Raw genomic sequence first — 55,277 nt, forward strand, 5'->3', positions numbered from 1 at the left:
GCGCCGGTGGGGCAGCCGACGACGCACTGGCAGGAGCCGCGGCAGCCGGGCGCGTTGCGCCGCAGGGGCGCTGCGGCCCAGCCGAGTTCCTTCGCGCCTGCCAGCGCGAGCCGCCCGTTGTTGCCGAGGACGTCCAGTGGCTGGCGTGCCACGCGCAGGGTGCGTTCGGCCTCGTCGAGATGGGCGCCGAAGCCGTCGGCGACGTCGAAGCCGTGGTCGTCGAGCCAGCGGGTGACGACATGGTCCGGAGTGCGGTAGCAGGTGCCGGAGTTGACGACGGTGGTGCCGCCGACCGCACGGCCGACGGGCATGACCAGCGGTGGATTGCCGAGGGCGATCGTGGCACCGCCGTCCCGGTAGAGATCGGTGAAGCGGTCGAGCGGAGCCCTGCGCGCGAAGGACGCGGTGGTGTGGTGTTCGCCCTCTTCCAGCACGACGACGCGCATGCCCGTGCGGGCCAGTGTCCTGGCGGCCATCGCGCCGCCCGCGCCGGATCCGACGATGACGGCGTCGGCGGTGGAACGGGTCGGCCAGTCGCTGGAGTGGGTGCAGTCCAGGGGCGGATCGTCGGGGGTGGGTCCGGCGTGTGCGGGGCTGTCGTGTGCGAGGCGTGCGGTGCCGGCGGCCAGCAGGACGGGCACCTTCACCGCGTCCAGGAGCGGCAGCAGTGCCCGGTGGGAGGCGAGCGACGCCATGACGTGTTCCCGTTCCGCGGCGCCGAGCGCGGGAAGCCGACGGCCGGTGCGGGCCATGGCGTAGGCGTTGATGGCCGTGGTCGCGCCGCGTATCGCGGCGCGGGTGTGGGCCGGCATGGCTTCCAGCAGTGTCTCGACCCGCCGGGGCACGGCCCGGGTCCACTCGGCGGTGCCGTCGTCCGCGAGCAGTGCCTCGGCAAGTGCGATGAGACCGGGGGACGTTGAGGGGCTCATCGGTCGCCGACCTCCGCGTGGGCCGTGCCGGAGAGCCGCCACGCGGCCTCCTGCCGCCATCTGCCCCACCAGCGCTCCAGGCCCACCACCGCGTCGGCCGTCTCGCTGTTGCGGCAGACCGCGGGCGAGCCGTCGGGGTCGGTGTAGTCGAGTGCCAGGGTCCGCTCGGGCGGCTGGGTCACAGTGACCCGGATGCGGCGTCGGCCCACTCGGCCGGACACCCGCCACTCGGGCAGGTCGATGTCCGCGCGGAACCGGCCGAATCCCGCCCAGCCGACGGCGGTTCGCTCCGCTCGGCGCGGCCAGGTACGGCCGTTGTGCAGCAGGCGCAGGAACACCAGGGGCGGCAGCTTGTCGAGGCCGCGTCGCATGGACACGGCGGCCACGATCTCCAGGACGTCGCCGCCGCCGAGGTCGGCGTGGAGCCAGGCCCAGCGTCGGGCGTTGCCGTGGCCGTAGATGCGGGCGCTCGCGCCGACGGCGTCGTCCAGCCGCAGTTCGTTGTCGCCGTACCGGACGGTTCCGTCGTAGCGGCAACGCGCGGCGGGCAGCATGTGGCTGGCCGGCAGCCAGGGGCGGCGCCAGGACCAGCGGGGGAAGGTGTGGACGGGCTCGCCGCGAGGTGTCTCGGTGAGCGACCAGGTGAACGAGCCCGCGGTGCCTGCGAGTCGGCCGGGACGGGCTTGGATGCCTTCGGCGGCGTAGCCCTCGGTCTGCTCCGTCCACGGTACGGGGCCGAAGCGCGCGTGTTCGGCGGGGCCGTCCTTGGGGAAGACGGCGACCCAGCCGTGCGCGTAGGCGGCGGAGCCGTCGGTGGGGGCGACGACTTCGTGGTGCAGCCAGACTCCGCTGCCGGTCGCGGGGTCGGTGAGGGTGGTGTACCAGACCTCCGTGCGCCCCGGTTTCCCGTCCCAGCGCGGCGCCAGATACCGATCGGCGGCCCCGTCGGTCGCGCGCGGGAAGCGGAAGCTCCCGAGGAAGGGCAGCAGGCCGGTGGTGACCGGGAAGCGCAGGGTGCCTTCGCCCACGCGATCACCGTCCTCGTACAGCGTGTACGGCAGCACGGTCAGCGAGGCGAGCGGCCGTGCGGGCGAGACGGACTTCCAGCCGTCCAGCACCAGGTGCCGCCCCTCCAGGGTGAAGGAGATGCGGTAGCGGATCCTGCGGCGGGCCAGGGGCGAGATCTCCATCTCCCCCACGGCGTCGGCGTCGTCCGCCCGCCCGGCGATCCGCACCCGCCCGGTCACGTGCGCCTGCGTCGTGCGGTGCGGCAGCATCACGGCGTCGGCGCGGACCACGAGGTCCAGTCGTACGGCCCGCTCGTGGTCCTCGTCGCTCAGCCGGGCGCGGCCCAGCATCGTCTCCTGGAACACCGTTCCGCGGGAGGTCACCGGGCACCGTCCCGGCGTTCGCGGGAGGCCGCCAGTCCTTCGAGCATGATGCGTTCCGTCGCCGACAGGTAGGCGCCCGCGGCGACGTGTGCCGCCTCCTCGTCGCCTGCGGCCACGGCCTCGACGACCGGGGCCAGCCGGTCGTGTGCGGCCCGGGCGTCGAGGAAGGGCTCGACAAGGGCCGCACGCACGGGCAGGTAGGCGTTGAACAGGGTGTTGGTCAGCAGGACGTAGACCCTGTTGCCCGTGGCGCGGGCGAGCGCCCGGTGCACCTCGGCGTCCGCGAGCTGTACGTCCTCGCCGCCGTCCGCGTCCCCGACGGCCGTCATCAGGGCCCGCAGTTCGGCGATCTGGGCGGCCGTGGCGCGGGCGGCGGCGCGCTCCGCGATCAACGCGCCGATGCTGCGCCGCACTTCGAAGATCTCGCCGATCCAGTCGGGGCTGTGCCGCACCAGCATCGGCAGCAGATCCGCGCCGCCGAGCCGCAGGAAGTCCCGTACGCGGGTACCCACCCCGTGCCGTGTCTCCAGCAGACCGGAGTGCACCAGCCGGCCGAAGGCATGCTTCAGGGTGGTGCGGTTGACCCCGAACCTGTCGGCCAGTTCACGCTCGGGTGGCAGCATGCTCCCGGCCGGGTGACGCCCGGCGAGAATGTCCTCGCGCAGCCGCTTCTCCAGGACATCTACGGTCGTCTCGCGCGTCAGTGCTTCCATCCCGGCTCCCGGCCTCGGCAGTGGTTGAGTGACTGAGCCACTGAACCACTGGAGTGACATCGCGTCAATAAGCCGGGCTTCGAGCGGCGTTCACGGCATGCTCGGCCGGTGTCCCACGTCCGCCGATCCCAGAGGTGGCCACGCTGAACATCACGCTCTCCGTCGTGTTCGCGCTCTGCGCCGCGTCGAGCAACGCCGTCGCGACGGTGTTGCAGCGCAAGGCGGCGCTCACCGTGCCGCAGTCCCAGGGATTCCGGGCGGGGCTGATCCTCGATCTGCTGCGGCAGCCCGTCTGGCTGGCCGGGATCCTCGCGGTGATCGCCGCCGCGGTCTGCCAGGCACTGGCGCTGGTGACCGGACCACTGACGATCGTGCAGCCGCTGTTCGTGCTGGAGCTGCCGCTCACGCTGATCGTGGCCTCGCTGCTGATGCGCCGTCATCTGGCGCGCAACGGCTGGCTGGCCGTGGCGGTGGTCGTGGCCGGCCTCGGGGTCGCGCTCGCCGCCGCCTCCCCCACGGGCAATCGCACCCATGTGGAACTGGACCGCTGGATCCCCGCGCTCGCGGTGTGCGCCGGAGTCGTCGCCACACTCGCCCTGGCCGCCTTCCGGCGCCCGGAGGGCCGTGCCCGGGCAGCCTTCCTGGGCGCCGCGACAGCGATCAGCTACGCGGTGACCGCGGCGCTGATGAAGGCGTCCACGCACATCCTCGACGAACAAGGGCTGGTGGCCTTCTTCTCCGCCTGGCAGACGTACGGATTCGCCGCGACCGGCGTGTGCGCGCTGCTGCTGCTGGAACACGCGATGCAGGCCGGACCGCTGGTCGCCTCACAGCCGGCGCTCACCCTCGGCGACGCGCTGGTGAGCCTCGCCCTCGGCATCACCCTGTACGAGGAGCAGGTCCGCTCCGGCTGGTGGCTGCTCCCCCAGCTCTTCGGCGTCGCCCTGATCGCCGCCGGGGTCCTCGCACTGTCGCGGATCCCACTCACCCAGTCACTGGTGGCACCGGACGAGAAGGACCGGACGGTGTGACGGGGCTCAGCGGTGCTCGGGGTTCTCCGCGCCCGGACGGCAGCCGGCGTCCCACTGCGAGCGCTGGTTGCCGCGGGCGGGGATGCCTCCGGAGCGCTTCAGCAGGGCGGCGACGTGCATGAGGTTCCAGGTCATGAAGGAGGTGTTGCGGTTGGTGAAGTCGTTCTCGGGGCCACCCGATCCCGGGTCGAGATACGACGGGCCGGGGCCGGCGACGCCGATCCAGCCGGCGTCCGCCTGGGGCGGGATCGTGTAGCCGAGGTGCTGGAGGCTGTAGAGCAGGTTCATCGCGCAGTGCTTCACGCCGTCCTCGTTGCCGGTGATCAGGCAGCCGCCGACCCGGCCGTAGTAGGCGTACTGTCCCTGGGAGTTGAGCAGGGACGAGCAGGCGTAGAGCCGCTCGACGACCTTCTTGGTGACGGAGCCGTTGTCGCCGAGCCAGATCGGGCCCGCGAGCACCAGGATGTCCGCCGCCATCACCTGCTCGTACAGTGCGGGCCACTCGTCGGTCGCGAAGCCGTGCTCGGTCATGTCCGGATACACGCCGGGGGCGATGTCGTGGTCGACTGCCCGGATCTCGGAGGTGGTGACCCCGCACTCCATCATGATCGCCGCGCTCTTGTCGATCAGGCCCTGGGTGTGGCTGCGCTGCGGGGACGGCTTGAGGGTGCAGTTGATGTAGAGGGCCGTCAGGTCGTCGAAGCGGTACGTGGTCTCGCCGGAGGGTGAGTTCGCCATGAGGGAAGAGTCTCGCGCACGGTCTGATTTGTCCCGGTCCGACACCGTACAAACTTCATCCAACCGCTCCCACTTTATTGACATGTCCTTGACTCGGCGGGACTCTGAGAGCGCTCTCAAGAACGCAACGCTGCACAAGAACAGCACCAGCCAAGCTCCGTCCCCCCACTGACACGGAGGTCGAGAGTGTTACGGAGACTCAAGAAGCCCTTTGTGGCCATGGCCGCGGCATCCGCTCTGCTGGGCGGGGTGATCGGGCTCGCCGCGCCGGTGCCCGCTCAGGCGGCCGTGCCCGACACCATTCCACTGAAGATCACGAACAGTTCCGGCCGCAATGAGCCGGTCTACGTCTACAACCTCGGCACCCAGCTCTCGACCGGCCGGCAGGGCTGGGCCGACGCGGGCGGCACGTTCCACGCCTGGCCGGCCGGCGGCAATCCGCCGACCCCCGCACCGGACGCGTCGATTCAGGGCCCGGCGGCCGGGCAGTCGAAGACGATCCGGATTCCGAAGTTCTCGGGGCGGATCTACTTCTCCTACGGCCGCAAGCTGGACTTCCGCCTCACCACCGGCGGCCTGGTGCAGCCGGCCGTGCAGAACCCGAGCGACCCCAACCGCGACATCCTGTTCAACTGGTCGGAGTACACACTCAACGACGCCGGGCTGTGGCTCAACAGCACCCAGGTCGACATGTTCTCCGCTCCGTACGCGGTCGGGGCGCAGCGGGCCGACGGCAGCACCGTGAACACCGGCCATCTCAGGTCCGGCGGCTACAACGCGGTCCTCAACGGGCTGCGTTCCCAGTCGGGCGGGTGGGGCGGCCTGATCCAGACGCGCTCCGACGGCACCGTGCTGCGGGCCCTGTCCCCCGGTCACGGACTGGAGTCCGGCGCCCTGCCCGCGTCCGTGATGAACGACTACGTCAACCGCGTCTGGCAGAAGTACGCCACGACGACGCTGACGGTCACGCCGTTCACCGACCAGCCGAACACCAAGTACTTCGGCCGGGTCTCGGGCAACGTCATGAACTTCACCAACAGCTCCGGCGCGGTCGTCACGAGCTTCCAGAAGCCCGACGCGGACAGCATCTTCGGCTGCCACAAGCTGCTCGACGCTCCCAACGACCTGGTCCGCGGCCCGATCTCCCGAACGCTGTGCGCGGGTTTGAACCGTTCGACCCTGCTGTCGAACCCCAACCAACCCGACACGTCCGCGGGGAACTTCTACAAGGACGGGGTGACCAACCACTACGCACGGCTCATCCACGCGCAGATGCAGGACGGCAAGGCGTACGCGTTCGCCTTCGACGACGTCGGCAACCACGAGTCGCTCGTCCACGACGGCAATCCGCAGCAGGCGTATCTGACGCTGGATCCCTTCAACTGAGTGAGCGCAAACGCTGACCGGTGTTCCGGGGCGGTTCACAGGCGGCACCTGATGCCTGCGGACCGCCCCGGCCCAAATTCCGTGGTGCGCGGCGGGAGTTGACCGCTAGCCTCCGGCTGAGCGGAGCGACGTGGGTGACCGCGAGGGGAGCCGGGCATGGGGACCGAGCGCGTACGGAGCGACCGTCTGGGCCTGCTGCTGGAGCAGTTCGACTGCGCCAGGGAGCGAGCACAGGTGCGGCTGACGGGGCTCGGCGACGAGGAGCACCTGTGGGAGCCGGTACCCGACTGCTGGTCGATCCGGCGCCGGGAGGAGGCGGTGACGCCGAGAGCGTTCGGGCCGGGCGACTGGGTGCTCGACCAGGGCGCCCCGTACATCCCGGCCGGCGAGTACGCGGAGGTCGCCCGGCAGGCCGCCGACGGCATGTCCGTGGCCAAGATCGCCGAGGACTGGAGCGTCGGTGTCGAGCAGGTCGAGGAGATCCTCCACCACACGGGCACGCCGGAGCACGAGGTGACCCCGGTGACGACGATCGCGTGGCGGCTTGCCCACCTGCACTACTGCTTCGCCGGGGAATGGGAGTGGACCTTCGGCGAACGCAGGGAGGATCCTAAGCAGTTGGTGGAATTCACCCCCGACGCCGCCCTGGCACAGGAGCGGTTCTGGGCGGCCATCGACCGCTGGCGCGCCAGCGTCGGCACCGTGACCGACGAGCAGCTCGACATCGTCGGCTTCTCCCAGTACCCGTACGGCTCCGACGCCGGCGAGCCGTACCACGACGTGCTGTGGGGGGCGAACCTCGAGTTCATCCACCACATGGCGGAGATCGCCCTCCTGCGCGACCTGTGGCAGGCCCGCTTCGGGAGGCGCGGGTAGGGGCGTCGCTCATGACCGTCTGTTTCAGGATGCCTTTTGGTCGGCGCGCTTCGCGGTCTCGGTGGTCACCCGTGCCCCTCGGAAGAGCACCGGGAGCCACAGGAGACAGGCCAGCAGGGGAACCGCGGCGTAGGTGGCCATGCCCGCACCGGAGCCCAGCGTGTCCATGAGCGTGCCGAGGACGAGATAGCCGGTGCCGATGAGCGCCGACTCCACGAATGCGATCATCGACAGCAGGCTCGCCCGATGGCGCGACGGCACCGCCTCGTTGAACACGTTGTCCACGATCACGGCGGTGATCTCGGGAATCCCGACCAGGACCAGGAACGCGGCGACGGTGACCCGGACAAGGCCCAGGCCGCTCAGGCCGAGCGCCGCGGCGAGCGTCAGGAGAGACACCGGAACGATGACCCGGTACCCGATGCGCCGGTCCGCGCGGTCCGACAGCAAGGGCACGAGTCCACCCGCGAAGAATCCCGCCGATATGACCACGCTCACCAATGCGGTGCCCGCTCCCTGATCGGAGAGGGTCTTCTGCGTGAAAATGATGTACGGCGTCAACGTCGCGTGCATCAATCCGGACACCACGACAAGCGTCACGAGCGCCGGCGTGGCGACCCGGAGCATCGCCCGCCATGCTGTGGCGTCGCCATGCTGCCCCTCGGCTCCGTCCTTCTCGTCCACCGCGTCCGCGCCTCGGATCTCGGGCACCCGTGACGTCAGCACCACCACGGCCAGGACGAGGCACGCCGCGGAGCCGACATAGACGACTCCCCAGGAGATCCGCTGCAGTTGGCCGCCGAGGACGATGGCGACTCCCGAGGTGACCGTCCCGAGCATGGTGAACCGGGACTTGATCTTGACGTAGCCGGCCGTCGCACCACGACGCACGAGATGGTCGTACAGCAGGGCGGTGTCCGAACCGGACACACAGGCCATGCCCACGCCCTGCGCGATGAACAGCGTCAGGAACACCCAGTAGTTGGAGAAGGCCGCCTGACCGAGCAGGCAGCCGGCTATCAGCAGCTGGCCGATCACGATGCCGGCACGCCTGCCGATCCGGTCGGCGATGACTCCCGTCGGCAACTCAGCAAGTCCGCTGACCAGGTAGAGCAGAGTCTGCAGCAGGGCCACTTGTGCGGCGGAGAAGCCTCGCTGCTGAAGGAAGAGGACGAATACGCCGCGCTGGAACAGCGAGTTGGCGAGCACGGCGTACAGGTAGAACGGGCGCGTGACACTTCGTGCCGCATCGTCGACCGCAGCCGACCCGCCAAGGGCTTCCGTGGTGCCGGTCATGCTGCGGGCTCCCTGGTGACTCCGGTGATCATTAGGTCGTACACACCGCCGGAGAACCGGCGAACCGTCCTGGTCACAGTCAGTAAATGACTACACAACAGTTCCAGCACAGGGGAGGATGGACAGGTGAACACGGCAGATCCGTACACCAAGTCGAGGTCGGAACAGCCCGGAGAAGCCAACCCCGACCCCGCTGGAACGCGGCGTCGTCCGGCCAGGCCCTGATGGACGACATGGGGGCGTTCCGGACGGCGGTCACCGCGTGGGCGGCCGGTGGGCCCGAAGGGCCCGCGCGTGAGCTGGCCACGCGGCTGCCGGTGCGGGCGGTCGTCCTGCTCGAAGGGCCGAGCGACGTCGCGGCGGTCAACGCGCTCGCCGAGCGCCGCGGCCGCGACCTGGAGGCCGAGGGAATCTGCGTCCTGGCGATGGGCGGAGCCATGAGCATCGGGCGCTACGCCCGTCTCCTCGGCCCGTCCGGCCTGGGCCTGCGTCTGACCGGGCTGTGCGACGAGCGGGAGCGCAGCTACTACACCCGTGGCCTGGCGGACGCCGACGCCGGCCGGCCGAGCTTCTTCGTCTGCGCGGCGGACCTGGAGGACGAACTCATCCGCGCGCTGGGCGTGGGCCGGGTGCAGGAACTCGTCCGGGCCCAGGGTGAACTGCGCGCTCTGCGGACCTTCCTGAACCAGCCCGCCCAGCAGGGACGCCCCGCACAGCAGCAGCTGCGGCGCTTCCTCGGCACCAAGAAGGGCCGCAAGATCCATTACGGTCGTGTCCTCGTCGAGGCCCTCGACGCCGACCGCGTGCCCGCGCCGCTGGAAGACCTGCTCGCCAGTCTCTGACACGCCCTGGCGGGATGCCGCGTTCTGCTTGCTGGATGATCGATCGGCTTCCTAGGGTCGACGCCATGACCTCAACGAGCCCCTCCACCGGCGCGGCCGGCACGTCCCGCTCCACCGTGACCGCCGCCGTCGTCCAGGCGGCAGCCCCGCTGTTCGACACGAAGGCCGCACTGAACCGCGCCGAGGAGCTCCTCCGGGAGGCCGTCACCGACCGCGGGGCGGACGTGGTCGTGCTGCCCGAGGCGTTCCTCGGCGGCTATCCCAAGGGCCTGGACTTCGATATCAGCGTCGGCCGCCGTACACCGGCCGGCCGCGAGCTGTTCCGGCGTTACCACGACGCCGCCATCGACGTCCCGGGCCCCGAGATCGACATCCTGGCCGCCCTCACCCGGGAACTGGGCTGCCACGCCGTCGTCGGCGCGGTCGAGCGGCAGGGCGGCACCCTCTACTGCGTGGCCCTCTTGTTCGGCCCCGACGGCTATCTGGGCCTGCACCGCAAGCTCATGCCGACGGCCGCCGAACGCTACCTGTGGGGCCAGGGCGACGGCTCCACGCTCCCGGTCGTCGACACCGGCGCCGCCCGGCTGGGCGCGGCCATCTGCTGGGAGAACTACATGCCGTTGTTCCGTACGGCGATGTACGCCAAGGGTGTCGACCTGTGGTGCGCGCCGACCGTGGACGACCGTGACGCCTGGCAGGCCACGATGCGGCACATCGCCCTGGAGGGCCGCTGCTTCGTGCTGAGCGCCAACCAGTACCTGCGCCGCGACGCCCTCCCTGCCGACCTCCATCCCGTCCAGGGCGACGAACCCGACACCGTGCTCATCGGGGGCGGGTCCGTCATCGTCTCCCCGCTGGGCGAGGTCCTCGCCGGCCCGCTGCGCGACGGGGAGGGCATCCTGGCGGCCGAACTCGACCTGGACGACCTCACCCGCGCGCGCTTCGACTTCGATCCGACCGGTCACTATGCCCGCCCCGACGTCTTCACCCTCCACGTCGACGAGTCGGCGCGCACCGCGGTCACCCGCGGCTGAACCGGCGCCTCGCCGTCAGTCGGCGTAGACCCGGCCTTCCTTCACCAGGTAGTGGACCGGGTCGGAGCAGCCGATGGAAGGCGTGACCAGCAGGCTCACCGTCAGCGGGGCGGGCTCGGTGTTCGCGGTCGCGAAGTCGCAGACGGCGCCCTTGCCGGTGAGCGGGTACCAGAACCAGCCGTCCACGTCGCCGACGGTGACGCGGTCGGACTCCTTCCAGGCGCCGCCGCTCTGGGTGAAGACCTGGAGCCGCACGGAGGCGGCGAGTTCGTCCTCGGGTGAGCGCAGGGCGGTGAGTGTGATCTTGTAGTCGCCGCCGAGGACGGACGAGGCGATCTGCCGGGTCTGCAGTGCGGCCTTGGCGGCGGCCCCGGACGAACCGACGCTGGACGCACCGGTGTTGGAAGTACCGGCGTTGGACGTTCCGGCCCCCGCGGCCCCGAGCGCACCCGCCATGAGGAGCGTGACGGCGGCCGTGGCGGTGCGTGCGGTGCGGTTGCGCCGGTGCTTGCTGGACAGGCTCATGTGTTCCCCCGTTGAACCGAGTTGTACCGAACGGTCTGATTGGTTCGTACGGTGGTAGAGACCAGTCACCCGGCCTCAGGGTTGTACGCCGATGCGGGGCCGGTGCGCGGCGGTGCCCGCTCAGTGCGACTCCCGGGTCACCTCCGAACCGCTGGAGCCCACGAGGAAGTCCAGGTCGGCGCCGGTGTCGGCCTGGAGGACGTGGTCGACGTAGAGGCGTTCCCAGCCGCGCCGCGGGTCGGCGTAGGCCCGGACCGTCGGCTCGCTCGGGACTCTGCGGGCAAGTTCGTCGGCGGGTACGTCGATGTCGAGGCGGCGGGCCTCGACGTCGAGGGTGATGAAGTCGCCGGTCCGCACCAGAGCGAGCGGGCCGCCGGCCGCCGCCTCCGGGGCGACGTGCAGGACGACCGTGCCGTACGCCGTGCCGCTCATCCGGCCGTCGCAGACCCGCACCATGTCGCGCACGCCCTGTTCGAGGAGCTTCTTCGGCAGTGGCATGTTCGACACCTCGGGCATCCCCGGGTAGCCCTTGGGGCCGCAGCCGCGCAGGACGAGGACGGAGTCGGCGTCGACGTCGAGTCCGGGGTCGTCGACGCGGGCGTGGAAGTCCTCGATGGAGTCGAAGACGACGGCCCGGCCGCGGTGGCGCAGCAGGTGCGGGGAGGCCGCCGCGGGTTTGATGACGGCGCCGTCGGGCGCGAGGTTGCCGCGCAGCACGGCTATGCCGCCCTCGGCGACCAGGGGCTCGGCGCGGGTGCGGATGACCTCGGCGTCCCAGATCGGGGCGTCGTCGAGCGCGTCGACGAGCGGCTTGCCGGTGACCGTGAGGGCGTCGGGATCGAGCAGGTCACGGACCTCGCGCAGGACGGCGAGCAGGCCCCCGGCGCGGTGGAAGTCCTCCATGAGGAAGCGCCCGGCGGGCTGGAGATCGACCAGGACCGGGACGTGGGAGCCGATGCGGTCGAAGTCGTCGAGGGAGAGGTCGACGCCCAGACGGCCCGCGATGGCGAGGAGGTGCACGACCGCGTTGGTCGAGCCGCCGACGGCAGCGAGGGCGACGATGGCGTTGTGGAAGGACGCCTTGGTCAGGAAGGTGCCCGGCCGCCGGTCGGCGGCAACCATGTCCACCGCCAGCCGGCCGGAAAGGTGCGCGGCCTCCGGCAGACGGCTGTCGGGCGCGGGAGTTCCGGCCACGCCGGGCACGACCGTGCCCAGCGCCTCGGCGACCAGGGCCATGGTGGAGGCGGTTCCCATGGTGTTGCAGTGGCCGCGGCTGCGGATCATCGCCGACTCGGAGCGGGTGAACTGCTCCTGCGACAGCGTGCCGGCCCGCACCTCCTCCGACAGCCGCCACACGTCGGTGCCGCAGCCCAGCGGCCTGCCGCGGAACGTCCCGGTGAGCATCGGCCCGCCGGGCACCACCAGCGCGGGCAGATCCACCGAGGCGGCGGCCATGAGCAGCGACGGGATCGTCTTGTCGCAGCCGCCCAGCAGGACCACGCCGTCGATGGGGTTGGCCCGCAGCATCTCCTCCGTGGCCATGGCCGCCATGTTGCGCCACAGCATGGCGGTGGGCCGTACGTTCGTCTCGCCCAGCGACACCACCGGCAGGTCCAGCGGGATGCCGCCGGCCTCGTACACGCCGTTGCGCACCGAGGCCGCGACCTCGTCGAGATGGGCGTTGCAAGGGGTCAGGTCGGAGGCGGTGTTGGCGATGGCGATCTGCGGCCGGCCGGTGAAGGCGTCGCCCGGGACGCCTCTGCGCATCCACGCCCGGTGGATGTAGGCATTGCGGTCCTGGCCCTCGTACCACTGTGCGCTTCGCAGGTTCACGATGGGACCTCTTCCGGCAGTCGGTACGGAGGTCTACAGTCTGGAACGCCATGGAGCATACGCAGACGTACGACGGATCGACAGCCCTCGGCGAGGACGGATCAACTGCCGCCGACGGCAACCGCCTTGTGGGTTCGGACCGGGTGCTCGCGGTGCTGAAGCAGCTCGCCCGGTATCCCGAAGGGGTGGGGCTGGAGGAGCTGACCCGGGTCGTCGCGAGTCCCAAGCCGACGGTCCACCGGGCGCTCGGTGCGCTGCGCCGGGCCGGGTTGGCCGACCAGGGTGCCCGCGGCCGGTACGTGCTGGGTGACGAGTTCCTGCGGATGGCCTTCGCCCATCACGAGGCCCGTCCGGAGCAGGTGCGGCTGCAACCGGTGCTCGAAGCGCTGGCGCACCGGTTCGGGGAGACCGCGCACTACGCGGTGCTGGACGGCCGCGAGATCGTCTACCGCGCCAAGGTCGACCCGCCCACCGGTGCCGTGCGCCTCACGTCCACCGTCGGCGGGCGCAACCCCGCCCACACCACCGCCGTCGGAAAGCTGCTGCTCGCCGGGCGGCTGCGCGGCGAGGACGAGGTGGCGGCGTGGATCGGCGACCGGCCGCTGGAACGTCGTACGGCCCGGTCGTCGGGTACGGCCGTCGCCCTGCACCGGGAACTCGTGATCACCCGCGAGAGGGGCTACGGCCTCGACGACGAGGAGAACGAGACCGGCGTCAACTGCCTTGCCCTGCCCGTGTATCCGACCTCGCCCGCGGTCCCTTCCGGGGCGGTGAGCGTCAGCGCGCTGGCGTACCGGACCCCGCTGGCGGCCCTGGTCGACGCGCTCGACGAGATCCGCGCTCTGCTGGGGCCGCTCGGCGAGCCGTACACCTGACGCGAACAGCTTCCGACCTCCGCAACCGATCACTCTGGAGCGCACCTTGGTGGACCTCATGCGCGCGTTCGTCCTCACCGCCCCGGGCGCGTACGAGGTGCGGGACGTCCCGGTGCCGGTGGCGGCGCCCGGGGAAGTCGTGGTCGACGTCGAGCGGGTCGGGGTGTGCGGCACCGACATCGAGTTCTTCACCGGGGCCATGGCCTACCTCCACCAGGGGCACTCCGCCTACCCGATGCGGCCGGGGCACGAGTGGGCCGGGCGGGTGGCGTCGGTCGGTGAAGGGGTCGAGCCGGGGTGGGTCGGCCGGCGCGTCATGGGTGACACGATGCTCGGCTGCGGCAGTTGCCGCCGCTGTCTCCGGGGCCGCCGGCATGTGTGCGAGAAGCGCCAGGAGGTCGGGATCCGCGGTGCGCGTGACGGTGCCCTGGCGGAGCGACTCGCGGTGCCGGCGTCCTCGTTGCACGCCCTTCCCGACTCGGTCGACGCAGTGCTCGGCGCGCTCGTGGAGCCGGGCGGCAACGCGCTGCGTGCCGCGCGGGCGACGGCGGCCCGTGCGGGGGACCGTGTCCTCGTACTGGGGCCCGGGACGATCGGCCTGCTCGTCGCGATGTTCCTGCGGGCGGAGGGCGCGGAGGTGCATCTGCTGGACCGTGCCGGCCACTCCCCCGCTTTCGCCCACGCCCTGGGCTTCGAGCACGTCTGGGACGAGCGCTCGCTCCCGGACCTGCCCTTCGACGCGGTCGTGGACGCCTCGACCGCCGCCCATCTGCCGGACAGGGCACTGGAGTTGGTCGAGCCGGGCGGCCGGCTCGTGTACATCGGGCTGGCCGCCGAACCGAGCCGGATCGACACCCGCACGCTGGTCCTCAAGGACGTGACGGCGGTGGGTGTCCTGTCCGGCTCGCCGGGGCTGGACGCCACCATCAGCGCGTACGCGTCGGGAGTGGTCGATCCGAGGCCGCTCGTCGCGGCGACCGTGAGCCTGGACGAGGTCGGGCCGGTCCTGGCGGGCGGGCGGCCGGGCGGCGCCGGCCCAGGACCCAAGATCCACGTGGATCCGCGTGCCGGCACCCGCTGAACGTCCCGATTCTTCCGGCCGGCGCACGACCCCGGCGGACACCTCGTACCGGTGTTGTTGTGTAGTCTCCGCCGCTTCGGGTAGGCCCCTGCACTGATGCAGCCCAGGCCGGTGACGACCGCGGTCTTCGAAGGATGACGGACCATGTGCCGCGAACAGGAACCCGACAGCCCCTCCCACGTGTCCGGCCGGCAGCTTGCCGAGGCGGTGAAGAACCTGGTGGCGCTGTGGTTCTCAGCCGTGGACGACGTACGTCCGCGCCTTCCGCCGCGGCAGATACGCGCCTTGGAGGCCATCGCCCGCCGTCCCACCCTCAATGTCACCGCCCTGGCCGAGCACCTGGGCATCGGGCTGCCGACCGCCAGCCGGCTGTGCGACCGGCTCGAAGCGGCGGGGCTGATGCGCCGGCACGTCCGCCCCGGTGACCGACGGGAGGTGCGTCTGGAGGTCACGGACCAGGGACACAGACTCCTCGCGGACGTCACCGAGCGGCTGTCCGAGTACCTGGCCGGCGCCCTCGACGCCGTTCCGCCCGACCGGCGTCTGCGGCTCGAACAGGCGCTGCGTGCCGTGCACGAGACGGACGGTGAGGGCTCCGCTCAGGGCTAAGGCGCCCGCTGCCGCGGCGCGCGGCCGTGCACATGGCACAGCAACAGGCATACGTCGTCGTCGTGTTCGGAGTCGCTCAGCAGCGGGTTCAGCAGCCGGTCGGCCGACGACTCCAGGTCGTCGTCGAGTTCGGCCGCGCCGAAGCCGCCGAGCGCGTCGGCGAGGCGCTGGATGCCGGGGTCGATCCCCTGGGCGCGCCGCTCCACCAGGCCGTCGGTGTAGAGCGCGAGCGTCGATCCGGGCGGGAGGGCCACGGTGTGGTCGCCGATCTCCTGTTCCAGCGGGATGCCGAGCATGGCGCCGGGTTTGTCGTCGAGCGTGTGCACCCGGCCGTCGGGGTCGCGCAGCACCGGTGGCGGATGGCCGGCGGCGGCCCAGGTGAGCGTGTCCCCGTCCGGGTGGATACGGGCTATGACGGCGGTGGCGTACAGGTCGAGGCGCAGACGGTGCAGGAACTCGTGCAGGCGGGTCAGGAGCCGCCCGGGGCTGCTGCCGTCGACGGCGTAGGCCCGCAGGGCGGTGCGCAGTTGGCTCATCATCACCGCGGCGTGCAGCCCGTGCCCGGTGACGTCTCCGACGACGGTGATGAGGCTGCCGTCGGGCTGGCGGATGGCGTCGTACCAGTCACCGCCGATGTTCAGGCCCCGGGTGGCCGGGAGGTAGCGCGCGGCCAGGCTCAGGCCGTCGGCGGTGGGCAACTCGGTGAGCAGGGCGCGTTGCAGGGTCTCGGCGATGTCCCGGTTGTGCTCGAAGCGGCGGGCGTGCTCCAGGGCGATGCTGGCGCGTCGGGTGAGCTCGATGAGCATGACGGCGTCGTCGGCGTCCCAGCGCTGGTCGGGCGGCGACAGGGTGAGGACACCCTGGGGTGCCCGGCGGGTGAGCAGGGGGATGCAGAGCAGGGGGCGCCCGGCGTCGAGGGCGGAGGCCGGCTGGTCGTCGACGCCGGGGAGGTTGCCGGGGTGGTCGGCGGCGTACTGGGGGCGGCCGCGGCGGGCGGCGAGGACCGCGGCGGCGGGGCGGGGGCCGCCGCGCAGCGCGTCGTCGACGTCGTCGAAGAGCCAGACGTCCACGGTGCGCGCGTAGCGCGGGACGAGAAGGGTGGGGAGCAGCCGCACGATGGCCTCGTGGTTCAGGGAGGCGGTGAGGGCGGCGCTGGCGTCGGCCAGGAAGGTCAGCCGGCCGCGGGCGTTCTCCGCCTCCTGACGTGCCTTCTGCTCGGCGTCGAAGAGTTCGCGCTGGGCCCGGCCGGCGGCGTCCAGTTCGGCGTGCAGCGCGAGGACGCCCTGGTTGGTCTGGTGGAGTTCCTCGCGGTGGAAGGCGACGAGCGACTCCTGCTCGTCGAGGCGGTCCAGCAGCAGGGCGGCGTCCTCGTCGGCTCCGAACAGGGCCTCGGCCAGGGCGGTCGGGTCGTCGTCGGCGGGGTCGGTCCCCGATACGTCCGCGTCCTCGGCGCACGGGACACCGGCACGCCAGGGAGGCTGCCGGTCGTCCGGGCGGCGCTTCGCCGGGGTCACCTCGATGTGGAGCTCGCCCCCGTGCGGCGACAGGGTCACTCCGGCGCCGACCTTCCACTCGCCTCCCTTGGTGAGGCGCTGCCGAAGCTGTGCGGTCAGTGCGGTCACCAGTCGTGTGCGCTCGACCGTGGTCACCCCGCATGCGGCGGCCAGCCGAGCCGTGGCTATGCGGACCTGAGCGGCGTCGGTGACGGTGCGGACGTTCCAGGTGCGGGTCATGAGAGGCGGTCCGGTGGGCGTGGGCCGAGCACGGCGACGGCGGTGTCGTCGCGTACCGGCCTGGCTGGGCTGCTGGCGTCCCGCACGATCGAGGCGGCGATCACGGCGGGGTCGAGGGAGGACGGGGTCTCGACGGCCGGGCCGGGACTCCAGCGGCTCGGCAGGCCGTCGCTGTGCAGGACGAGGAGGCTGTCGTGCGTCCAGCGCTCCTGGTGCTGGGGAAGGCGTGCGGGGAGGTGGGCGCCGACGATGCCGGGGAACGAGACCAGCCCCTGCCAGTGGTCGCCGTCGCGGAGCCGGGCCCCGATGTTGCCCACACCGGCGAAGTGCAACTTCGCGGCGGCGACGTCGAGTTGGGCCACGGCCACGGCCGCGCCCCTGGTGTCGCGCAGGACGGTGTGCATGCGCCGCAGCAGGTCGGCCGGCGGCAGATGGGGCATGGACCGCAGTACCGCCACCGCGGCGGAGGAGGCGCGGGCCGCCTGGGGGCCGTGGCCGAGGCCGTCGGCCAGCAGGAGCGTCACATGGTCGGCCGTGCGGACGCAGGCCCACGCGTCACCGGAGAACTCCCCTCCGGCGAGCGGCATGTTGACGCCGCCGGCCCGTACCGGAGGCGGCTCCGAGTGCGGGTCGGCGGTGTCACGGTCGCGGTGCGGGGCGATCCTGGCCATCACCGTCGTGCCCCGCCCCGGCGTGCTGTGCAGAGCGAAGTCGTCCGCGATGCGCCGACAGGTGCCGAGTCCGGCGCCAAGGGTGGCCGCGGTCGAGAAGCCGTCGCGCAGGGCCGCGGCGGTGTCGGGCATGCCGGGGCCGTGGTCGATGGCCATGATCTGCACCAGGAGGATCCGCTCGTCGCCGTGGGCCGGCACGGACGGGCCCACGAGGTCGAGGAGCACCCGTCCGCCACCGGCGTGCTTGAGCAGGTTGGTCGCGAGTTCGGTGGCCACGAGCTCGGCCGTGGCGACCCGGTCGTCGGCGAGCCCGGCGTGGCGGGCCGCCTCCCGGGCCGCCAGCCGGGCGTCGCGCACCCGGGTCGAGTCGTGCACGGGTACCTCCCAGACGCGCGGCATCAGGGCGCCTCGCGCGGGTGGGGCGGCCCGGAGGTCCAGGACGTCACGGTCACGGTGGTCCCGGCGCCGCGCCGGCTGTCGACGGAGAACTCGTGGACCAGCCGGCGGGAGCCGCCCAGGCCCATCCCCAGCCCCTCGCCGGAGGTGTAGCCGTCCGACAGGGCCTGGTCCAGGTCGGCGATGCCGGGGCCCTCGTCGCTGAAGACGAGCCGTAGTCCCCGTACGCCGCCGCTGGTGACCTCCGTGCACTCCATGCGGCCCCCGCCGCCGTGCACGAGGGTGTTGCGCGCCAACTCGCTGGCGGCGGTGACGAGTTTGGTCTGTTCCACCAGACGGAACCCGAGTCGGGCCGTCATCTGCCGCACGTGCTGGCGCACCCGGACCAGGTCGAGGTCCGAGTGGATCGGCAGGCGGGCGGAGACGCTGCCGGTGCTGTGGGTCACGGGCTCTCCCGGCGTGCGCGCACGTCGCGAGGCAGGGCCGAGACCTCGGCGCCGAGCAGGCGCAGGGCTTCCTCGGTGTTCAGGGCGGTGCGCAGTCCCGGCAGGGTCAGGCCGAGTTCGACGAGGGTTATGGCCACGGCCGGGCGCATCCCCGCCACCACGGTCTGCGCGGCCAACAGCCGGGTCATGGCGGCGACGTCGCTGAGCACCCGGCCCATGAAGGAGTCGACGATCTCGACGCCGGAGAGGTCGATGACCACGCCGTTGATCGCGCTGTCGGACACGGTCCTGCCGATGTCCTGGCGGAGCTGCTCGGCCGTGCTGTCGTACAGGTCGCCCTGGAGGGTGACCAGCAGGACCTTGCCCAGCCGCAGCACGGGCACATGGGCCTCGTACGGGTAGGTGGCGGCGCCGGTCACCGTGGCTCCGCCGCGGCGGGGTTCGCCACGATGTGCGCGCCCTGCTGCTGGAGGGCGTAGGCGAGGGCGTCGGCGAGGCTGGCGCGGGTGAGCACCGAGCTCAGGTCGATGCCGAGGTGGACGATGGTCTGCGCGATGGCCGGCCGGATCCCGGAGACTATGCACTCCGCCCCCATCAGCCGGGCCGCGGCGACGGTCTTCATCAGGTGCTGGGCCACCAGTGAGTCGACGGTCGGCACTCCGGTGATGTCCAGGATGGCGAAGCTGGCGTGCTGCTCGACCACGGCGTCCAAGAGCGTCTCCATCACCACTTGGCTGCGGGCACTGTCGAGCGTGCCGATCAGCGGCACGGCGACGATACCTTCCCACAGCTTGATCACGGGGGTGGCGATCTCGAGCATTTCCAGCCGCTGGCGGTTGATGAGTTCCTGCCCGGAGACCGTGGTCGTCTCCAGCATGACCAGGCGCAGGGTGCCCATCAGCACGGCCAGGGTCGTGGCGCACTCCCGCTGGTGCTCTGCGGGCTTGCCGCTGAGCTCCTCGAGCAGCAGCTCGGTGACGGGCTGACGCAACGCGTCCATCTCGGCCGAGACCTGTCCGATGGTGGCGCCGGCGCGGGCCCGGGAGTGCGCGGTGCGCGCCAGCTGCTCGCGGACGACGGTGAATCCGTCGGCCTCCGAGTCCTCCACGCGCCCCGAGGAGGCCACCGCGGCCAGCGCCTCGACCACGGCCCGGCCGGCTTCCACGGCCTCGTCCCGGGAGACCGTGAACACGGTGCGGAAAACCGCCGCGTCGGCCCAGCGCTGGGCGATCTGCTCGCGGCGCAGCCGCAGGAAGTCCCCCACCTCCTCCGCCGGGCCGATCCGGCCTTCTGCCGTCTGCTGCTCCGGCACTTGCTTCCCTCCTTCTTCGTGGTGCGCGCCGCCCCGACCGTGCGGGGAGGCGCCGGGTGGTTCGCTCAGGACGGCTGCCGCGGCCCGAACCAGTCGAGGCACACGACGAGTGCGTCGTCGTCGGCCACGGGTGTGCCGCGGTGACCGGACAGTTCCCTCAGGACGGCACGCGGGACCTCGGCTGCGGGCAGCAGGCTGGTCGACACGATGGCTCGGGCCAGCGCGCGCTCGCCGTAGCGTTCGCCGCCGGGCGCGATGACGTCGTAGACCCCGTCGCTGGCGAACAGGAGCCGGTCGCCGGGCTCGATCGACAGCTCGTGGGCGACGTAGTCCGTCTCCTCGAACATGCCCAGCGGGAGCTGTGCCTCGATGTCGAGGGCGCCGACGCCGCGGCCGCGAAGCCGCAGCATCTGCGGGGAGCCGGCGTCGACGACCTGGAGTCGGCCGGTGCTCAGTTCGAGGTCGAGCAGGAGCACGGAGAGGTAGGCGTCCCCGCGGTACTGGGCGTAGACGGCCTGGTCGGCGAGGGCGGCCTGGTCCGCGATGGACAGGCCCGCGCGGCGGGCGTTGCGCAGGGCGTTGATGCCCAGGTTGGTCAGCAGGGCGGCCTCGATGCCCTCGCCCATGCCGTTGGTGACGTAGAGCATCAGGCGGTCGGCGGACGCCGACCAGTCGAAGTTGTCGCCGTGGATCGAGTAGGCGGGTTCCAGTTGGGCGCCCAGCGCGTACTCGGGGCGGGCGCAGGCCCGGCCGGGCAGCAGCTGCCACTGCATCTCCGCGGCCAGGGTGAGTCGGTCGGTGCGGCGTGCCCGCAGGTAGAGGTCGGTGTCCCGGTCGGCGACGATCACCTCGTGCGCCAGCACCTGGGCCACGTCGTTGAGCTCGTCCAGGCACTCCTGGGCCTGCTCGGCCGAGGGCATCGTGACGGCCAGGACGCCGAGCCGGTCGCCGCGTGCGGTGACCGGCAGATGCAGGCGCACCTCGCCGTCGGTCAGCTTCTCGACGAAGGGTTCCTGGGACCCGAAGGCCCGTCCGGCCGGGCCGGTGTGCGCCGGCACGGACTGGGGCGCGCCCGCGGCCGGGTGCACCGGCTGGAGCGTCGCCAGGCCGTAGTCGGCCAGGAGGAGCTGGACGGACTTCGCCGCATAGTCGTTGCACAGGGCTTCGCGGACCGCGTCCACCAGTTGGTGCGGGGCCGCGGAGCGAAGCGCCCGCTCGGCTGCCACGAATCTGTTCACGATGTTGGATACGCCATTCTTGTCACAGTGACGGCGTTCGACCCGCAGTTTCGCGGACGCCGTCCGTCGGTCCTTCTTGTCCGTATCTAGTGTTCTGTACGTATTGCCCGAACCGGTGGGCTGACAGTGCCCGCGAAGCCTGGAAGAGTGGAGCCGTGACTTCCCCGTACTCGCAACCGCGGCCGGACGAGGTGGCGCGTGTGACCTCCGAGGCCGCCGAGTTGCTGGAGGTCCTGTGGGGCCGCGCCTCGACGGCGCCGGTGTCCGCCTCCCAGATCCGCGTGCTGTTCATCCTGGAGCACAGCGACGGCATCAACCTGCGCATGCTCGCCGAGGCGCTCGGCTCCACGCCCCCGTCGACCAGCCGGCTGTGCGACCGCCTCCAGGCAGTGGGGTTCGTCGAGCGCGCGCCCAGCACCTCCAGCCGCCGCGAGCTGCGGCTTCATCTGAGCCGGCGCGGACGGTCCTATTTGGCGGAGCTGCGCGCGCGGCGCGAGGCCGCGCTCCAGTCGGTGCTGGAGCAGATGCCCGTCGCGAAGCGCACGGCGCTGCTGGAGGGGCTGGAGGCGTTCTGCGCCGCGGCGTCCGCGGAGATCCACGAAGGCGACGAGGCCGCCGACGCCCGGAGCGCCTGAGGCACTCACGTGCCCCGGTTCGACGCCGGGGCGGTGCCGCGTGGGCACCGCTGCCCGGCGACGCGGGCCGTACTCGTTGCTGACCGGCACGTTTCACACCCCTCCCGCGCTTGACTCGCTCACTCTGTTGCCTCATGGCCATAGTTGTCAAACGGCAACTGTTTTTGATGCGAGTGCGGGTCGCGATCGGTGAACTGCCTCTTCGGGAAGCTGTCTTCGCCCCCCGGGCAGTGGGCCGGCAGCCGGGTCCTACGGCTCCCGGTCCCTCGGCCCGGCGTCCGCGGTGGCGAGTGCCTCCTCGAGGCTCCCCACGATCGGGACCGTGATGCTGACACCGGTGAGATCCATGATCCGCCGGACGGCGGGCGTCGGGGAGATGACGTACACCCCTCCCGGGATCTCCCGCACTTCCTGATAAGCCCGCAGAACGATGTTCATCCCGGAGGAGTCCATGAAGGGGACTCCGGCGATATCGAGTAGGAAATGCCTGCGGCCATGATGGAGCTGGTTGGCCAGGTGGTGCTGCAACTCGGTCGCCGTATCCATGTCCAGGTCGCCCTCGACAGTCAGCAGAACGGCGTCCTCACGGGGCACTTCCACCTTGATCGACAAGGGGTTCTGGGCAACGGACACAAGTACCTCCCACAGGCTCGGCGACGGTGACGGGTGCCCCGGCGACCGGATTCGATGCCTCGTCGGTACGAGAAACCTCGCGGGGCGGCCCGTCGATTGCGTTCGCCCGCCTACCCCCGAACCTCCCCAGCACACAGGGCACGTGCGAACGAGCCGTACGCCTTCGGCTTCTGACCGCTTTTCGCGCCCTGGGGCGGACGCGGCGGTTTGGCAACCGGCAGAGCGGTCACGCGAATAGGGAGAAGGCCTCACGCGATGGGGAGAGGAAACAAGGGACTCGGGCCTGGTCGGGGTCGTCACGGACGCCCGGCGGGTTCTCCGCCTCCCCGCCTTTGTCAGGGAGCGAAAGGATGAGTGAGAACTACCGGACCGGTGTCACCAGGAGCCCGGTGGACGCGGGCCGCGGCCGGCACGAGCCGTGGAGTCCGGCCTCACCGGCCGAGGCACGCGGAGTCGTACGGCGGGCCCTGACCGAGCAGACACCCACCCGGGGCGCCGACTGCGCGCCCGACACCCTCTCGGACGCACTGCTGGTGGCGTCCGAACTGACGACCAACGCGATGCTGCACGGCGGTGGCATCACCGGCTTCGACGTCGAGGTCGTCGGCCAGAACCTGTATCTGTCCGTGAGCGACCGCGAGCGAAGGCGCCCGGTGGCCCTGGACCCGGTCGACCGCCAGGGCAGGCACCGGTGCGGCGGCCGCGGCTGGCCCATCGTGTGCCGACTGTCCCGCACCGTGCTGGTGTCGGACCTACCCGCCGGCGGGAAACGCGTGACCGCGGTGATCCCCCTCGCGGCGCGATGCCGGCACCCGGGCGATGCCGACAGGATGTGACAACGGCGAGGGGCCGCGGCCGAATCGGCCGCGGCCCAGCTCGTACGGCGTCGCGCGTGCGCTGCGTCGCTCAGGCGACCCCGGGCTCCAGCAGTCCGGCGCGCAGTTGCTTGAGGATGCGGCTGATGAGCCGCGAGACATGCATCTGGGAGACGCCGATCTGCTCGGCGATCTGCGCCTGGGTGCGTTCCTCGACGAAGCGCAGATGGATGATCCGGCGCTCACGGTCGTCCAGCCCGGCGATCAGGGGCGCCAACGAGTGGAAGTCCTCCACGAGTTCCAGCGAGGGGTCCTCCTCGCCGAGCAGGTCGGCCAGGACGGACTCGCCGTTCTCGGCGTCGCCGGTGACCGCCGCGTCGAGGGAGGCGGACTGATAGCCGTTGGACGCCTTGCGGGCCTCGATGACCTCTTCCTCCGACAGCGACATCAGCTCGGACAGCTCACGCGTGGTCGGCATTCGCCCCAGGCGCGAGCTGAGTTCCTCGGTCGCCTTGGCCAGCTCGGCGCGCGCCTCCTGCAGCCGGCGCGGCACATGGACCGCCCAGCTCGTGTCACGGAAGAACCGCTTGATCTCGCCCACGATGTACGGGACGGCGAACGTGGTGAACTCGACCTCCCGGGACACCTCGAAGCGGTCGATGGCCTTGATCAGCCCGATGGTCCCGACCTGGACGACGTCCTCCATGGAGTCCCCGCGGGCCCGGAAGCGGGATGCCGCGTACCGCACCAGGGACAGGTTCATCTCGATCAACGTGTTGCGCACGTACTGGAATTCGTGCGTGCCCTCTTCGAGCACGACCAGCCGGTCGAAGAACTGACGCGACAACTGCCGTGCATCCTTGGGGCTCACCCTCGACGGATCCTCGATCAGCGGCAGCGCCGCCTCGTCCGTCGTGACCGCATCCTGTGCCGTGGCCGTTGCCTGCACCGCCGTCACGGCTGCCATGACGCCCTCCCCAATAACCGGAACCTGTTGTCAGTTGCCCGCGTGCCCGGACTCGCGCCGCTCACTCCTGTTCCGTGGCACGGATCACGGAATGAGGGTGGGTTCTGGCCGGAAATCGCCCTCGGATGCACCCGATCCGGACACGTCGTACACGAAAGCCTCCCAACTGGGAGGCCGTCCCCCCTTCCGCTCCCGGTCGGCGTCGTCATCCGCCGCACCCTGTTTGCACCCTCGGTCGTGGGGCATGCGGGTTTTCGTGCTTCGGACCGGAGGCGCATCGGTGCCACAGCCGTGACCGCTCCAGGGCCTCGTGCCCCGTGCACCGTTTCCCGCAGAGACCCCCCTGAGAACGCCGCTTCAGGAGTTGTTCCCTCATGTTGGTCGAGACCTCCGCACACGCTTCCGACAACCCCACCCGCTCCCGGGTTTCCGGCGGGCGCGTCCACAACGACGCCCCCGACACCGGATCCGACTTCGTCCGCCTCGCCGACCTGCCCGAAGGACCCGAGCGACAGGCGATACGCGACGGACTGACCAGGGCCTGGCTGCCCATGGCCCATCGCATCGCCGGCCGCTTCCGCAACCGCGGCGAGTCCCTGGAGGACCTGCGCCAGGTCGCGGCCCTCGGTCTGGTCAAGGCCATCGACCGGTACGAGCCCGGCCGAGGGGCCTTCGAGAGCTACGCCGTGCCCACCATCACCGGTGAGATCAAGCGGCACTTCCGCGACCGGATGTGGGCCCTGCGGGTGCCCCGTCGCGTCCAGGACCTGCGCAACAAGGTCCGCGTGGCGCGCCGCGACCTCACCACCTCGGACGGCTCCAACCCGTCGATCGCCCAGATCGCCGCCCACACGGGCCTCACCGAGGACGAGGTCAACACGGGCCTCGAGGCACTCGACAGCTTCAGCACCCTGTCGCTGGACGCCGAGATGTCGTCGAGCGAGGACGGCTTCAGCCTCGCCGACACGATCGGCGGGTGCGACGGGGCGTACGACGTCGTCGTCGACCGGGAGGCGGCCAAGGAAGGGCTGCGACGCCTGCCCGAACGCGAGCGGACGATCCTGTACCTGCGCTTCTTCGAGGACATGACGCAGAGCCGCATAGCCGACGAACTCGGCATCTCCCAGATGCACGTCTCCCGGCTGATCAGCCGGTGCTGCGCCCGGGTGCGCGACGAGGTGCTCGGTGCCGGCTGCGACGACCACCCCCAGGAGGGATGACCTGTGCTGATACCCCATCCGGCGATACTCCGCCGCCTCGTCGAGGAGTACGAGGCGCTCATGGCCCACAAGGGCGACGTGCCGGACGCCGGGCGGCGGCGCGAACTGCGTGTGCAGGACCTGGCGTACACGCTGTGCGTGTCGACCGGGACCCGCGAAGTGGGACAGGCCCTGGCGCGGGCCCGCGACATGCTCGCCGCGGCGAGAGAGCCGGCGAGCGTCGCCTGACCGGCGCGGGCCACCGCGAAGAGAACGACGACACCGAGAAGGATGCGATGTGAGCACCGACAGAATCTGGTCGTACGCACCCGAGAGCGGTCATCAGGAGGGGCATGAGCTCACCGGGTATTCCGTCGAGGCGAGTGACGGGACCATCGGCCATGTGGACCGCCAGGCCGACGACACTCCCCTGCGGCATCTGATCGTGGACACGGGCGCCTGGGTGTTCGGCAGGAGCCTGCTGATCCCGGCCGGCCTGGTCACGACCATCGCCGAGGAGAACCGGGTGATCACCGTGCGCTGCACCCGCGCGGAGGCCAAGGCGGCTCCGCGATTCGGCACGGACCGGGAGACTCTCGACCCCGAGTACCTGTCCGCCGTTGGTGGCTACTACGCTTCTCTGCCCCATGATTCGGATGCTCCCGGGTAGCGGATCCCCAGGAGCACGTGCGGACGAGGACGACGAGGCGCGCGGACGACAGCGAGCAAGGAGTGGTGAAGTGACGGCAACCGCAGTCCACTTGGTACGCGCCCGAGATGCCCGGCATTCGATGCGCATCCCGCAGGCGACCGACGAGCGGCCATGAGGTCGGCGGAGCACCGTCCGGACGGCGACAGCGCCGATGCGCGCACCCGGCCGGTCACGATCACCAGTGCGGCGGCGGCGCGCAGTTATGTGCGCTCGATCGTCGAGGAGTACTGGCGGCCGGCGGCCGGCACGGCCGGTGAGACAGCCGTCATGGATCTCCTGCTGGTCGTGTCGGAGCTGGTCGCCAACGCGATCCGGCACGGCGGCGGCCTGGCGGGGTTCGAGGTGACCCCGCTCGCCGAGGGGGTGCGGCTGAGTGTGCACGACTACAGCGACGCCGTCCCCTCGGCCGCCTACGGGCCCGGGGCCCTGCCCCGTACGCACGAGGGCAGCGGATACGGGTGGCCGCTGATCATCCGGCTGGCCCGCGAGATCCGGATCGACCGCCGCCGGGAGGGCGGCAAGACGGTCAGCGTGTTCGTGCCGCTCATGTGAGCCACCCGGTTCGGCCGAGCCGCCCGGTTCCCCGCTTCGGCGGACGGGCGGCTCACCAGGGCATGTCACCAGGGCATGAAGGCGTGCACGTCCTTGCCGTCCGCCCGCACCACCACGGTGACCTCGTCGCACAGGGTCTGGATCAGATACCAGCCGATGCCGCCGCCGCGGCCGGTCCCGGGATGGAAGGGGCGCGGCGCCGGTTCGGTCGTACTCGTGTCACTGAGAGTCACATGCACACCGTCGAACGCCCTGCGCAACGTCAGCCCTATGGGCCCCGGGGCGTACTGGATGGCGTTGGCGGCGAGTTCGGTGACGACCAGCACGATGTCGTCCCGGTACTCGGGCGTCGCCGGTGGTGAGGCCCGCTCCAGCTTCATGAGGAACCGCTCCGCGCTCAGGCGGGCTCTGGTCACATCGCCGACACCCCCGTCGAATGTGGCCTGCCAGTTCTGCGTCTCCTCGGACGGCGGTTTGCCGCCGCCCCGCGATTCGGTCGCCATCACACCCTCTTCGGCCTGTCACTGCTCGCGGCCGTGGTGACTAGTTGTTGCTTCCACCGCTGCTGGTTCCCAGGCTGAGCGCGCCTACGCGTACGAAAGCGGTGCGATCCGCAGTGACGTCGCGGAAAGGTGGGGCCACGGGTACCGGCGAGCCCGTTTTGCGCACCGTCGCCGGGAGGGCGACTCCGCGTCGCTAACCTGCTGTTCATGCCCGACCACCCCACGCGCACGCGGCGCGACGACAGCCCCGAGGAGTCCCGGCGGGCACGGCTGAGCCGGACGTTCGACGAGGACGCGGAGCTGTACGACCGGGCCAGGCCCGGATACCCGCCCCGGTTGTACGACGACCTGGCGGAGCTCGCGGGCACGGTCCCCGGCAGCCGAGTGCTGGAGGTGGGCTGCGGGACCGGACAGGTGACGGTGCCGCTGGCCGGGCGGGGCTGCCGGATCACGGCCGTCGAGGCGGGAGCACGGATGGCCGCGGTCGCCCGCCGCAATCTCACCGAGTACCCGGCAGCGGACGTGGTGACGACCCGGTTCGAGGACTGGCCGCTGCCGGACGAGCCGTACGACGCGGTCGTGTCGGCGACGGCGTTCCACTGGATCGACCCGGCGGTGCGGGTGCCGAAGGCCGCCGACGCGCTGCGTCCGGCCGGAGCCCTGGCCGTCGTACGTACTCAGCATGTGAACGGCGGCACCGAGGACTTCTTCGCCGAGGTCCAGGGCTGCTACGAGCGCTTCGACCCGGCGACGCCGCCCGGACTGCGGCCTCCCGCATCCGCCGCCGTCGACAGTAGGGACCATGCGCGGGAGGTGGCGGGAAGCGGCCGGTTCGGCCCGACGCTCTTCCGCCGCTACGAGCAGGACCTCACCTACACGACCTCGGAGTACCTGGACGTGCTGCGGACCTACTCCGGCCATCGGGCCCTTCCGGAGGCCGCCCGGAACGGGCTGCTGGAGTGTGTCGCGGGGTTGATCGACGGGCGGTACGGCGGGCGGGTGACCAAGCGTTATCTCGTCGAGCTGGGAGTGTCCCGCCGGCGGTGACGGAAAGCCCTCCCCAGCGCTCGCCGGAAACACCGTGTTCACGACAACAGAAACCCCGTGGTAACAACACCTTTCTAGCGTGACCCGCTGTGGCATCACCGGCGCTGCCCACTGCACCGCAGCACCCGCACCCTGCCCCACCGGGAGGCGTGATGAGCACGACCGAGTCACGAGTGACGACGTCAGGACCGAGCGACCCGGCGAAGGCCGCGCCGGACCAGGCGGTCAAGGAGACACTGGAGGACTACACCCTCCGTTTCGCGCCTCGCAGTTACCGCCGCTGGAGCCCCATGGTGGTGGCCACCACCGCCCTCGGCGGGATCGCCTACATGGCCGACTTCTCCATCGGAGCCGGCATCGGCCTGGCGCACGGCACCGGCAACGCGCTCGTCGCGATCGCCGTCGCCGCCGTCGTCATCTTCGTCACCGGCTTCCCGCTCGCCTACTACGGTGCCCGCTACAACATCGACCTCGACCTGATCACCCGCGGCTCCGGCTTCGGCTACTACGGCTCCGTGCTGACCAGCGTCATCTTCGCGAGCTTCACCTTCATCTTCTTCGCCCTCGAAGGCTCGATCATGGCCCAGGGCCTCAAACTGGGCCTCGGGCTCCCGCTGTGGCTGGGCTATCTGGTCTCCACGCTCATGGTCATCCCGCTGGTGATCTACGGCATGAAGGCGCTCAGCAGGCTCCAGGTGTGGACCACGCCGATCTGGCTGATCCTCATGGTCGCCCCGCTGGTCCACCTGATCGCCAACGACCCCGGCACCGTCGACCGGTTCCTCTCCTACGCCGGCACCGACGGCGAGGGCGGCGTCAACACGGCCTCCGTCCTCCTCGGCGCGGGCGTGTGTTTTTCCCTCATCGCGCAGATCGGGGAGCAGATCGACTATCTGCGCTTCATGCCGCCCAAGACCGAGCAGAACAAGCGCGGTTGGTGGACGGCCGTGGTGATGGCCGGACCCGGCTGGGTGGTGCTCGGGGCGCTGAAGCAGGCCATCGGCGTCTTCCTCGCCGTATACATCCTGGCCGAGGTCGGTCCGGCCGCGGCGCCCGAGCCGATCCAGCAGTTCCGCAGTGCCTTCGACGCGATGATGCCGTCCTGGATGGTCGTCCCGCTGGCCGTGGCCCTGGTGGTCATCAGCCAGATCAAGATCAATGTGACGAACGCGTACTCCGGCTCGCTGGCGTGGACGAACTCCTTCACCCGCGTCACCAGGCACTACCCCGGCCGCATGATCTTCGTCCTGGTCAACCTGGGCTTCGCGCTGGCCCTGATGGAAGCCGACATGTTCAGCTTCCTCAACAGCATCCTCGGGTTCTACTCGAACTGCGCCATCGCCTGGGTCGTCACCGTCGCGACCGACATCGGCATCAACAAGTACGTGCTGAAGCTCTCCCCGCTCCAGCCGGAGTTCCGCCGCGGCATGCTCCACGCCGTCAACCCGGTCGGCGTGGTGTCGTTCGTCGCCGCGTCCGCGCTGTCCATCGCGATGTACTTCCACGCCCTGGGCGACGCCCTCCAGCCGTACTCCCCCGTCGCCGCGGCGGTGATCGCCTTCGTCCTGACGCCGCTGATGGCCGTCGTCACCAAGGGCAGGTACTACCTCCGCCGCGCGGGCGACGGCATCTCCGAACCCCTCCTGGACGCCGACGGCAACCCCAGCGCGCTCACCCTGGACTGCCATGTCTGCCACCAGTCCTACGAGCGCCCCGACGTCACGGCGTGCGCCACCCATGACGCGGTGGTCTGCTCGCTGTGCCTGAGCACGGACAAGGCGGGCGACCACGTGCTGCCGGCCTCGGCCTGACGCCCGTCCCTTGCGGCGGTCCGTCCTCCTCGGCGGGCCGCCGGAACTTTCGTCCAAGACAGGGTGCGCGAAGTCGGCGACCGTAGAGGTATGCGCACACAGCAGGTGGGCCTCACTCGCGGGGGCCGTGATGCCGACGACGGCTGGGAGGTCGCCCACCCCCTCGGTGCCTCGCCCCTCGAAGGCGTGGCGATGGCCGGCTTCCGTGACCGCGCGGCCGCCGGCCTGGACATGCGGGTGCTCCCCCAGCCCGCCGTGATCGTCGTCATCGGACTCGGGGACACGCGGCTCTCCGTGGACGGCACTGGCGGCCACCGGCCCATGACGAACCTCGTCGCCTCGATGACGCCGGGCCCTGCCCGCATTCGCGGTGAGCGGGTCGAGTGCGTCGAGGTGCGCCTGTCGCCCCGGGCCGCCTACGCCGTCCTGGGTGTGGCCCCGCACGAGCTGCACGGGTCGGTGACGAGCCTGGAGGACCTCTGGGGACCGCAGGCACGGCGCCTCGTCGAACGGCTTACGGACACCGGCGGCTGGGCCGAACGCCTCGCTCTGACCGACGCGTTCCTCACCGAGCGGGCCGCGGCCGCACCGGCCATGTCGCCCGAGGTCGCCGGGGTCTGGGACACCATCGTGGCCCGTCGTGGGCGCGTACGGATCACCGATCTCGCCGCGCACTGCGGCTGGAGCCGCAAGCGGCTGTGGTCCAGGTTCGGCGCGCAGATCGGGCTCACACCCAAAAGGGCCGCCATGCTGGTGCGTTTCGATCACGCGGCCCGCGCGCTGACCTCGGGCGGAAGCATCGGCGACGTGGCTCTGGCGTGCGGGTACGCCGACCAGTCCCATCTCCATCGCGACGTACTGGCACTCGCGGGATTCACACCGAGCGCCCTGGCCGCGATGAACACGTCCGCGGGCTGACCCATGCCCACCCGGCCCCTGCAACTGCCCGCACACCTAGGAAGGAAGCACCCGTGACGAGCACCGATGCCCGAGCGGCAGCCACGGCCGACCGCGATCTCGTCGTCCGGCTGGCGTTCGGGAGCATGGCCGCGCAGACCCTGCGCGCGGCGGTCCGGCTGAGGGTGGTGGAGCTGGTCGGCGAGAGCACCCGGTCGGCCGTCGCGGTGGCCGCGGACGCCGGTACGGCACCTCAGCCGATGACCCGGCTGCTGCGCGCCCTGGCCGCTCTCGGTCTGCTTGAGGAGCACGCGCCCGGTTCGTTCTCGGTGACGCCGGCCGGTGCGCTGCTGCACTCCGGCCGCCCTGACTCCCTCACCTCCTTCGTGGGGATGTTCACCGAGCCGACGATCGTGCGGGCCTGGGAGCACCTGGACGACAGCGTCCGTACCGGGGAGGTCGCGTTCGACACGGTCTTCGGCACGGACTTCTTCAGTCACCTCGCCCGGCATCCCGAGCTGTCGGCGGGCTTCAACTCGGCGATGAGCCAAGCCGTCGCCGAGACCGCCGCCGTGCTGCCGTACGCCTTCGACTTCGGCCGGTTCTCCAGGGTCACGGACGTCGGCGGGGGCGATGGGACTCTCCTGACCGCGGTGCTCGACGCCCATCCCGGGCTCAGCGGCGTCGTGTTCGACACGGAGCAGGGTCTCGCCGAGGCGCCGAAGACGCTGGAGCGGCACGGGCTCGGCGAACGCTGCTCCCTGCTCGCCGGGGACTTCTTCCGCGCCGTGCCCGGGGGTTCGGACCTCTACCTGATGAAGAGCATCCTGCACGACTGGACGGACGAACAGGCGGTCACGATCCTGACCCACTGCCGCGAGGTGCTGCCGCCCGGCGGGCGCGTACTGATCGTGGAGCCCGTGCTCCCCGAAGCCGTCGCCCCGGCCACCCGGGCCGAGGTGAGCGACGGCGCGATCACCTACCTCAGCGACCTCAACATGCTGGTGAACGTGGGCGGCAGGGAGCGCACCCGCCAGGACTTCGAGGAAGTGTGCCGCCGCGCCGGCCTGACCGTCACCGACGTGACCCCACTCGCGGACGCCGAGCCGTTCTCCCTGATCGAGGCGGAGGCCGACTGACAGTCCCCGTGGACGGCTCCTAGGCCGTGTATCGAAAGTGGATCTTGGGCTGTGAATGATCACAGTTCATGGGTCGGGGTGATCTCACGGACGAGCAATGGGCGGTGTTGGAGCCGTTGCTACCGAAGGGGATGAGGGCGGGGCGGCCGCCCGTCTGGTCCCGGCGGCAGTTGATCGACGGCATACGCTTCACGGAAGGCAGCACCTCAACGGGGGCCGAAGGCGCCGGCAGCCTGGTCCGGGCACTCGCGGGAGGGGGAGCCGCATGGACCGGCGTGGAGGGGAACGCACGTTCAGCCTGCCGCTGGAGACTCCTGACCTTCATGTCATTGACGGGCTTGCACGGGTAGCCCTCCAGCATCCCTCCGTAGGTCGAACGAGTTCGGTGATCAACTCGCCGCGGCCGGCGAAGTAGCGGTGGAGCGTGGGCCCGCTCACACCCGTCTGTTTGGCGACCGCGTTGAGAGAGCGCGGTCACACCGGCCGCGGCGATCTGCTCCCATGCGCGTTCCTTGATCTCCGCCTGCACCTGGGCGCGATAGCGCTCCCGGGGCGTCTGCGCACCGGTGTCGCCCATGGGAAGCCCCTCACCTGTCGTGGGCAGGGCGTCGATCCCGACGCACGGGTCCGCTACCGGACCCGGACCGTCATCCACGCGCCGCTGCGCACCATCTGGAACTTCACCGAGGCCGAGGGCGGTGTCCTCGTACGCACGGAAGAGACCCACACCGGCGCGCAGGTCGACGCAGGAGTTCCCACCGCGACCAAGATCCTGCGCGACGGCCTAGAAGCAGGGCTGCGTGACCTGAAGGCAGCCGCGGAAGCCGGTACCCAGGACCGCCGGAACCGGCAGACCGGCGGCACCCTGCCGAACGGGCCTGCTCATCCGAGGGGTTGTAGCGTGACCGGATGAGGAGCGACGTATATCGGGACGTGGGCGAGGCCGCCTGGTCGTGGGTGCTGGACCACGTGCGCGAGGCCGAGGGCCCATGGCTCGTGCAGGCGGTGGTGGAGGGCGGTCCGGAAACCATGTCGCCGCCACAGGACCGCGATTCGCTGTACGCGGGGATCGCCGGCTTGGCCCCGGTGCTGGCCGAGATCGCGCAGTACCGGGAGCTGAGCGCGCGAGAAGCGGCACTGGCGACCGGCATCGTGACCAGGCTGTCGGCACAGGCCGGGCAGCGAACGGAACCCTCGCTGTACGACGGCCTCGCAGGCGACGCGACGGCGCTCAGACTGCTCGCCCCGGGCGAGGAAGCGGTGGCACTGCGGCGGCTGGCCACCCTGGCGACCGGCGACGGATGGAAGACCACCCTCGATTTCGAACCGGGCTCCGACGCGCCCCTCACCGACGTCATCATGGGGACCGCGGGCGTCGTGATGACGGCGGTCTGGGCGAAGAGCGAGTTCGCAGGGGCGATCGCGACGACGGGAGGCGAGGCGCTGCTGCGGGCGGCGGACCGTACGGAAGCGGGCCTCGACTGGGGCATGACGCCGGGGAGGCCGTCGAGGGCACCGAACTACTCGCACGGAACCGCCGGCATCGCGGCCGCACTGGCGGTCGCGGGCACCGCCCTGGACCGTCAGGACTTCATCGAGGCCGCGGTGGAAGGCGCCCGGCACGTCCTCTCGGTGGGGTCCTTGGAGGACGCCGGTTTCGTCGTCCCGCACACGATCCCGCCGTCGAAACGGGAGGTGGAACCGGTGACGTACACGTGGTGCCACGGCCCGGCGGGCACCTCGCACCTGTTCACCGCACTGGCGCACGCAGGGGTCGCCGAGGTGGCGGGCCATGACGTCGACGAACTGCGGCACCGCTGTATGACCTCGATCCTCACCTCGGGCCTGCCGCAACGCCTCCGTCCCGGCTTCTGGGACAACGACGGCCGCTGCTGCGGAACGGCAGGCGTCGGAGACGTCCTGCTGGACGCCGCCCAGGACTGCCGGGCGCCGCAGCGGAGGCAGACCCTGCTGCGGGCCGCGCACCGGATGGGCGATGCGCTGGTCGACCGGGTCATCAGGGATGATGCGGGCGCCCGTTGGCGCTTTCTGGAACACCGCGAGGACCCGCCGCTGCTGCCGCCCCAGACGACGTGGATGCAGGGCGCGGCAGGCATCGCGGCCTACCTTCTGCGCCTCGCCCGGTACGGCGAGAGCGGCCCCGACGCCCCGGTCGTGGACCGCCCGGACCAGTGGTGGGCCGTGCCGGCGCACCTGCGGAGTACTCGCACGGACTCATGAGCGGATTCACTTCCGATACACGGCCTAGCGGCGGCTCCGTACCAGCAAGTGGAGGAAGTACGGCGTTCCGATCACCGCCGTCATCAGGCCGGCGCCGAGTTGGGCCGGGGCGATCACCGTGCGGCCCAGCAGGTCCGCGGTGCAGACGAGTACGGCGCCGAGCAGGACGGCGACGGGGACGACCCGGGCGTGTCGGCGGCCGACGAGGGCGCGGGCCGCGTGTGGGGCGACGAGGCCGACGAAGCCGATCGTGCCCGCGGCGGCGACCGCGGTGGCGCTGAGGAGGACGCTCAGCAGCAGGAAGCCGAGGCGTCCGCGGGCCAGGCCGAGTCCGAGCAGTCTCGGGGTGTCCTCGTCCAGTGACACGAGGTCGAGTTCCACACGCCTGAGGGCCGCGACGGCCACGCCCACGGCCAGTACGGCCGCCAGTGGCGCGACGTCGGACAGGGACCGCCCGTAGGTCGAGCCGGACAGCCAGGTCAGGGCCTTCGCCGCGTTGAACGGGTCGGTCAGGACGATCAGCAGGCTGACCAGTGCGGTGGTGCCGGTGGCGACACCGATGCCGACGAGGACGAGCCGGTTCTGCTGGAACCCGCCGCGCGCGGCGAGCCCGAAGACGACGACGGAACTGATCGCGGCGCCCATGAAGGCCGCACCCGCCACGCCCCACGATCCGGCCGACGGCACAGTCGTCACCAGGAGCACCGCACCGAGCGCGGCCCCGCCGGAGACACCCAGGACGCCGGGTTCCGCGAGCGGGTTGCGCGTCACGGCCTGCACAAGCGTGCCGGCCAGGGCGAGCGCGGCGCCCGCGAGGAGCGCGGCGAGCACGCGGGGCACCCGCGTGTCCAGGACGAACCCGACGGTCCGACCCGCCCTGCCCTGCGCCCAGTTCACGACGTCACCCAGCAACAGCTTGCTGTCGCCGAGCAGTACGGCGGCGATGGTCACGCCGACGAACACCGCCACCAGGACGACGGTGGTGGTGAGGAAGACGGCCCTGCTGCGGATGCGCAGCCGGTCGGGGGCGGCAGCCGCGGCCGTGTCCTTCAGCCGCGTGGCCATCACGATGAGGAACACGGCGCCGACGAGGCTGGTGACGACGCCCGTGGGCACGGCGACCGCGAGGTCCGTCGGCACGAGGGCCCGCAGCAGCACGTCCGAGCCGAGGACGAGCGCCGCACCGGTCAGGGCGGTGACCGGCAGGTTCGCCCTCGCCCGCACGAACCCGCGGAACCTGCGGGCGAGGGCACGCACGAGGGCGGGGGCGCACAGGCCGACGAAGCCGATCGGGCCGGCGAGGGTCACGGCGGCCGCGGACAGCAGCGTCGCGAGAACGACCGCGGTCACGCGGGTGGCCCGCACCGGGACACCGAGCCCGCGGGCGGCGTCGTCGCCGAGCGCCAGGGCGTCGACCCGGCGGGCGACGAGCAGCAGCCCGAGTAGTCCGAGGACGCCGAGCGGCGCGACCTGGAGCACCCCGTCGAACCCGTTCTGGGCGATGCTGCCCTGGTTCCACCGGTACAACCCCTGGGTCTCCTGCGGGAAGAGCAGGAGCAGCGCCTCGGTCACGGCGGTGAGGCCGAGGGCGAGGGCGCTGCCGGCGAGCACGAGGCGTACGGTGCCCGTGCCCAGACCGGACAGGCCCAGCACGACGGCCGCCGCGGCGAGGCCTCCGACGAACGCGACGCCGGAGGAGGCGAGCAGCGGCAGCGACACACCGGTGACGGCGACCAGCCCGAGCGCCATGTAGGAACCGGCGTTCACGGCGAGGGTGTCGGGCGAGGCGAGGACGTTGCGGCTGACCGCCTGCAACGCGGTGCCGGCCATGCCGAGCAGGGCTCCGACGAGGAGTCCTGCGGTCATTCTCGGCAGCCGGGAGGCGATGACGACGGAGGCGTCGGCGGCGTCGGCCCGGCCGGTGAGGGCCTTGAGGACCTCACCGGCGCCGACGGCGGCCGTGCCCTGCGTGATGTCGACGACCGCCAGCGCCGCGACCAGCAGGACGAGTACGGCCGTCACCGCGGCCGCGCCGGTCCGGGACGGGGCCGTCGGCGGACGGATGGCGGGAGGTGTTGCGGTGACGGCCATGGTGTTACTTCGTCAGCTCCTTGACGAGGGCGTCGATGTAGGCGCCCATCGACTCCTGCCCGCCGAACATCCAGATGCCGTCGGGCAGTCGGTGGACGTCGCCCTTCTTCACGAACGGCAGCGAGGTCCACACCTTGTCCTTGGCGAGGGCGTCGGTGAAGGGGGTGCTGCCCTTGTCGCCGTCGTTGCCGATGTAGGCGAACCGCACGTCGTCGCCGAGCTTGGTGAGGCCCTCGACGTCGGTGGTGCCGAGCCCGTAGTCCTTGTCGCCCTCGACCTTCCAGGCGTTCTTCAGGCCGAGCTGCTCGTTGACCGCGCCGATGAGGGAGCCGCTGGTGTAGGGCCTGATGGAGACCTGGTTGGAGATGTCGTAGCCGTCGGCGAAGGCGACCGGGGCGCCGTCGAGGCCGGCGTCGGCGAGGGCCTTCTTGCCCTCGGTGACCTTCGCGTCGAAGGCGTCCTTGATCTTCTCGGCTCGCTCGCCGGTGCCGGTGGCCTCGGCGATGATGTCGAGGTTCTTCGTCAGCTGCCCGATCGGGTCGGCGGCGCTGGCGGAGCGCACCTCCAGGACGGGGGCGACCTTGCGCAGCTGCTTCACGGCGGCCGGCGGCAGGTCGGTGCTGGCGACGATGAGATCCGGCTTGAGCGCGGCGATGGTGTCCATGCTGGGCTCGCCGCGGGTGCCGATGTCCTTGGGCTCGTTCTTCAGCGGGACGGCCTGGTCCCAGGTCTTGTAGCCCTTGACGTCGGCGACGCCGACCGGGTCGACGCCCAGCGATATCAGGAGTTCGACCTCGTGCCACTCGGTGCCGACGACCTTCTTCGCCGGTCCGTCGAGTTCGACCTTGGTGCCGGAGGCGTCGGTGAGGGTGATGCCCTCGCTGGCCTTCTTGGCGTCGTCGCTGTCGGCGGCGGGCTCGGTCGTGCCGCAGGCGGTCAGGGCGAGCGCCGCGGCGGTGGCGGCCGCCGCGGTCGTCATCAGGCGTCTCATGAGGGTGTGCTGAGCCTTTCGGTTCGGGTGTGGTGCCGGCCGATCGCGCGGGTGCGCAGCCGTCCGGTCAGGGGGTCGGTGCCGACTTCGATGCGGATGCCGTAGACGCCGGTCAGCAGATCTGCCGTCAGTACGTCCTCGGGGAGTCCCTCCGCGACGATCCGCCCCTCGTCGAGCAGCACGATCCGGTCGGCGAGGGCGGCGGCCTGGTCGAGGTCGTGCAGGACTGCGCCGACGGCGATCCCGTGGTCGTCGGCCAGGTCGCGGACGAGGTCGAGGAGTTCGATCTGGTAGCGCAGGTCGAGGTAGGTCGTCGGCTCGTCGAGGAGCAGTACACCGGTCTCCTGGGCGAGGCAGCCGGCGAGCCATACGCGCTGGAGCTGTCCGCCCGAGAGGTGTTCCGCGCCGCGGTCGGCGAGGTCGGCGACGCCGGTCATGGCGAGCGCGCGCTCGACCGCGGCGGGGCCGTCCGGGTCGGCCCTGCCCCAGCGGCCCCGGTACGGGTAGCGGCCGAACTCGACCACGTCCCGTACGGTCAGGCCGCTGGGCGTGGGGCGCCCCTGCGTCAGCAGCGCGACCCGGCGCGAGAACTCACGCGGGGTCAGCGCCAGTCCGTCGGCGCCGTCGACGACGAGGGCGGCGGTACGGGGCCGCTGCAATCGCGCGATCGTCCGCAGCAGCGTCGACTTGCCGCTGCCGTTCGGACCGACCAGCACGGTCACTTCGCCGGGCCGCAGCGTCACCGACGCGTCGTGGACGACGTCGACGCCTTCGTAGGCCACGGTGACACCCGTGGCCGACAGTTCATGTCCGCGGGATCGCACCGCGGAGATCTCTTCACCTGCCTGCACGCGGCATAGGTTAGCCTAACCTAAATTGAATGCGTGAGGGGGTGGGCTGACCACCGCAAGGGGAACTTCGGCCAAAGGTGACTCGCGCTACTAGCCCTCCGATGGCGTCACGTCGGTCACCTTGCCTCCCGGAGTGGCCTCCAGGTAGCCGCCCTCGCCGTACTCGTCGCTCAGGTAGACGGCCAGATGAGCCGGAGTGTCGAAGACGCTGTCGTGCGACTTCACCAGGATGTAACGCATGTCCGGGTTCTTGACGTTGAGCTTCCTGTCGGCCTCGGCGAGCAGCGCGGGAACCGCGTCCCAGTCGTACTTGTCGAGGGTGAAGGGCTCCTCGCCGCCCGACAGGGTGCTCTTGATGATGCCCTTCTCGACGCCGCTCCCGGGGCGGTAGGTGTACGAGTCGTACTTGGTGTTGCTGCCGTCCACCATGACCTCGGCGGACACGAAGTCGTCGTAGATGCTGAAGTCCCCGTACCTGTTCCGGCCGGTCTCCTTCTCCAGGGCCTTGATGGCGGCGCGGATGCCGGCAGGGGTGAGCACCCCGCCGGCGGAGTCCGTGTCCTGCGACCGCTGTGCGGCCGGGGCGCCGGACGCCCCTTCCGAGGAGGCCGTGGAGGACGAGGTCGGCCTCGAATCCGAGGTGGTGGACGGGTTCCGCGCGCCAGTGTCACCCGAATCGCCCGAACCGCCGCCGAGCGGCAGCAGCCACCACAGCAGGGCCAGGGCTCCGGCGAGCGAGGTTCCCGAGACGCCGAGCAGGACGGGCAGGTTGGGGGTGCGGCGGCCTTCCGCCCGCACCGGCGCGGTGACCGGCTGAGGCGTGGCGTACGGCCCGAGTTGGAGCGGCGGCCCGAAGCCGGCGGGGGCGACCGTCGGCGCGGAGGCGGGGGCGCCGAACGGGACGGACGTGGTCGACGAGCCCGAAGTTCCCGGGTACGAGGGGGAGATGGTGCCGGAGGGCATCGGCGTCGGCGTCGGCGGGTTCAGCGGATAGGACGTGTGCGGGTTCGGCACGGGCGCCGGGCCGGTCGGCGACGACTCGAACTCGGCGAGCCTGCGGTCCAGTTCCTCGGTGGACGGCCGTGCGGAGGGGTCCCGTACGAGCACGCTCATCAGGACCCCGCCCAGGGCGCCGCCACGCACGGGATGCGGTACGTCGTCGCTGAGGACCGCGGCGAGCGTGGCCAGCGGGGTGCCACGGCGCAGCGGATGGTGGCCCTCCAGCGCGGTGTACAGCATCATCGCCAGCGACCACAGGTCGGAGGCGGCGCCGCCCTCGTGGCCCGATATGCGCTCCGGGGCCATGAAGTCGGGCGTGCCGATGATGGAGCCGGTCGCGGTGAGGTTGGTCGTCGTCTCACGGATCGCGGCGATGCCGAAGTCGGTGAGGACTGGCCGGCCGTCGGACCGCAGCAGGACATTGGCGGGTTTCACGTCCCGGTGCTGGATGCCGGCATCGTGCGCGGCGGCCAGCGCGGCCAGCACACCCCGGCCGATCCTGGCGGCCTCGGCGGGCGGCATCGGCCCCTGGGCCAGCCGGTCGGCCAGCGAGCCGCCGCTGACCAACTCCATGACGATCCATGGGTAGGTGGCTTCGCCGCCGTCGACTATGTGGTGGATGGTGACGACGTTCGGATGGTCGATCCGGGCCAGCGCCCGCGCCTCACGCAGCACACGCTCGCGCAGCATCCGCGCGCCCTCGGGGTCGTACTCCGCCAGGTCCCGGTCGGGCGGCCGGACTTCCTTGACCGCCACCAGCCTGTGCAGCACCAGGTCCCTGGCCCGCCAGACCGTCCCCATCCCGCCGCCGCCGAGACGGGCCTCCAACTCGAAGCGCCCGTCGACAACCCGTCTGCCGGGGCCTCTGTCTCCCTCACTCATGGGCGGGAGCTTAATGGGCCCCACCGACACCGTTCGCCGCGCCCGTCCCGGCACGCATGCAGCGGGGTGAACAGGGCGGTTGTCACGGCCGCGTCGCCGTGCCGGGGCCGAGCGGCTGATGACCGCTCGGCCCCGTCCACCGGGAGATGGACTCGCTGCGCGCGTCCGGTGACTAGCGGCCGATCGCCTGCGCGCCCGCCTGAGCGAACTTCTCGTCCAGCGTGCCGGACGGGGCGCCCGCGACGCCGATGCCGGCGATCGGGGCGTTGCCGGCGGTGACGGGCACGCCGCCCGCCAGGAACAGGGTGCCGGGGATGTCCTTCAGGGTGGGGGCCTGCTGGAGGCGCTCGGTCAGCTGGGACGTCGGGGCGTTCCAGGAGACCGCGGTGAACGCCTTGCGCTCGGCGGACTCGTAGGACTGCGGGCCGGCGCCGTCGCCGCGCAGGGTGACGATGGTGTTGCCGTTGCGGTCGACGACGGCGACCGTGACGCGCTGGTTCTCCTTCTCGGCGGCGTCGAGCGCGGCCTGCGCGGCCTCGGTGGCGGCGTCGATCGTCAGGTGGGTGGAGGTGGTGGTGGCCCGGGCCGGGACGGCGGCGGACGTGGCGGCAGCGGAGGTCGTGGCCGGGGCGGAGGCGTTCGCGTTCACCGCGCCGAAGCCCGCCAGGGCGACGACGGCGAGCACGGCACCGCCGGTGGCGACGCGGGCACGGCGGGAGAACTTCTTGTGCACAGGGTTCATGGGTCGGTCGACTCCTTCGGTGGGCGGGCGGCCCGGTTGCCGCCCCGCTTCGTCCGCTCTCCACCCTCGGCCCGGAAACGGCCCCGGACGGTCGACGTTCCGGCTGCCGTGGGGCCACGGGACGGACGACACGGGGGTCATCCGATCGGTTGACCCACCCGGGGCCGCACCGGGCCACAATGGAGGTGTTTGCCCAGTTCAGCGCACACGAGCAGGGAGGGAGGCGGCCCCGGATGGGGAACCGGTCGTACGAACCGAGCACCGTGGACACCAGGTGGCTCGGCGCCGTGATGGACGCGGCGTTCTTCCTGCTGCTCGGCGGTGCGCTGGCCCGCTTCCTGCTGCGTCACCCCGGCGAACCCCGTACGCCGTGGATCATCGCGCTGTCCGTGGTGCTCGCCGCGCTGCACCTGCTGGGGCCCAGGGCCGGTGACTCGGGCCTGCGGCCCACGCGCCGGCACAAGGCGTGGCTGGCGCTGACCGTCGTGGTGTGGATGGTCCTGGTGGTGCTCGCGCCCAGCTTCGCGTGGTGCGCGGTGCCCCTGTTCTACACGGGTCTGCGTACGCTGCCGCCGCGCGCGGCCCTCGCTCTCGTGGCGGTCCTGACCGTGTTCGTCGTGGCCGCGCAGGTGGAGCTCTCGGGCCGCTTCGACCCGAACCTGGTGCTGGCGCCGCCGGCCGTCGCCGCCCTGGCCACGGCCGTGTTCCTGCAGATGGAACGGCACACCGCACGCCAGCGCGTCCTGATCGACGACCTGCTTCGCACCCGGCACGAACTCGCCGCCTCGGAGCGCCGCGAGGGCACCCTCGCCGAACGGCAGCGACTCTCCATGGAGATCCACGACACGCTCGCGCAGGGCCTGTCGAGCCAGCGGATGCTGCTCCAGGCCGCGGACCGGGTGTGGGAGACCGAACCGGGCAAGGCCCGCTCCCATGTCCGCACCGCCGCTTCCGTCGCCGAGCACAACCTCGCCGAGGCCCGGCGCTTCGTGCACGACCTGGCGCCCGCCGACCTCGCCGGCGGCGAGGGTCTCGACGAGGCGCTGCGTGCCCTGGCCGCGCGGGAGTCGGGCGCCGACCTGGCCGTACGCGTCCACATCGACGGCGACGGCCGGCTCCCCCAGCTGCCCGACCGGGTCCGCTCGGCCCTGCTGCGGGTCGCCCAGGGCGCCCTGGCCAACGTCCGTGAGCACGCCGGCGCCGGCAGCGCCGCCCTGACCCTCACCGTCCTCGACGACGAGGTCGTCCTGGACGTCGCCGACGACGGCCACGGCTTCGACCCCGCCGCCCTGCCCGACTCCCCCGACGGCGGACGCGGGCACGGGCTGCCCGCCATGCGGGCCCGGCTGCGCGCGCTCGGCGGCACACTGACCGTCGAGTCCACGCCCGGCGAGGGCACCGTCCTGTCCGCAGCCGTCCCTCTGGAGGCGCCCCGATGAGCCCCGACCGCGCGCCCGTGCGCATCCTGGTCTGCGACGACCACGCCGTCGTACGGGCCGGGCTGCTCGCCCTGCTCGACAGCGCCCCCGACATCGAGGTCGTGGGCGAGGCGGGCACCGGCGAGGAGGCGCTCGCACTGGCCGCCAAGCTCACCCCGGACGTCGTACTGATGGACCTGCAACTGGGCGAGGGCATCGACGGTGTGGAGACCACCCGCCGGCTCACCTCGTCCCCCGGCGCCCGCACCCATGTCCTGGTCCTGACCACGTACGACACGGACGCCGACATCACCCGCGCCATCGAGGCCGGGGCGACCGGCTATCTGCTCAAGGCCGAGCGCCCCGACGAGCTCTTCGCCGCGATCCACGCGGCCGCCGAGGGACGGACGGCGCTGTCGGCCCCGGTCGCCGGCCGGGTCATGGCCAGCCTGCGCCGGCCCCGGCCCACCCTCACCGACCGCGAGCGCGACATCCTGGCCCAGCTCGCCCGCGGCATCGGCAACCGTGACATCGCCCGCGCCCTGTTCATCAGCGAGGCCACGGTCAAGACCCATCTGCGCCGCATCTACGACAAACTCGGTGTCGACACCCGCGCGGGCGCGGTGGCCGTGGCGAAGGAACGGCGACTGCTGCCCTGAAGGGGCGCTCGCTGCAGCACACCGACGTGAGCGCTACTGCCGGTCGGCGGTCAGGGAGTGCTTTGCCCGTGCCTGGCCACCCTCGGTCCGGGTCTCCAAGGCGTGGAGTACGGCCACCATGTCCTCGCCGCCGTGTCCCTGGTCGACGGTCTCGCCGAACAGGGCGTGGCAGACGTCGAGGAGCGGGGACGCCATGTCGGCCTTGCGGGCGGCCTCGGCGATGAGCCGGTTGTTCTTCAGTACGTCGGCGGCCGCCGCCTGGACGGCGAAGTCCCGGCCCAGCAGCTTGGGCGCCTTCACCCGGGAGACCGCGCTCGCCATGGGTCCGGCGTCCAGGACGTCCCGGAGCAGGCGCTGGTCGAGCCCGTGCCGGTCGGCGAAGTGGAACGCCTCGGTCAGGCCGGTGACCAGGGTGATCAGGAACAGGTTCACCGAGAACTTCATCAGCAGGGCACCCGGTACGCCGCCGCACTCGAAGGTCTCTCGGCACATGGGCGCGAGCAGGGGGCGTACGGCCGCGACGGCGTCCTCGTCGCCCGCGAGCATCGCCACGAGTTCGCCCTGTTCGGCGGGGACCCGGGAGCCGGAGACGGGGGCCTCGACATAGCGGCCGCCGACCGACCGTACGGCGTCCTGGAGTGCTGCCGAGTACTCGGGCGCGGTCGTGCCCATGTGGACGACGGTGCGGTCGGCGACGTGGGCGGCGAAGTCGGGGGTGCCGCGCCCGAGGACCGTGTCGAGGGCGGTCTCGTCGGCCAGCATGAGGATGACGGTCTCCGCCCGCTCGAAGACCTCGGCGGGGCTCGCGGCGATCTCGGCCCCGGCGGCGCGCAGGGGTGCGCAGCGGTCAGTGCTGCGGTTCCACACGACGAGGGGCGTTCCCGCACGGGCCAGGTTGAGCGCCATGGGCCGTCCCATGACGCCGAGGCCGATGAAACCCACGTACACGATGCACCGCCGCTTCCATTTCGCTGTCGCACGTTCCGCGGTCCCGGTTGTTCCGCGCCCCCGTATCGAGACCTGGTCGCCGCCACGACCACCACCTCTATGACAGCGGTCATAGTACTGGTCGATATGACCGCTGTCATAGGATGGGAGGCGTCAGCTTCGAGGGTGCGGATGCGGCGGGGACGGTGGTCGGGATGGCGGTGTCCGAACGGGGGCCGCGCGAGCGGATGGTCTTCAGCGCGGCCCAGCTCATCCGGCGGGAGGGTGTGGCCGCCGCGGGAATGCGCGAGGTCGCCGCACACGCCTCCGCGCCGCGCGGCTCGCTCCAGCACTACTTCCCCGGCGGCAAGGAACAGTTGGTCAACGAGGCCGTCGGTTGGGCGGGCCGGTACGCCGGCAACCGGGTCGCCCGCTTCCTCGCCCTGCTGCCCGAGCCGACGCCGAGCGGACTGTTCGCCGAGATGGTGCGCCAGTGGACCGACGAGTACGAGGCCGTCGGGTTCGCGGGCGGCTGCCCCGTGGCGGCGGCCACCGTGGACTGTGCGCAGTCCACGGAATCGACCCGAGAGGCGGTGGCCGCCGCGTTCGCGACCTGGACCGGGCCGGTGGGCCGTGCCCTGGCGGAGATGGGCGTACCCGAGGAACGGTCCGCGGGCCTCGCCACCTTGATGATCAGTGCCTTGGAGGGCGCGATCCTGATGGCCCGGGCGGAGCGGGACGTACGGCCGCTGACGACCGTGTCCCGGGAACTCGGCCCGATGCTCGACGCCGCGGTGAGCAAGGCGGGTTGAACACGCGCGGGCGGCACGCCACGGCCAGGAACGTCCTCGCTGTGGGCAATTGACGGTACGTCGGATCGCGACGAGCCTGCCCCACTCCGGCGGGGCCGGGTGCCACGACCTGCGCGACCGGCGCTGGTGATGCGACGTCGGCCGGTCTGTCGCAGACTGGACGGGTGAGTGGCACGTCTCCAGGACGTGGCGAGACCACGTCCGTTTCCCAGTCGGGACCAAGCCAGACCGTGGCGCTGGCGGCGATGATGTTCGCCGTGGCGATGACGTTCATCGACCAGACCATTGTGTCCATCGCCGCCCCCGACATCGTCCGCGAACTGGGCCTGTCGGCTTCCGGCATGCAGTGGGTGGTGAACGCCTATCTGCTGTCCCTGGCCGCGTTCTTCGCGCTGGGCGGCCGGCTCGCGGACCTGTACGGGCCGCGCCGGGTCGTCGTGGTCGGCACGTTGGTCTTCGTCATCTCTTCGGTGCTGTGCGGCTGCGTCCCCAAGGGCGACGCGGCACAGGCCTGGCTGATCGCCTTCCGAGGGCTTCAGGGCTTCGGTGCGGCACTGCTCTTCCCCGCGGCACTGGCCGTGGTGGTGGCCGTGTTCCCGCCCGAGCGGCGCGGCCGTGCGCTGGCCCTGTTCTTCGGGCTGTCCGGCGCTTTGACCGCCCTGGGCCCGCTGCTGGGCGGCTGGCTGACGGCGTGGACCTGGCGCGCGGTGTTCTGGGTCAACGTCCCCGTGGCGATCGTGGCTCTCGCCCTGACCGCCTGGGCCCATATCTCGGACCGGCGACGCCCCGGCACCCTCGACATACCCGGTGCCGTGCTGATGGCCGCCGGCATGGGCCTGTGCGTGCTGGGCTTCCAACAGGCGTGGGCGTGGGGCTGGGACAGCGCCGCGACCTGGGGCTGCATCGCGGGCGGCCTGGTGATACTCGTCGTGTTCGTCCGGTACGAACGAGGCGTGCGGCACCCGTTGATCGATCTGCGGGTGTTCCGCGACAAGGCGTTCACCGTGGACGCGGCGGTGCTGTTCTTCTCGATGCTCGCCTTCGTGCCGCTGTTCTTCTTCGCCTCCGTGTACGCCCAGGTGTCGCTGAGCGCCTCGCCGAACCAGGCGGCGCTGTTCCTGCTGTACTTCTTCGCCGGGTTCGCCATCGCCTCGCAGTGGGGCGGCCGGATCCTCGACAAGAAGGGCGCGCGCCCGGCGCTCAAGGCGGGCACGGTGCTGGGCGCCGTCGGGTTCGCGCTGTGGGCAGGCGAACTCACCGACCTGTCGATGCACGATCAGTGGCCGTACGCCGCCCTGGCAGGCGCGGGCATCGGCTTCATCCTGGCCCCCGCCTCCACGGATGCCGTGAACCGGGCCATCGGGCCCTCCTACGGCGAGGTCACCGGAATCACCCAGACCGTACGCAACTTCGCGGCGAGCGTGGGCATGGCGGTCTTCGGCACGATCCTGACCCACGTCACCAACAACAACGTCGTGAACACCCTGGAATCCCGCGGCCTGCCCTCGAACGTCGCCGACGACGTGGCCCACAACATCACGGAGTCCATCACGGGCAACGGCGACTCCAGCACGCCCACGGGGACGGGGCCCGCGGCGACGGCTGCACGGAACGCGATGAACGCGATCCGCATGGACTTCGCCGAGGCCAACCAATGGGTCTTCTACGGCATGGCCATCGCCCTCGGCGTCGGCTTCCTGTGCGCGATCCGCCATCCGGGCGGGCGCGCGGTGACACCCAAGGAGGAGACGGAACCGCAGGGGACGTACGAGGGAAACGCGGACCAGCGAACGGCTTCGCGGTCAGATCCGCGGTCGCATGAGGCGGATGCCTAGGAACCGGTTCGGGCTCGGAACGACGCCGCACCAGAGCCCGCCGAAAGACCGGCGGGCGCCCGTGCGACGTCGAACTCAAGGCGATTCGCCCGCTGCGCCGGGATCAGGTCCCGCTTCCGGTCAGGTGAGCCAGCTGCCCGCCGCGCACTCGGAGGCCGTGACCCACCGGTGGGACCCGATGCGGTCGTTCACGACCTGTCCGGACCTGTTGTAGAAGTAGTTGTCCGTGAGGTTGTCGGCCCACTTCTCGCCCGGAGCGAGGCAGACGTAGCCGTTCTGGTACTGGTAGTCCTTGTCGTAGTAGAAGGCGACGACGTCCCTCCCCCCGATGAACCCGCTGTTCATCACCGAGGACGCGACTATGTTGGCGGGCGCCTGAAACGCGCCGGCGCTGTCGCCCCAGCTGCGGTCATCGCCCGGCGTCACGCCGAGGGGCTGGTCCCCGTTGCAGCCCCAGTCCACCCAGGCCCGCACATTGCCGTCACGGCCCGGCCATCTCGAGGCGCAGAGGTTGTCCTCCGCCGCCGAGGCAGAGGTGGTCGGGGCGATGAGCCCTAGCGATGCCAGGGCGATGACGATGGCGGCTGTCGCTGATTTACGCATGACGTACTCCTTGGTGTCTCCGCCTCTGGGTGAGGCATTCGGTTCCACGAACGGGTCGTGGAAGTGATGGGTGGTCAGGCCCGGGGACCGACGATCCTCTTGGCGCGGTCGAGCGCCCGGTGCTGCAACCGGAGGTAGGTGTCCAGGGCGTCTCCGTAGCGGTCGCGCAGCTGAGCGACGTAGTGGCTCTCGCGCTCCTCGCCGATGGAGAGGAGATCGGTGTCCTTGGCGCAGGTGGCGTCGGCCACGGCGAGCTTCCGCTCGGCCTCGAAGACCTTGGGCTCGGCAGCCCGGTCGGACTTCGTGATCGCCGACTGACGGGACGCACCCGGGTCCTTGAAGTCGTAGCCAGACCGCTTCATGCACCGCGACCAGGCGTTCTGCGCTGCCGAGAACCGCCGGTCGGCCAGCACCCGGGGCACATAGAGCGCGCGAAGATGCCCGGCGGTCTTCTCCGCGCGGAACCACTCCCGGGGATCCCCGTACAGCTTCTTCTCGGATTCCCCGACGCAACCGCCCATCTGCTTGCGCACGGTCCCGCCACCAGGGATCTCGACGGACATGACCGGTACGTCGAGCCCGCCGTCCAGGGCCTCGTCGTAGGCCTTGCGCCGCTGCTCGGAGAGCCGCTTGCGGTAGGCGAGGTTGGGGTTGGCGGCCCGGGCGGCGGCATCCTTGGCCTGGAGACGGCTGCCGTACCCGTACTTGCGGGCCCAGGCGACATCGTCCAGCACATAGCCCAGCGTGCGGCTCTCCTCCATGCTGAGCCGCGCGGCCTCCCAGAACTCGAAACCCTGGCCTCTCATGCACGCGCCGATCAGCCGTTGCTGTGCGTCCGAGATGCGCAACTGCTCGGCATCGGACAGCTGCCGGATTCCTGTGGTTGACGGGGGTCCCGCTTTCGCCGGTGAGTGCTCGGCGCTGTCACAGCCGGTGATGACGGCCGACACAAGGAACAGGCTGATCACGGCCTTGCGCATGACGTCCTCTCGCGTGGGGTGTGAACGGGGAAGCGGGGAGGGGAGAGCAGGCCGGCTGGGAAGCGTGGGAACTTCTGCGGGGTCGCGCTGGTCCGGGCCGGCAGAGGGGGTGCGCACAGCAACGTAGGCGGCCGCCAACAGCAACGGTCCCTGACAGATGTCAGGGGTGCGCGCGGAGTCCGATCATCGGCGCAGTCGGCTTGGCAGTAAGTTACGGCCGTGATCGACTTTGATGCGGAGATCGAGCAGGTACTGGACGGCCCGCCGAGCAGGCTTGCGTTTCGGGCCGTGTGTGCCGCTCTGCTGCGTGCGGGCTGTCCCGAGCGTCTCGTGTCGCGCTGTGAGGAGCGGCTCGCTTCCTGGCCCGATGAGGTGCGTGAGGCGTCGTGGTCCTGGCTCGCCGCGTTGAAGTCCGGTCACTCGAAGCCGACATGGCGACTTGTGCGCGCCCTTGCTCCGCAGTCGGTGCGCAACGGCACGGTCGATCCCGCTCTGCCGGACCCGCGCTCCTGCGCGGAAGTGCGCGGGGTGACCCGGCTCGACCTCGGCTGGTACGCGAGCGAGCAACTCGAAGTGCTGGCCGCGACGCTGGACCACTGGGAGAACCTGCGCTCGGTCCGGATCGGCGGGCTCACCGGCTCGGACGGCGAGTTGGTCGCGAGGATAGCCGGGCACGATGCCCTCACCCGGTTGGAATCGCTGAGTCTGGTGGGCGTCGACGAGGACATGTGGCATTTCAAGAAGCCGCCGTTCAGCCCGCCGGAGGGCCGGACCTGGCAGCTGCGTCACGTGGGTCTCCGTGCCCCCGACCTCGTGCACCTCCTGCGCTCGGGCCGAGTGCCGAACCTGCGCTCCGTCGACGTTCTCGTGTGCAGTGCGCAGGAGGCTCTCGACCTCGCCGCCCGCCCGGAACTCGCCCGGCTCGACCGTCTCGCGATCGGGTTCCGCTGCGGCAAGAACGGTCGTCAGCCGCTGTGGAAGCCGTACTTCGGCAATGTCATCGACGAGGACGACGACGCGGCCGAGGCGTTCTTCGCGCGGGCGGACCTCACGGGGCTGCGCTCGCTCGTGGTGCGCGGCACGCCGATGGGTCTCGGCCGGGAGGGGCTCGGGGAGCGCGGTGTCTACGCCATCGTCGCCGGTGGTGTGCTGCGTCAGCTGACCGAGTTGACGCTCGAACTGCTGCCGGTCGGTGACGCGGTCATCGCGCGCGTGCTCGAAGGCATCGACGCCGAGCGCATCGAGAAGCTGGCGCTCACGGACCTCGTGGCCACCGACAGGACGGCAACAGCACTCGCCGCCGCCGGCGTCCTTCCGCGCCTTCGCCACCTGGATCTGAGCCGCAATCGTCTCGGCGCCGAGGGAGCGCGGCAGTTGGCGGCCGGTGTCCGTCTGCCCGCGCTCGAACACCTCGACCTCGGCGGTCGTGAGAGCGGCTCTCCCTACTACGCCCGCCCCGACATCCAACCCGTCGGCGACGACGCCGCCGAGGCATGGGCCTCATCGGACAACGCCGCCAAGCTGACCCATCTGCGGCTCGCGGCCACCGGCCTCTCCTCCGACGGGCTCGCCGCGCTGATGACATCCGAACGACTGCCGGAACTCGGCACGCTCGACGTGGCGTGCAATCCCGTTGGCAGTTGGCCGATGCCCCTCCAGGACGCCGCCGTCTGGCGCACCGTACGCTCCCTGAACCTCGCCGACTGCGGGCTCGGCGACGCCGACGTCCGGTCCCTCGCCTCGACCGCCTCCGCTCCTCGCCTCCACAGCGTCTCGCTGGCCTACAACAGCGTCGGATCGCAAGGCGCGCGAGCCCTCGCGGCCTGGGCGCTGCTGCCACAGCTCTGGGAACTGGACCTGCACGACAACGTCATCGGAGACGACGGCCTGACCGACCTGGCCACGTCCGGCGCGGCTCAACGCCTGCTCGAACTCGACCTGGAACAGGACTGCTGGGACCCCAGGGCACGGGACGGCAGGAAGCCACTGCCGGCCGAGATCGTCGACCCGGCGTCGTGCCCCAGCCTCGACGCGATCTTCCTCGGCATGGTCGACGAGTACCACGGCAGCCGCTACTCCTGCGGCTTCCCGACCCGAGTCCGCGAGGAGATCGTGTCAGCGCCCGGCACCCGCCCTGAGCTGATCGCCTTCCTCACCCACCTCGAAACCGACGGCTTCGAGGACGACGAGGAGGACACCGGCCCGGACGAGGACCGCGACCCCAACGACTACGACTTCCGCACCGAACGTGCCGCGCGCCACGTCGAGTTGTTCGACGAGGCCCGGGACTTCGCCCGCCGCATGCTCGAGGGCGACATCGGCTGGCCACCCCCGAAGGAACCTGCGCAAGGCGCAGCGGCGGACGGCGGCTGACAGGGCCGCACAACAAACCGGGTGCTCGGGTTGCCCAGTAGGCGGATCGCTCAAGCGCTGCGCCAAGCAGACGGATCGTTCCCGTGTTGCGGGTGCGTCGCCCGTGCTCCCGACCGCCCCCGCACATACCCCCATCGAGCGAGTCGGCTCCCGTACAGTCCGTGGCGTCGGCACGCGCTGTCGCGGCCGGCTTCAGCGGCTCACCCAGGAGATGACACATGGACACCGAAGCCGGCCCCGGCTCCCTCCCGCACCCGTCCGGCTCGGTCCGGACGGTGCCCGAAGCCGAACCGGAGCTCGTCAAGCGGTGGCGTTCGCAGGGCGGCGAGCTTGTCGAGTTGCTGACGCAGGTGCGCGAGCACGTCGGTGGTGTCGCGGCGTTCCGCATCGGGCCGGCCCGCACTGTTCTCGTCACCGAGCCGCGGGCCGTCCAGCACGTGCTGGCCCGCCACCCGGAGACGTACGTCAAGCGCTCCCACCGCGCCCGGCTGCTGGTCGGCGACGGTGTCCTGTCCGCCGAGGGCGAGGCGTGGAAGCGGCAACGCCGGGTGCTCCAGTCCCAGTTCACCGGCACCGGGATGCGCCGCTACGACCGGCGGATCACCGAGGCGGCCCGGGCGACCGCCGAGCGCTGGGCCGAGTACGCCCGTACCGGCAAGACCCTGGACGTCGGGCGGGAGATGCACCGGTTCGCCCTGGACGCCATCTGGCGCTCTCTGACCGGCCACCCTCTCGACGACGAGACCCAGCACGAGCTTGAGGCCGTCGAGGCCGTGGGGGCGGCCCTGCCGACGCTGCCCGCGGACGTGGAGGAGGGGCGGGCGGCCGTCGCCGCCGATCTCGCCCGGATCGACGCCGTGGCCCGGCATGCGATCGAGGCCGCCCGCGCCGGGGAGATCGGCCCCGACGGGCCCGGTCTGCTGCATGTGCTGACGGAAGCCGGCGCCGAGCGGGCCGAGTACACCGACCGGCTGATCCGCGACGAGCTGGTGACGCTGCTCGCGGCCGGGCACGAGACCACGGCCAGCACCCTGACCTGGCTGTACCTGCTGCTCGACCAGTACCCCGCGGCGCGCGAAGAGGCACTCGCCGCCGGCGAGGAGAACTCCGAGGAACGCCGCCAGGCCATCCAGGCACTGGTCCACGAGACGCTCCGGCTGTACCCGTCCGCATGGCTCATGCCCCGCCACGCCGCCGAGGACGACACCCTCGACGGCTACCGGGTCGAGGCGGGCACCGACCTCCTGGTCTGCCCGTATCTCACCCACCGCGATCCCGAACTGTGGCCGGATCCCGAGCGCTTCGACCCTCGGCGCTTCCTCACTCCCGGCGGCCGCCCCACCGACACCGGCGCCTACTTCCCCTTCGGCATCGGCCCCCGTGCCTGCCTGGGCATGCAGTTCGCGCTACGGGAGTCGACCGTCCTGCTCGAACATCTGCTGCCGGCCCACGTCGTGGCGTTCTCCGCCGGCCCCGCGAAGCCGAAGTTCGGCTTCACGGTGCGCCCCGACGGCCCCTTGCCCGCGACGCTCCGGCCTCCGGTGCTCTGAATCAGCGGCGCCCGCCGAACTCCCAGTCGTGGACCTCGACATCGGCGTACAGGTCGGGCTTCAGTACGGTGCGCGCAGTCTCCGCGTCGGGTGCGCGCACCAGGGCCGCCGTACCGAGCCAGGCGGTGCCGTCGTCGGACAGCAGCGGTCCGTACGCGATGAGTTCGTCGTTCTCGGGCGGCTCGGCAGGGTCGGCCGCGCTGTCCGGGCCGAGGCCCAGCACCAGGTACCGGTTGCCTTCGCTGCGGCCGCCGGGGAAGTCCCACATGGTGCGGCCCAGCATGTTGCGCCACCGGCGCAACAGCACGTCCCGGTACGCGCCGGCCTGGTAGTTGGGCTCGTCGAGGGCGAACGCGCGGGCGGCGGCGGGATCGGGCAGGTCGACGATGTGCACACTGCCGGTCGGCGTCTCACCGTCCGACGCGAAGGTCGGACCGCGCGCGATCAGCCGGTCGCCGAACAGGTCCATGTACGACCAGTGCTCCTCCGTCAGCTGCTCGCGCAGCGGCAGGGAGCCGGGCCGGTCACGGTGGTAGCAGAAGAACTCCATTCCCACAGTCTGGGCCAATACTTCACACCTTGTGGCATGATCCGCTGCCATGCCCTCGTTACCCGCGTGGACGTCAAGGACCGCTGCCCGTCTGCTCGTTGTCCTCCTCGCGTTGCTCATGACGCAGAGCGGCACCGGCTCCGAGGCCCGAACGGCGCCGAGCACGCAGTCGGCGACACCCGATCGGCCTCGCTACGACGTGACGCTGCGCGGCAACGCCGACGGCTCCCGCTGGACCGGCCGCCAGCGGGTGTCCTTCCGCAACGCCTCCACCGGTCCGCTGCGAGAGGTGTACCTGCGCCTGTGGGGCAACGGCGTGGACAAGTGCGGCACCGCCACCGGCACCCCGCCCGCGGTCCGGGTGTCCAAGGTGCGCGGAGGCACCGCGAGCCGGCCGGCCGTGAACTGCACGGCGCTGCGTATCGCCCTGCCGAAACCGCTCGCGCACGGCGAGCGCGCCTCCGTCTCCTTCGACGTGTCCATCACCGTGCCCGAACGCAACGACCGTTTCGGCCGCGAGGGCGCCTTCCGCTTCCTTGGCAACGCGCTGCCCGTGCTCGCCGTGCACGATGCCAAGGGGTGGCACCTCGATCCGTATGTGTCGACGGGCGAGAGCTTCTACGCCCTGGCGAGCGACTTCCGCGTGGCCCTCGACCACCCCTCGAACCTGAAGATCCCCGCGACCGGCCGCACCTCGACCCATCCCGGCAGGCCCGGCCGCAGCGTCACCGTCAGCGTCGCGCGGCGGGTCCGGGACTTCGCCTGGGCGGCGGGCCCGTTCCGCACCGCCGTCGAGACCACGCCCGGGGGCGTGCGCGTGAAGTCGTACTGGGCACCCGAGACGTCCGCGACAGGGGTGAACCTCACCCGTAAGGACGGCGCCGCCGCCGTGGACCGGTTCGGCAAGGAGTTCGGCCGCTATCCGTACGGCGAGATCGACCTCGTGATGACCAGCGAGTTCGGCGGCGGCATGGAGTACCCGGGCCTGGTCCTGCTCGGCACCACCGAGGAGGGCAGCGCCGTCGTCCACGAGGTGGCGCACCAGTGGTGGTACGGCGTCGTCGGCAACGACGAGTACGGCGCGCCCTGGCTGGACGAGAGCTTCGCCCAGTACGCCAACGCGCGCTTCTACGGCTGGGACACCCGAGACTGCTGGTCGGAGGTGGACTGGCCGAGCGACCGTACGGCGCTGACCAATTCGATGGCGTACTGGGCCGCGCACCGGGGCGAGTACCACCTGGTCTACACGGCCGGCTCCTGCGCCCTCGCGGACCTGGAGCGCACGCTCAGCGCGGACACCATGGCCCGTCTCCTCAAGCGGTACGCCCACGACCACTGGTACGGCGTCTCCACCACCGCCGCTTTCAAGAAGGCCGCGCAGTCCGTGTCCGACGAGGACCTGAGCCCCTTCTGGAAGCGGCACCGCATCCGGTGACCGGCTGAGGCGGGGCCTACCGGACCGCTCCGGACGAGGGCAGCAGCACCACGCCGTCGTCGTCGGCGTGCCTGGACAGTTCGGCGGTCATGGCATCGCTTTCTGAGTCGAGCGGTCGCCTCCACTCCAATCGGATGTGATCAACCGGTGGACCGGTTACCCCGGGACGTCTGCCGGCTCCCGTCATTCCGGTGCGAAGCGGCGCAGTACATCGGGCCGGGACTTGAGCCGGTCCGGGTAGCCGGGGCCGAACCGGGCGACGGTGTCGTCGGCGTGCATCGGCTCCCCGCAGGAGGAGCAGACCACCTCGGCGTGCGCGTCGTGGCCGCACGCCTTGTGGTGCAAGGTGATCGGCGGTCCCTCGGGGCCGGCGAGCCAGCGGTCGCCCCAATGGGCCATCGCGGCGAGCACCGGGAACAGGTCACGGCCCTGCTCCGTCAGCAGGTACTCGTGGCGGGGCGGCTCGGTCTCGTAGAGCCGTTTCTCCAGCAGCCCGGCCTCGACCAGGCGCCGCAGCCGGTCGGTGAGGGTGTTCCGGGCGATCCGCAACTCGCCCTGGAACTCGTCGAAGCGGCGGCTGCCGTAGAACGCCTCCCTGAGGACGAGCGGGGTCCAGGCGTCGCCGACCACGTCCAGGGTCCGTGCGATGGAGCACGGCCAGTTCGCGAAGGACGTACGCGCGCTCATGCCCGCTCTCCGGCCTCGTGGACCAGCTCGATCGCGCGGCCCAGCGTGTCGAGCCGGGCCGCCAGGTCGGCACCGGCCGGGTACAGGCGGACGGTGTCCACGCCGGCGTCGCGCCAGACGCGCAGCCGCTCGCGGACCATGCTCTCGGTGCCGATCAGTGTCGTCGCGAGCACCATGTCGTCGGTGACGAGCGCGGCCGCCCCGTCCCGGTCACCGGCCTGCCAGCGCTCCCGTACCTCGGCGGCGACGTCGGTCCAGCCCTGCCGGCTGTAGGCGCGGTTGTAGAAGTTGGTGGACGCCGAGCCCATCCCGCCGAGGCTGAAGGCGAGTTCCTTCTTGCGGCCCGCCACCATGGCGCCCAGCGCCTCCTCGTCGGGGGCGAAGGCCACCTCCGCGCCCTGGCAGACGTCGAGGTCGGCGCGGGCGCGGCCGCCGCGGGCCAGTCCCTCGTCGAGCGGGGCGAAGTAGGCGTCCGCCGCTCCTTCGGGTACGAAGCTGGTGCCGAGCCAGCCGTCGGCGACCTCGCCGGTCAGCCGGAGCATGGCAGGTGACAGGGCGGCCAGGTAGACCGGCACGGGGTGTTCGGCGCGCATCGACAGCTTCATGGGTACGGCGTCCCCGCCGGGCAGCGGAATGCGGTACTCGTCGCCGGAGTGGTCGATCTTGCCGCCGCCGATGACCTGCCGCACGATCTCGACCGTCTCGCGGACGCGGGCCAGCGGCCGGGCGAAGGGGACGCCGTGCAGCCCCTCCATCACCTGGGGGCCGGAGGGGCCGAGGCCCAGC

At 71.4% G+C, this 55,277-nt stretch carries 54 protein-coding genes and 3 pseudogenes (2 of these 57 only partly in view); 28 read left to right on the forward strand and 29 right to left on the reverse strand.

Features of this window, described 5'->3' with window-relative positions; genetic code table 11:
• The 3 genes in view from CP983_RS01850 to CP983_RS01860 are tightly spaced (each overlapping or abutting the next) and all read right to left on the reverse strand, a layout consistent with a single transcriptional unit that may run on beyond the window.
• A protein-coding gene (locus CP983_RS01850; RefSeq protein ID WP_150498258.1) for a GMC family oxidoreductase crosses the window boundary here: on the reverse strand, positions 1-929 show its 5' portion. 928 nt of this gene lie to the left of the window's left edge; the window shows 929 of its 1,857 coding nt (coding positions 1-929); its start codon is at positions 927-929; its stop codon lies off the left edge, out of view.
• Positions 926-2,320: a hypothetical protein gene (locus CP983_RS01855; protein ID WP_150498259.1), complete on the reverse strand. Its 1,395-nt coding sequence runs from the start codon at positions 2,318-2,320 to the stop codon at positions 926-928. The genes CP983_RS01850 and CP983_RS01855 overlap by 4 nt, the downstream gene beginning before the upstream one ends.
• The gene (locus tag CP983_RS01860) at positions 2,317-3,033 is read right to left on the reverse strand and encodes a FadR/GntR family transcriptional regulator (protein WP_150498260.1); all 717 of its coding nucleotides are present in this window, start codon (positions 3,031-3,033) and stop codon (positions 2,317-2,319) included. The genes CP983_RS01855 and CP983_RS01860 overlap by 4 nt, the downstream gene beginning before the upstream one ends.
• A 134-nt stretch (positions 3,034-3,167) precedes the next feature.
• On the opposite strand from CP983_RS01860, the gene CP983_RS01865 reads away from it, so the two are divergent.
• Positions 3,168-4,064, forward strand: coding sequence for a DMT family transporter (locus CP983_RS01865; protein ID WP_373309780.1), 897 nt, complete (start codon positions 3,168-3,170; stop codon positions 4,062-4,064).
• Positions 4,065-4,070: 6 nt separating this feature from the next.
• Here the strand turns inward: CP983_RS01865 and CP983_RS01870 are convergent, their stop codons facing one another.
• Positions 4,071-4,802 (reverse strand): flavodoxin family protein, encoded by a 732-nt coding sequence (locus CP983_RS01870; protein WP_107910517.1) that lies wholly within the window; start codon positions 4,800-4,802, stop codon positions 4,071-4,073.
• A gap of 219 nt (positions 4,803-5,021) precedes the next feature.
• On the opposite strand from CP983_RS01870, the gene CP983_RS01875 reads away from it, so the two are divergent.
• Positions 5,022-6,188 (forward strand): glycoside hydrolase family 64 protein, encoded by a 1,167-nt coding sequence (locus tag CP983_RS01875; RefSeq protein WP_150498261.1) that lies wholly within the window; start codon positions 5,022-5,024, stop codon positions 6,186-6,188.
• A 156-nt stretch (positions 6,189-6,344) separates the two neighbouring features.
• The gene (locus CP983_RS01880; protein ID WP_150498262.1) at positions 6,345-7,064 is read left to right on the forward strand and encodes a DinB family protein; all 720 of its coding nucleotides are present in this window, start codon (positions 6,345-6,347) and stop codon (positions 7,062-7,064) included.
• A 24-nt stretch (positions 7,065-7,088) separates the two neighbouring features.
• Here CP983_RS01880 and CP983_RS01885 read toward each other — a convergent pair whose 3' ends face one another.
• Positions 7,089-8,360 carry an MFS transporter gene (locus CP983_RS01885; RefSeq protein ID WP_189748415.1) on the reverse strand — a complete coding sequence of 424 codons (1,272 nt, stop codon included), beginning with the start codon at positions 8,358-8,360 and terminating at the stop codon, positions 7,089-7,091.
• Positions 8,361-8,584: 224 nt separating this feature from the next.
• On the opposite strand from CP983_RS01885, the gene CP983_RS01890 reads away from it, so the two are divergent.
• Positions 8,585-9,202: an ATP-dependent endonuclease gene (locus CP983_RS01890; RefSeq protein WP_125524208.1), complete on the forward strand. Its 618-nt coding sequence runs from the start codon at positions 8,585-8,587 to the stop codon at positions 9,200-9,202.
• A gap of 65 nt (positions 9,203-9,267) precedes the next feature.
• The gene (locus CP983_RS01895; RefSeq protein ID WP_150498263.1) at positions 9,268-10,236 is read left to right on the forward strand and encodes a nitrilase-related carbon-nitrogen hydrolase; all 969 of its coding nucleotides are present in this window, start codon (positions 9,268-9,270) and stop codon (positions 10,234-10,236) included.
• Between the two features lie 15 nt (positions 10,237-10,251).
• Here CP983_RS01895 and CP983_RS01900 read toward each other — a convergent pair whose 3' ends face one another.
• Together CP983_RS01900 and CP983_RS01905 are read right to left on the reverse strand one after the other, a co-directional pair.
• On the reverse strand, positions 10,252-10,761 hold the full coding sequence (locus CP983_RS01900) for a hypothetical protein (RefSeq protein ID WP_150498264.1): 510 nt from the start codon (positions 10,759-10,761) through the stop codon (positions 10,252-10,254).
• A gap of 120 nt (positions 10,762-10,881) precedes the next feature.
• Complete coding sequence (locus CP983_RS01905; RefSeq protein ID WP_150498265.1) at positions 10,882-12,594, reverse strand: IlvD/Edd family dehydratase; 1,713 nt, start codon at positions 12,592-12,594, stop codon at positions 10,882-10,884.
• A gap of 50 nt (positions 12,595-12,644) precedes the next feature.
• Between CP983_RS01905 and CP983_RS01910 the strand changes: the two genes are divergently transcribed.
• The 3 genes from CP983_RS01910 to CP983_RS01920 all read left to right on the forward strand — a co-directional run bounded on the left by CP983_RS01910 (position 12,645) and on the right by CP983_RS01920 (position 15,159).
• Positions 12,645-13,469: an IclR family transcriptional regulator gene (locus CP983_RS01910; protein ID WP_150498266.1), complete on the forward strand. Its 825-nt coding sequence runs from the start codon at positions 12,645-12,647 to the stop codon at positions 13,467-13,469.
• 58 nt (positions 13,470-13,527) lie between these two features.
• Positions 13,528-14,550, forward strand: a complete 1,023-nt coding sequence (locus tag CP983_RS01915) for a zinc-dependent alcohol dehydrogenase (protein ID WP_189748418.1) — start codon at positions 13,528-13,530, stop codon at positions 14,548-14,550.
• A 144-nt stretch (positions 14,551-14,694) separates the two neighbouring features.
• Positions 14,695-15,159, forward strand: coding sequence for a MarR family winged helix-turn-helix transcriptional regulator (locus CP983_RS01920; RefSeq protein WP_150498268.1), 465 nt, complete (start codon positions 14,695-14,697; stop codon positions 15,157-15,159).
• Here CP983_RS01920 and CP983_RS01925 read toward each other — a convergent pair.
• From CP983_RS01925 to CP983_RS01950, 6 genes are all read right to left on the reverse strand, one after another.
• A complete protein-coding gene (locus CP983_RS01925) occupies positions 15,156-16,892 on the reverse strand; it encodes a PP2C family protein-serine/threonine phosphatase (protein ID WP_150498269.1) in 1,737 nt (578 codons plus the stop codon). The two genes, CP983_RS01920 and CP983_RS01925, sit on opposite strands and share 4 nt — an antisense overlap.
• Positions 16,889-17,962 carry an ATP-binding SpoIIE family protein phosphatase gene (locus CP983_RS01930; protein ID WP_150498270.1) on the reverse strand — a complete coding sequence of 358 codons (1,074 nt, stop codon included), beginning with the start codon at positions 17,960-17,962 and terminating at the stop codon, positions 16,889-16,891. The genes CP983_RS01925 and CP983_RS01930 overlap by 4 nt, the downstream gene beginning before the upstream one ends.
• Positions 17,962-18,405: an anti-sigma regulatory factor gene (locus tag CP983_RS01935; protein WP_167537633.1), complete on the reverse strand. Its 444-nt coding sequence runs from the start codon at positions 18,403-18,405 to the stop codon at positions 17,962-17,964. Before CP983_RS01935 ends, CP983_RS01930 begins: the two co-directional genes overlap by 1 nt.
• Positions 18,402-18,824 (reverse strand): STAS domain-containing protein, encoded by a 423-nt coding sequence (locus CP983_RS01940; RefSeq protein ID WP_125525082.1) that lies wholly within the window; start codon positions 18,822-18,824, stop codon positions 18,402-18,404. The genes CP983_RS01935 and CP983_RS01940 overlap by 4 nt, the downstream gene beginning before the upstream one ends.
• Positions 18,821-19,717: an STAS domain-containing protein gene (locus tag CP983_RS01945; RefSeq protein ID WP_150498271.1), complete on the reverse strand. Its 897-nt coding sequence runs from the start codon at positions 19,715-19,717 to the stop codon at positions 18,821-18,823. Before CP983_RS01945 ends, CP983_RS01940 begins: the two co-directional genes overlap by 4 nt.
• 65 nt (positions 19,718-19,782) lie before the next feature.
• Positions 19,783-20,955 carry a PP2C family protein-serine/threonine phosphatase gene (locus CP983_RS01950; protein WP_150498272.1) on the reverse strand — a complete coding sequence of 391 codons (1,173 nt, stop codon included), beginning with the start codon at positions 20,953-20,955 and terminating at the stop codon, positions 19,783-19,785.
• Positions 20,956-21,155: 200 nt separating this feature from the next.
• Here CP983_RS01950 and CP983_RS01955 point away from each other — a divergent pair, with 200 nt between their 5' ends.
• Positions 21,156-21,590 (forward strand): MarR family transcriptional regulator, encoded by a 435-nt coding sequence (locus CP983_RS01955; protein WP_125525084.1) that lies wholly within the window; start codon positions 21,156-21,158, stop codon positions 21,588-21,590.
• A 249-nt stretch (positions 21,591-21,839) separates the two neighbouring features.
• Here the strand turns inward: CP983_RS01955 and CP983_RS01960 are convergent, their stop codons facing one another.
• Complete coding sequence (locus tag CP983_RS01960; protein ID WP_107910475.1) at positions 21,840-22,223, reverse strand: STAS domain-containing protein; 384 nt, start codon at positions 22,221-22,223, stop codon at positions 21,840-21,842.
• A 350-nt stretch (positions 22,224-22,573) separates the two neighbouring features.
• Between CP983_RS01960 and CP983_RS01965 the strand changes: the two genes are divergently transcribed.
• Entirely contained in the window at positions 22,574-23,059 is a 486-nt protein-coding gene (locus CP983_RS01965) for an ATP-binding protein (RefSeq protein ID WP_229914613.1), read from the forward strand.
• A gap of 70 nt (positions 23,060-23,129) precedes the next feature.
• Here CP983_RS01965 and CP983_RS01970 read toward each other — a convergent pair whose 3' ends face one another.
• Positions 23,130-24,005, reverse strand: coding sequence for an RNA polymerase sigma factor SigF (locus CP983_RS01970; protein WP_150498273.1), 876 nt, complete (start codon positions 24,003-24,005; stop codon positions 23,130-23,132).
• 374 nt (positions 24,006-24,379) lie between these two features.
• On the opposite strand from CP983_RS01970, the gene CP983_RS01975 reads away from it, so the two are divergent.
• From CP983_RS01975 to CP983_RS01990, 4 genes are all read left to right on the forward strand, one after another.
• Positions 24,380-25,225, forward strand: a complete 846-nt coding sequence (locus CP983_RS01975; RefSeq protein ID WP_150498274.1) for a SigB/SigF/SigG family RNA polymerase sigma factor — start codon at positions 24,380-24,382, stop codon at positions 25,223-25,225.
• Between the two features lie 3 nt (positions 25,226-25,228).
• The gene (locus tag CP983_RS01980) at positions 25,229-25,453 is read left to right on the forward strand and encodes a DUF5133 domain-containing protein (protein ID WP_150498275.1); all 225 of its coding nucleotides are present in this window, start codon (positions 25,229-25,231) and stop codon (positions 25,451-25,453) included.
• A gap of 49 nt (positions 25,454-25,502) precedes the next feature.
• Positions 25,503-25,874, forward strand: a complete 372-nt coding sequence (locus CP983_RS01985; RefSeq protein ID WP_125525087.1) for a PRC-barrel domain containing protein — start codon at positions 25,503-25,505, stop codon at positions 25,872-25,874.
• 153 nt (positions 25,875-26,027) lie between these two features.
• Positions 26,028-26,468, forward strand: a complete 441-nt coding sequence (locus tag CP983_RS01990) for an ATP-binding protein (protein ID WP_107910468.1) — start codon at positions 26,028-26,030, stop codon at positions 26,466-26,468.
• A gap of 65 nt (positions 26,469-26,533) precedes the next feature.
• Here CP983_RS01990 and CP983_RS01995 read toward each other — a convergent pair whose 3' ends face one another.
• On the reverse strand, positions 26,534-26,971 hold the full coding sequence (locus CP983_RS01995; RefSeq protein WP_107910465.1) for an ATP-binding protein: 438 nt from the start codon (positions 26,969-26,971) through the stop codon (positions 26,534-26,536).
• 207 nt (positions 26,972-27,178) lie between these two features.
• On the opposite strand from CP983_RS01995, the gene CP983_RS02000 reads away from it, so the two are divergent.
• The 5 genes and pseudogenes from CP983_RS02000 to CP983_RS45160 form a co-directional block, all read left to right on the forward strand.
• On the forward strand, positions 27,179-28,018 hold the full coding sequence (locus tag CP983_RS02000) for a class I SAM-dependent methyltransferase (protein ID WP_150498276.1): 840 nt from the start codon (positions 27,179-27,181) through the stop codon (positions 28,016-28,018).
• 152 nt (positions 28,019-28,170) lie between these two features.
• The gene (locus CP983_RS02005) at positions 28,171-29,829 is read left to right on the forward strand and encodes a purine-cytosine permease family protein (RefSeq protein WP_150498277.1); all 1,659 of its coding nucleotides are present in this window, start codon (positions 28,171-28,173) and stop codon (positions 29,827-29,829) included.
• Between the two features lie 90 nt (positions 29,830-29,919).
• Positions 29,920-30,747 (forward strand): helix-turn-helix domain-containing protein, encoded by an 828-nt coding sequence (locus CP983_RS02010; protein ID WP_150498278.1) that lies wholly within the window; start codon positions 29,920-29,922, stop codon positions 30,745-30,747.
• 53 nt (positions 30,748-30,800) lie between these two features.
• Entirely contained in the window at positions 30,801-31,865 is a 1,065-nt protein-coding gene (locus CP983_RS02015; protein ID WP_150498279.1) for a methyltransferase, read from the forward strand.
• Between the two features lie 68 nt (positions 31,866-31,933).
• Positions 31,934-32,056, forward strand: a pseudogene (locus CP983_RS45160) (transposase); the annotation flags it as partial.
• Here the strand turns inward: CP983_RS45160 and CP983_RS45165 are convergent.
• A pseudogene (locus CP983_RS45165) lies at positions 32,056-32,250 on the reverse strand (hypothetical protein); the annotation flags it as partial. The pseudogenes CP983_RS45160 and CP983_RS45165 overlap by 1 nt on opposite strands.
• Positions 32,238-32,442, reverse strand: a pseudogene (locus CP983_RS02025) (TetR/AcrR family transcriptional regulator); the annotation flags it as partial. The pseudogenes CP983_RS45165 and CP983_RS02025, both read right to left, overlap by 13 nt.
• On the opposite strand from CP983_RS02025, the gene CP983_RS44575 reads away from it, so the two are divergent.
• Both CP983_RS44575 and CP983_RS02035 read left to right on the forward strand, forming a co-directional pair.
• Positions 32,404-32,778 (forward strand): SRPBCC family protein, encoded by a 375-nt coding sequence (locus tag CP983_RS44575; protein WP_444545304.1) that lies wholly within the window; start codon positions 32,404-32,406, stop codon positions 32,776-32,778. The pseudogene CP983_RS02025 and the gene CP983_RS44575 sit on opposite strands and share 39 nt — an antisense overlap.
• The gene (locus CP983_RS02035) at positions 32,775-34,106 is read left to right on the forward strand and encodes a lanthionine synthetase LanC family protein (RefSeq protein ID WP_229914614.1); all 1,332 of its coding nucleotides are present in this window, start codon (positions 32,775-32,777) and stop codon (positions 34,104-34,106) included. The genes CP983_RS44575 and CP983_RS02035 overlap by 4 nt, the downstream gene beginning before the upstream one ends.
• A 24-nt stretch (positions 34,107-34,130) precedes the next feature.
• On the opposite strand, the gene CP983_RS02040 is transcribed toward CP983_RS02035, so the two are convergent.
• The 5 genes from CP983_RS02040 to CP983_RS02060 form a co-directional block, all read right to left on the reverse strand.
• Positions 34,131-36,197, reverse strand: a complete 2,067-nt coding sequence (locus tag CP983_RS02040; protein ID WP_150498280.1) for an iron ABC transporter permease — start codon at positions 36,195-36,197, stop codon at positions 34,131-34,133.
• A gap of 4 nt (positions 36,198-36,201) precedes the next feature.
• Positions 36,202-37,188, reverse strand: a complete 987-nt coding sequence (locus CP983_RS02045; RefSeq protein ID WP_150498281.1) for an iron-siderophore ABC transporter substrate-binding protein — start codon at positions 37,186-37,188, stop codon at positions 36,202-36,204.
• On the reverse strand, positions 37,185-38,039 hold the full coding sequence (locus CP983_RS02050) for an ABC transporter ATP-binding protein (RefSeq protein ID WP_150498282.1): 855 nt from the start codon (positions 38,037-38,039) through the stop codon (positions 37,185-37,187). Before CP983_RS02050 ends, CP983_RS02045 begins: the two co-directional genes overlap by 4 nt.
• Before the next feature lie 90 nt (positions 38,040-38,129).
• Positions 38,130-39,920, reverse strand: coding sequence for a serine/threonine-protein kinase (locus tag CP983_RS02055; protein ID WP_150498283.1), 1,791 nt, complete (start codon positions 39,918-39,920; stop codon positions 38,130-38,132).
• 172 nt (positions 39,921-40,092) lie between these two features.
• The gene (locus CP983_RS02060; protein WP_176574148.1) at positions 40,093-40,662 is read right to left on the reverse strand and encodes a GlcG/HbpS family heme-binding protein; all 570 of its coding nucleotides are present in this window, start codon (positions 40,660-40,662) and stop codon (positions 40,093-40,095) included.
• A gap of 233 nt (positions 40,663-40,895) precedes the next feature.
• Between CP983_RS02060 and CP983_RS02065 the strand changes: the two genes are divergently transcribed.
• A complete protein-coding gene (locus CP983_RS02065) occupies positions 40,896-42,101 on the forward strand; it encodes a sensor histidine kinase (RefSeq protein ID WP_150498284.1) in 1,206 nt (401 codons plus the stop codon).
• A complete protein-coding gene (locus CP983_RS02070; protein ID WP_125525098.1) occupies positions 42,098-42,739 on the forward strand; it encodes a response regulator in 642 nt (213 codons plus the stop codon). The genes CP983_RS02065 and CP983_RS02070 overlap by 4 nt, the downstream gene beginning before the upstream one ends.
• 33 nt (positions 42,740-42,772) lie before the next feature.
• Here CP983_RS02070 and CP983_RS02075 read toward each other — a convergent pair whose 3' ends face one another.
• Positions 42,773-43,687 (reverse strand): NAD(P)-dependent oxidoreductase, encoded by a 915-nt coding sequence (locus CP983_RS02075; protein WP_150498285.1) that lies wholly within the window; start codon positions 43,685-43,687, stop codon positions 42,773-42,775.
• A 194-nt stretch (positions 43,688-43,881) separates the two neighbouring features.
• On the opposite strand from CP983_RS02075, the gene CP983_RS02080 reads away from it, so the two are divergent.
• Both CP983_RS02080 and CP983_RS02085 read left to right on the forward strand, forming a co-directional pair.
• The gene (locus CP983_RS02080; protein ID WP_150498286.1) at positions 43,882-44,478 is read left to right on the forward strand and encodes a TetR/AcrR family transcriptional regulator; all 597 of its coding nucleotides are present in this window, start codon (positions 43,882-43,884) and stop codon (positions 44,476-44,478) included.
• Positions 44,479-44,723: 245 nt separating this feature from the next.
• Entirely contained in the window at positions 44,724-46,313 is a 1,590-nt protein-coding gene (locus CP983_RS02085) for an MFS transporter (protein ID WP_150506337.1), read from the forward strand.
• A gap of 120 nt (positions 46,314-46,433) precedes the next feature.
• On the opposite strand, the gene CP983_RS02090 is transcribed toward CP983_RS02085, so the two are convergent.
• Together CP983_RS02090 and CP983_RS02095 are read right to left on the reverse strand one after the other, a co-directional pair.
• Entirely contained in the window at positions 46,434-46,916 is a 483-nt protein-coding gene (locus CP983_RS02090; RefSeq protein ID WP_107910445.1) for a hypothetical protein, read from the reverse strand.
• Between the two features lie 74 nt (positions 46,917-46,990).
• A complete protein-coding gene (locus tag CP983_RS02095) occupies positions 46,991-47,896 on the reverse strand; it encodes a hypothetical protein (protein WP_150498287.1) in 906 nt (301 codons plus the stop codon).
• Positions 47,897-48,115: 219 nt separating this feature from the next.
• Between CP983_RS02095 and CP983_RS02100 the strand changes: the two genes are divergently transcribed.
• Together CP983_RS02100 and CP983_RS02105 are read left to right on the forward strand one after the other, a co-directional pair.
• Complete coding sequence (locus CP983_RS02100; protein ID WP_150498288.1) at positions 48,116-50,269, forward strand: leucine-rich repeat domain-containing protein; 2,154 nt, start codon at positions 48,116-48,118, stop codon at positions 50,267-50,269.
• A gap of 218 nt (positions 50,270-50,487) precedes the next feature.
• Positions 50,488-51,819, forward strand: coding sequence for a cytochrome P450 (locus CP983_RS02105; protein ID WP_150498289.1), 1,332 nt, complete (start codon positions 50,488-50,490; stop codon positions 51,817-51,819).
• Position 51,820: 1 nt separating this feature from the next.
• On the opposite strand, the gene CP983_RS02110 is transcribed toward CP983_RS02105, so the two are convergent.
• Entirely contained in the window at positions 51,821-52,369 is a 549-nt protein-coding gene (locus tag CP983_RS02110) for a YciI family protein (RefSeq protein ID WP_150506339.1), read from the reverse strand.
• Positions 52,370-52,487: 118 nt separating this feature from the next.
• Between CP983_RS02110 and CP983_RS02115 the strand changes: the two genes are divergently transcribed.
• Entirely contained in the window at positions 52,488-53,804 is a 1,317-nt protein-coding gene (locus CP983_RS02115; RefSeq protein WP_150498290.1) for a M1 family metallopeptidase, read from the forward strand.
• A 183-nt stretch (positions 53,805-53,987) separates the two neighbouring features.
• On the opposite strand, the gene CP983_RS02120 is transcribed toward CP983_RS02115, so the two are convergent.
• The gene (locus CP983_RS02120) at positions 53,988-54,491 is read right to left on the reverse strand and encodes a winged helix-turn-helix transcriptional regulator (RefSeq protein WP_125525104.1); all 504 of its coding nucleotides are present in this window, start codon (positions 54,489-54,491) and stop codon (positions 53,988-53,990) included.
• Positions 54,488-55,277, reverse strand: partial view of an LLM class flavin-dependent oxidoreductase gene (locus tag CP983_RS02125; RefSeq protein WP_150498291.1) — the 3' portion only. The gene runs 269 nt beyond the window's last position; the window shows 790 of its 1,059 coding nt (coding positions 270-1,059); the start codon falls outside the window, past its right edge; its stop codon occupies positions 54,488-54,490. Before CP983_RS02125 ends, CP983_RS02120 begins: the two co-directional genes overlap by 4 nt.

Origin of the sequence: Streptomyces chartreusis (assembly GCF_008704715.1) — a bacterium.
Classification (GTDB): Bacteria; Actinomycetota; Actinomycetes; order Streptomycetales; family Streptomycetaceae; genus Streptomyces; species Streptomyces chartreusis.

Coding starts and splice junctions, on each gene's coding strand:
- CP983_RS01860 (WP_150498260.1), bottom strand. CDS start 3,033: ATGGAAGCACTGACGCGCGAGACGACCGTAGATGTCCTGGAGAAGCGG.
- CP983_RS01870 (WP_107910517.1), bottom strand. CDS start 4,802: ATGGCGAACTCACCCTCCGGCGAGACCACGTACCGCTTCGACGACCTG.
- CP983_RS01875 (WP_150498261.1), top strand. CDS start 5,022: ATGGCCGCGGCATCCGCTCTGCTGGGCGGGGTGATCGGGCTCGCCGCG.
- CP983_RS01880 (WP_150498262.1), top strand. CDS start 6,345: ATGGGGACCGAGCGCGTACGGAGCGACCGTCTGGGCCTGCTGCTGGAG.
- CP983_RS01885 (WP_189748415.1), bottom strand. CDS start 8,360: ATGACCGGCACCACGGAAGCCCTTGGCGGGTCGGCTGCGGTCGACGAT.
- CP983_RS01890 (WP_125524208.1), top strand. CDS start 8,585: ATGGACGACATGGGGGCGTTCCGGACGGCGGTCACCGCGTGGGCGGCC.
- CP983_RS01895 (WP_150498263.1), top strand. CDS start 9,268: ATGACCTCAACGAGCCCCTCCACCGGCGCGGCCGGCACGTCCCGCTCC.
- CP983_RS01900 (WP_150498264.1), bottom strand. CDS start 10,761: ATGAGCCTGTCCAGCAAGCACCGGCGCAACCGCACCGCACGCACCGCC.
- CP983_RS01910 (WP_150498266.1), top strand. CDS start 12,645: ATGGAGCATACGCAGACGTACGACGGATCGACAGCCCTCGGCGAGGAC.
- CP983_RS01915 (WP_189748418.1), top strand. CDS start 13,528: ATGCGCGCGTTCGTCCTCACCGCCCCGGGCGCGTACGAGGTGCGGGAC.
- CP983_RS01920 (WP_150498268.1), top strand. CDS start 14,695: ATGTGCCGCGAACAGGAACCCGACAGCCCCTCCCACGTGTCCGGCCGG.
- CP983_RS01925 (WP_150498269.1), bottom strand. CDS start 16,892: ATGACCCGCACCTGGAACGTCCGCACCGTCACCGACGCCGCTCAGGTC.
- CP983_RS01930 (WP_150498270.1), bottom strand. CDS start 17,962: ATGCCGCGCGTCTGGGAGGTACCCGTGCACGACTCGACCCGGGTGCGC.
- CP983_RS01965 (WP_229914613.1), top strand. CDS start 22,574: ATGAGTGAGAACTACCGGACCGGTGTCACCAGGAGCCCGGTGGACGCG.
- CP983_RS01970 (WP_150498273.1), bottom strand. CDS start 24,005: ATGGCAGCCGTGACGGCGGTGCAGGCAACGGCCACGGCACAGGATGCG.
- CP983_RS01975 (WP_150498274.1), top strand. CDS start 24,380: ATGTTGGTCGAGACCTCCGCACACGCTTCCGACAACCCCACCCGCTCC.
- CP983_RS01990 (WP_107910468.1), top strand. CDS start 26,028: ATGAGGTCGGCGGAGCACCGTCCGGACGGCGACAGCGCCGATGCGCGC.
- CP983_RS01995 (WP_107910465.1), bottom strand. CDS start 26,971: ATGGCGACCGAATCGCGGGGCGGCGGCAAACCGCCGTCCGAGGAGACG.
- CP983_RS02000 (WP_150498276.1), top strand. CDS start 27,179: ATGCCCGACCACCCCACGCGCACGCGGCGCGACGACAGCCCCGAGGAG.
- CP983_RS02005 (WP_150498277.1), top strand. CDS start 28,171: ATGAGCACGACCGAGTCACGAGTGACGACGTCAGGACCGAGCGACCCG.
- CP983_RS02010 (WP_150498278.1), top strand. CDS start 29,920: ATGCGCACACAGCAGGTGGGCCTCACTCGCGGGGGCCGTGATGCCGAC.
- CP983_RS02035 (WP_229914614.1), top strand. CDS start 32,775: ATGAGGAGCGACGTATATCGGGACGTGGGCGAGGCCGCCTGGTCGTGG.
- CP983_RS02040 (WP_150498280.1), bottom strand. CDS start 36,197: ATGGCCGTCACCGCAACACCTCCCGCCATCCGTCCGCCGACGGCCCCG.
- CP983_RS02045 (WP_150498281.1), bottom strand. CDS start 37,188: ATGAGACGCCTGATGACGACCGCGGCGGCCGCCACCGCCGCGGCGCTC.
- CP983_RS02055 (WP_150498283.1), bottom strand. CDS start 39,920: ATGAGTGAGGGAGACAGAGGCCCCGGCAGACGGGTTGTCGACGGGCGC.
- CP983_RS02060 (WP_176574148.1), bottom strand. CDS start 40,662: ATGAACCCTGTGCACAAGAAGTTCTCCCGCCGTGCCCGCGTCGCCACC.
- CP983_RS02065 (WP_150498284.1), top strand. CDS start 40,896: ATGGGGAACCGGTCGTACGAACCGAGCACCGTGGACACCAGGTGGCTC.
- CP983_RS02070 (WP_125525098.1), top strand. CDS start 42,098: ATGAGCCCCGACCGCGCGCCCGTGCGCATCCTGGTCTGCGACGACCAC.
- CP983_RS02080 (WP_150498286.1), top strand. CDS start 43,882: ATGGCGGTGTCCGAACGGGGGCCGCGCGAGCGGATGGTCTTCAGCGCG.
- CP983_RS02085 (WP_150506337.1), top strand. CDS start 44,724: ATGATGTTCGCCGTGGCGATGACGTTCATCGACCAGACCATTGTGTCC.
- CP983_RS02090 (WP_107910445.1), bottom strand. CDS start 46,916: ATGCGTAAATCAGCGACAGCCGCCATCGTCATCGCCCTGGCATCGCTA.
- CP983_RS02095 (WP_150498287.1), bottom strand. CDS start 47,896: ATGCGCAAGGCCGTGATCAGCCTGTTCCTTGTGTCGGCCGTCATCACC.
- CP983_RS02105 (WP_150498289.1), top strand. CDS start 50,488: ATGGACACCGAAGCCGGCCCCGGCTCCCTCCCGCACCCGTCCGGCTCG.
- CP983_RS02110 (WP_150506339.1), bottom strand. CDS start 52,369: ATGGAGTTCTTCTGCTACCACCGTGACCGGCCCGGCTCCCTGCCGCTG.
- CP983_RS02115 (WP_150498290.1), top strand. CDS start 52,488: ATGACGCAGAGCGGCACCGGCTCCGAGGCCCGAACGGCGCCGAGCACG.
- CP983_RS02120 (WP_125525104.1), bottom strand. CDS start 54,491: ATGAGCGCGCGTACGTCCTTCGCGAACTGGCCGTGCTCCATCGCACGG.